We start from the raw sequence: 56,810 nt of genomic DNA on the forward strand, positions 1-56,810 counted from the left end.
GCGGGGGCGCGACGGGCTGCGGCGGGTGTGGGATGCGCTGCGCGCAGGGGAACTGCGCTGGTGGCAGCTCTTGGGCGGTTTGTGCGGCGCGTTCTTCGTGGCCTGCCAGGGGCTCACGGTGGCGGCCATCGGGGTCACGGCTTTCACCGTCGCGGTGGTGGCCGGGCAGTTGACGAGCAGTCTGCTGGTGGATCGGGTGGGGCTGGGTCCGCGCGGGCGGACGCCGGTGACCCTATTGCGTTCCGTGGGAGCGGGATTGGCGCTGGTCGCGGTCGCGCTGTCGGTGGCGGGGCGCTCAGGTGAGCGGGGCGGGCTGTCGGTGCCGGAGGGGTTGCGCGGCGGGCCGCAGCTATTGCTGATCGTATTGCCGCTGGTGGCGGGCTTCGGGGTGGCCTGGCAGCAGGCGGTGAACGGCCGCGTGGGCGCGGTGGGCGGACCACGATCGGCGACGCTGGCGAACTTCGCGACCGGCCTGGCGGGTCTGCTGGTTGTCGAGGCCGTCGTGATCTCGGGAAGTGGTTGGCCGCATGGATTTCCCAGTGCCCCCTGGTTGTACCTGGGTGGTGTGATCGGCGTGGTGTTCATCTCGCTGGCGGTACTGGTGGTGCGCTGGATCGGGGTGCTGCTGCTCGGCCTGACCTCGGTGGCGGGTCAGTTGTTGATGTCGCTGACTCTCGATGTGGTCGCCCCGACCGGGTCTGGAGTGTCGACCTTGGCGGTCATCGGCTGTGCTCTCACCTTTGTGGCGGTGGCTATCGCCGCGCGGGAGTGACCGACCACCGGCTGCGAGGTCCGGCACGGCGCACGCTCGGGTGACCGAACGGTCGGTGTTCTTCGCCCCGGCACATGTCGAAATTCGTTCCGCCCATTACGGATTGGGCCACCATCGCGCTGTGTGATGGTTGATCGATGACCATCGAATACGGGGTGTGGGGGCTGCGGCTGGCGCTCGGTGTGGTGTTCGGGCTGGCGGCGGCGGGTAAGTTCGCCGATCCGGCCGGAACGCGGAAGACGGTGGGGGAGTTCGGGGTTCCGATCCGCTGGACTCCGCTGGTGAGCCGGAGCTTGCCCATTGCGGAGACGCTGGTCGTCGTGCTGCTGGTATCGCCGTGGACCGGGTTCGCGGGCGCCCTGTTCGGCCTGGCGTTGCTGCTGGCGTTCACCGCCGCGGTGGCCCGGCTGCTGCGACAGGGAAAGCATCCGTCCTGCGCGTGTTTCGGCGCGGCGAGCACCGCGCCGATCGGCCGGGCCACGCTGCTGCGCAATGCGGCGCTGATCGCCTTCGCACTGGTCACCGGGGTGGGCGTGCTGGCCGAACCCGATGTGCCGGGCTCGCTTCCGGTGGATCACGCGATCGGAATGGTGGTGATCGCGGTCTTCGCCGCGCTGTTCACCCGGCTGGCGGGCGAGCTGCGCGCGGTGCGGCGGCGACTGGACGAACAGGCCCTGTCCACACTCGGCGCGGAGGGTCTCCCGGTGGGTGCGGTGGCCCCGGAGTTCGAACTGCTGAATGTGACCGGCGGCCGCACCGGTCTGGAAGCACTGCTGGCGCAGGGCGGTTCACTGCTGCTGGTGTTCGTGCACCCGGGCTGTGAGATGTGCGCGGCACTGGCGCGCGAGCTGCCGCGCTGGCGGCAGCGTGCGGCCGGAGCCCTCACCATCGCGATGGTCGGCAATGGTGACCTGGACGAACACGCCGCCTGGGCGCGTGCGCAGGACCTCGGCGCTATCCCGGTGCTGGTGCAGCAGGGCAATGAGGCGGCGCTGCGCTATCGCGTGCGCGGTACGCCGTCGGGTGTGCTGATCGGTGCGGACGGCCGGGTGCTGGCTCCGGTGGCACGCGGGGCCATGGCCATTCGTGACCTGATCGCACAGGCGAAACATGTTGGTGCCCAGTATGTTTCCGGAAGAAACGGTCAGTCGGTCTCGAACACCGGCTAGCTGATCTTCCGGCTGCCGTTTCCCCCGCGACAAACGGCCCGGTCCCGCAATTCCTTTGCCCCGCAATCGAATTCGAGGAAATAGCGAGCTCGGTCAACCTACCATCGAAGGGCAGGTTTCTTTCGATCCGATCGCATCGTCGAGAGGGAATGTCATGGCCTACTTCGCATTCACCGACTATTCCGGCAAAGAATTCGTCATTCAGCTGAACAATGACCAGCGCATCGCGGAGGCCCGCCGGATTCTGTCCGGTGAGGAACAGATGTCGATTCACGTGATGGGACGCATCAGGAAGCGGCGGGAGGCGTACAACCCCGGCTGGGATTTCGCGCTGGATCCGGACACCATCACGTTCTTCACGGTGGCCATCGAGGTGTGCGATTCCAGCATCGACTACCTCAATGACAATCTCGACGAGGCGTGCGGGGCCTTCCTGCCCGGTTGTTTCTGGTGTCCGTGGTCATCCCGGCTGACCCGCGAATTGAAGGATTCCGAAGTTCAGAAGTGATTCGGCCCGGAAGGGCCTCCTGAGTTCCAGGTCCGGCCGGAGTCCCTCGGGCTCCGGCCGGAAACCACTGGTCAGGCGGGTGCGTCCAGCTTCCGCGAGCGCAGCTCATGTCCCTTGGAGGTCTTGCAGCGCCCGGATTCCAGATCCCACTGCCAGCCGTGCAGATTGCAGGTGAGGGTATTGCCCTCGACCACACCGAATTTCGACAGGTCCGCCTTCAAATGCGGGCAGCGGCGCTGAATTTCCCAGCCGTCGAGTTCGGTGGAGGCGGAATCGTCGTGCGCCTCGGAGAACCAGCCGTCGGCGTAGGCGATGCGCTCATCGGTGAGGCATTTGAAGAAGGTGTAGAGGAATTCGTTGTATCCGCCGATGCGCCAGGTGGTGAAGCGCGTGGACAGGAAGATGGTGTTCACCCAGTCGGGTTCGTTATCGCGCAGGACGGTGCGCACCAGGGTGGGGTCGATGCGGAAGCCGTAGCGCTGCTTGCCTTCTCCGTCGATGGGCGCGCGCACGATCCGCTTGGGGAAATCGAGCACGACGGTCTCATCGCCCATGACCAGCGCGACCGAATAGCCGATGCCGTCGCAGATGAGATCGCTCTGCGCCATGATCGGTTCGAAGAGATCCTTCAGGCGCGGCAGCAGCGGTCCGTCGGATTCGCTTGCCCAGGAAGCCTTTTCGGCCGCGATGACGGGCGCGAAACGCTGTGCCATGGCCTCGATGTAGGCGGCCTTGTCCCCGTACACGGTGTCCGGGTCGACCGGATGCTCGAGCTGGAGTTCCTTACCGCGCACATCGGCGACCGAGCCCGGGATCATCAGGATCCCGCCCTCGTTGCCGTGGATCCGCATCTGCTCCAGGAAGACGACCTGGTCGGGGAAGATATTGCCTTCGTCCCCGCGATCGTCGTTGAGGTAGCGCAGTTCGTCGTCGAGGAAGACCGGCGGCCCGGCGGACGGCACCACCCAGGTCGCGCCGACCTGTTCGATATAGGAGCGCGCCCGGTCCATACCGCGCTGGCGCTTCTGCTTGCCGAAGTTGGCCTTGGTCTTGGTGGGGATGTCGTACACCATCGGGTACCAGATGGCCCCGGAGTACTGCAGCAGGTGAATGTCGATGTGCCCGAACGCATCGTGCAGCACATCCATATCGACCGGCCGCGCGTCGTTCATGTTGAAGCACACGGTCTCACCGTCGGAGACGATGATGCCGGAGTCGCCGATGGGCCCGTCGGCGGGCGCGCGCAGCGCGATGATCATGATCTCGAGGTCGCCGCCCGGTCCGGTGACGGTGTGCTTGACCGAATCCTCGGTTTCGAAGAATTTGGTGAAGCCGAGCTGTTCCAGTTCGCGGCGCAGGTCCGGCACGGGATAGTCGGGCAGCAGGACGGTGGCGTCCTTATTGATCTTGTCGGCGAGGTGCTTCGCGTCGAAGTGATCGCGGTGCAGATGCGAGACGTAGAGGAAATCGCAATTGCCGAGCGCGTCCCAATCCAGCTGGGTGTTATCGGGGAAGGGAACCCATGAAGCGAAATATGCCGGGTTGACCCACGGATCGCACAGGATCGTCCCCGCTGCGGTGGAGATGTGGAACCCGGCGTGTCCGACGCTGGTGATCTGCACGAGCTTCTTCCTCCTCGACCGTTACCAGCCACCCAGGGTACTTGCTACCCCGAAACGTCGCCTATGCAGGAACCCCTCCCGCCGGAGTTCAGGGTGAATGTCTGTTTTCAGCGAATGGCTGTTACCTGGATCACTGGTAGCCGCGCGAGCAGCGACTACGCTGACGCAACTGTGGAACCCGTCTACTTCCCGATCATCGGGCTGGCCCGTACCGTCTTCGCGGCTCAGGGCCTGAAGTTCACTGTCACCGGCGACGAAAACATCCCGGCGAGCGGTGGCGCTGTCGTCGCCATCAATCACACCGGGTACATGGACTTCACGTATGCGGGCCTGCCTGCGCGTACGACGAAGCGCTATGTGCGTTTTATGGCGAAGAAGGAGGTATTCGACAACTCGATCACCGGGCCGATCATGCGGGCGCTCAAACATATCCCGGTGGATCGCGCCGCAGGCGCGGACTCGTACCACGAGGCCGTGAATCGGCTGCGCTCCGGCGAATTGGTCGGCGTCTACCCGGAGGCCACCATCAGCCGCAGTTTCGAGTTGAAGGAATTCAAGTCGGGCGCGGCACGCATGGCGATCGAGGCGAATGTGCCGATCATCCCGATGGTGATCTGGGGCGCGCAGCGCGTCTGGACCAAGGGGCATCCGAAGCGCCTGGGTCGCACCAACACCCCCATCTCCATCGAGGTGGGCGCGCCGATTCAGCCGTTCGAACCGGCTGCGGAGCTGACCGATCAGCTGCACAAGACCATGGAAGCCATGCTGCTCAACGTGCAGAAGGATTACGCGCACGAGCCGGGTGCGTACTGGGTGCCCGCCCGATTGGGCGGTGGCGCACCGACTTTGGACGAGGCGAACGAGCTCGATCGCGCCGAGGCGGCGGAGAAGGCCGCGCGCCGCGCCGAGCAGTAACGCGCACAGGCCCCTTCCGGCCTCGATGAGGAGGGTGAGAGTCCGGAAGGGGCTGCGTGCCGCGGTTATTCGACCGCCGCGGCTGCCTTGGTGGTGATGGCCTCGGCGGCCGTCACCGCGTCCGCCGGTTCGTGCTTGGCGACCGGAACGGTGAGATGGTCCAGCACATAGGCGGTTTCACCGTGCACGGCCAGATCCAGTCCGGCGTCCTCGGCCTCGTCATCGGCGCGAATGCCGCCGAACAACTGCATGACCTTGGCGATGGCGAAGGTGACCACGAAGGTGTAGGTCAGCACCGCCAGCACCGCGACGGTCTGCCGCCACAGCTGATCCAGTCCGCCGCCGTAGAACAGTCCGGCCACGCCATTGGGCGCGGAGCCGTCGGCCAGGAAGCCGATGAGCAGCGTGCCGAGAATGCCGCCCGCCAGGTGGATGCCCACCACGTCGAGCGAATCATCCAGTCCGAAGCGGTATTTCAGCGAGACCGCGAGGCAGCACACCGCACCGCAGGCCGCGCCGACGATGAGCGCGCCCATCGGTGACACCGCACCGCAGGCGGGGGTGATGCCGACCAGGGCGGCGATGAGTCCGGAGGCCGCGCCCAGCGAGGTGGCGTGTCCCTCCTTGAACTTCTCCACCACGATCCAGCCGATCATGCCCGCGCAGGACGCGGCGATGGTGTTGAGCACCACCACCGACGCGGCGTTCCCGGCGGCCAGCGCCGAACCGCCGTTGAACCCGAACCAGCCGAAGAACAGGATGCCCGCGCCCAGCATGGTCAGCGGAAGGCTGTGCGGCCGTGGGGCGTTCGGGAACACCTTGCGCTTGCCGAGGATGAGCGCCAGCGCCAGCCCGGCGATGCCGGCGTTGATGTGCACCGCGGTGCCGCCCGCGAAGTCGATGGCCTTGAGCTTGTTGGCGATCCAGCCGCCGTGCACCGAACCGTCCTTGCTGTCGAAGGCGAAAACCCAGTGCGCGACGGGGAAGTACACCAGCAGCGCCCAGATGCCCGCGAAGGTCATCCAGGAGCCGAACTTCATCCGGTCGGCGACCGCGCCCGCGATGAGCGCGACCGTCAGTGCGGCGAACAGCAATTGGAAGGCCGAGAAGATGGCCGGTGGCAGTCCCGGTGTGCTCGGCGCGTCCAGCAGTTTGGACGATCCGAAGTATTCGAGCGGATCACCGAGGATGCCCGCGCCGCCCAGCGAATCGCCGAAGGACGCCGAGTAGCCGACGATGATCCAGAGCACGCCCACCACCGCGAGCGCGCCGAAGACCATCATGGCCATATTCAGGGTGTTCTTGACGCTGACCATGCCGCCGTAGAACAGCGCCAGTCCCGCCACCATGAGCGACACGGCGGCGAAGGCGGCGAGCATCCACGCGGTATCGGCCGCGGCTACTGCTTGTTCCATGTATCACCTGACTTAGAAGCGAATCCATACCAACGGTGTCCCTTGATAGGAATCGCCGTTGCGTGACAGTGGACCATCGCCGATGTTGCGTCGTGGTACGCCACTGTGAAAGATGCGTAAACCGCTGGGCTGTCCGCTCACCGCTATGGTTTCATATCAATCAACAGTGATTCACTGTAGAAGACACATGAAGCCGAAGGATGGATATGACCGACACCGCGGAATTCCTGATCATCGGCGGTGGCCTGGAGGGGCTCGCCATCGCCTGGTCCCTGGCCGACCGCGGTGCCGCCGACGTCCTGGTGCTCGAGCGCGCCACCCTCTGCTCCGGGATGACCGGAAAATCCAGCGGGGTGGTCCGATGCCATTACGGCGCACCGTCATTGGCCGCCATGTCCTGGTGGTCGGTGCCGTTCTTCGAGAACGCGTCCGAGATCCTCGGCGATGACCTGGGATTCCGGCAGTGCGGTTACGCGGTCGGCGTCGGCGCGGACAATCTGGATCCGCTGCTCGCCAATGTGGCCATGCAGCAGGCGCTCGGTATCGAGGTGGAATTGCTCGGCCACGATGAGATGGCAACGCTGTGGCCGGGTTTGCGCGTCGACGATTTCGCGGGGTTCGCCTATGAACCGCGCGGCGGACGCGGTGAGGCGTATCTGACCGGTATGGCTTTCGGTGCGGCGGCGCGTGGGCGCGGCGTCCGGATCCGCCAGCAGTCACCTGTCCTGGAGCTGATCGTCAAGGGCGACAACGTCATCGGCGCACGCCTGGCCGACGGCACGGAGGTGCATGCCGCGAATGTGGTGCTGGCCGCCGGACCGTGGACGCCCGGTCTCGCCGCCACCGCCGGGGTCGAGGTGGACGTGAAAGCCCAACGCGCCCAACTACTCCTGATCGATCAGGGTGAACCGCTGCCACCCGTCCCGGTGCTCTCGGATCTGGTGAGCCTGCAATACCTGTGCCGCGAACCCAATGGCGAACTGCTCGCGGGCAATAGCGATCACGCCGTTCCCGAATACATCGATCCGGACGATTTCGTGAATCGCGCCGACGATTCGACCGTCGAGAAGGTGGTCGGGCGGCTGGAACATCGCCTGCCGGATATGCCGGACCCCCGGATCACCGGCAGTTATGTCGGTGCGTACGACGTCACCCCCGACTACAACCCGATCATCGGTCCCGCGCCGGTGCCCGGACTTTTCCTGGCCACCGGTTTCTCCGGTCACGGTTTCAAGATCTCCCCGGCCGTCGGCCGCCTGGTGGCGGATCTGCTGCTGGACGGCCGCACCGACCTGCCGAATGTCGAGGCCGCCGACTTCCGCTACGCCCGGTTCGCCGAGGGCCAGCCCCTGATCAGCCCGCACCCGTATCTCGGTGCCGGTGAAATGCGCTGAAGCACAACCACATCCGTACCTCTGTTCCAGGAGCCGATATGGCGATAGACACCACCACCGCGACGGTCACGCCGATCTCCCCGGCCATGCCGTCGACCGGTCACCGCACGCTCTCCGAGCTGGCGCGGGCCACCGACACCACCTTCATCCTGGCGTTGTTCACCACGCTGTCCGGTAAGCCGTGCGCGAAACTCGTTCCGGTACAGGCGGTTGGGCAGCTCGAACAGGACGGGGTCGGGTTCGCCGGATACGCCGCCGGAATGATGGGGCAGCAGCCTCGCGATCCGGATCTGGTCGCGATTCCGGACCCGGAGACGTTCACGCCGATTCCGTTCGTGCGCCCCGGTCTGGCGCTGGTGCACTGCACCCCGCACGTGGAGGGCAAGCCGTGGCCGTTCGCGCCGCGAGTCATCCTGCAGCGCACGCTGGCTCGCGCCGCCGAGCGCGGGTATACGGTGAACGTCGGCACGGAGATCGAATACTTCCTGGTGGACAAGGGTCCGAACGGTCTCGCGCCCGCCGATACCGCCGATCTCAGCCTGCAACCCTGTTACGACGCCCGCGACGTGACTCGAATGTACGACCATCTGGCCGAGGTCTCGCAGGCCATGAATTCACTCGGCTGGGGCAACTACGCCAGTGATCACGAGGACGGCAACGGCCAGTTCGAGCAGAACTTCGATTACGCGGACGCGCTCACCACCGCCGACCGCGTGATCACCGCCCGCTATCTGCTCTCGGTGATCGCCGAAAAGCGCGGTATGAAGGCCACTTTCATGCCCAAGCCGTTCACCGACCGCACCGGCACCGGTATGCATATGCACCTGTCGGTGTGGAACGGCGATCAACCGCTCTTCCCCGATGCCGATGACCCGCGCGGCCTGGGCCTGTCCGCGACCGCCTACGGGTTTCTCGCCGGAATGCTCGACCACGCCTGCGCTCTGCAAGGCGTGATCGCGCCAACGGTGAACTCCTACAAGCGAACCGGGGCCACCAGCACCGCGAGCGGTGCGACCTGGTCACCGCGCTACGCCACCTACGGCGGCAACGACCGCACGCACTATCTGCGGGTGCCCGATCAGCATCGCGTGGAATTGCGCGGTGCGGACGGTTCCGCGAACCCCTATCTCGCCACGGCCGCCGCCATCGCCGCCGGACTCGACGGCATCGATCGCGCCCTCGATCCCGGCCTGCCCGGTGAGCAGCGCGGCGACATGCTGCCCATGACCCTGGTGCACGCCATGGACGCCCTGGAATCGGATCCGGTGGTGACGGCCGCGCTCGATATCGCCGGTCCGGGCGTCGCGGCCTACTTCGCCGAGCGCAAGCGCGAGGAGTTCTTCACCTGGCACAACACGGTTTCCAGCTGGGAGATCGACAACTATCTGACGGCGTTCTGACGTCCCTGACTTCGAAAGGAGGGTGATTTCGATGTGTGGAATCGTGGGCTTGCACCTTCGAGACCCGGCGCTGTATCCACGCCTGGGTGCCCTGCTGACCGGCATGCTGGATCAAATGTGCGACCGCGGCCCGGATTCGGCGGGTATGGCGGTCTACGGCGATCCGGTGTGGTCGCCACCGGGCACGATCACCGTGTCACTGCTGGACAGTCCGCTGTCGGCGGCCGAACTCGCCGAAAGGCTCACCGCCGCATTGGGTACGGCGGTCACCGCGATTGCACTGGACCCGACCATCGTGCTGCACGCCGCTCTCCCCGCCGAGGGTGGATCGGATGCGCTGGTGCGCGCGGTGCGGGATATCGCGCCCGATGCGCGGGTCATCGGTTTCGGCTCGGATCTGGCCGTGCTCAAGGGGATCGGCAACCCCACCGAGCTGGCGCATCGATTCGGCCTGCCGAACGCACAGGGCTGGCAGGGCGTCGCGCACACCCGGATGGCCACCGAATCCGCTGTGACAGCGGAGGGTTCGCACCCCTTCTCCGTCGGCCCGGGCCAATGCCTGGTGCACAACGGCTCGTTCAGCAATCACATGAGCATCAAGCACGAATTGCAGCGCGCGGGAGTCGAATTCGACAGCGAGAACGACACCGAGGTTGGCGCGCGTTTCGTCGCCAGGCAGCTGGCGCAGGGTGCGGACCTCGAGAAGTCATTGCTGCTGCTCAATGACGCTTTCGACGGTTTCTACACGCTGCTGGTGTCGACGAGCGATTCGTTCGCCGTCGTACGCGATGCCATCGCGTGCAAGCCCGCGATCATCGCCGAGACCGATCGCTGGGTGGCGATGGCATCGGAGTATCGCGCACTGGCGGATCTGCCGGGTGTGGCACAGGCCCGAATCTTCGAACCGGAACCGGAAGAGGTGTATGTATGGCGGCGATCGTGAGTGAGCGCACCGTGCTCGATGTGGCCGAATCCGGCACGCGCGCGGTGAATTCCGTCCTCATGGCGGCGGAGCCCCCGGCCGTGTTCGGCCTCGCCAATCCGCGTGGCGCGCACGCGCTGGCCTGCGGTCTGGACCGTGAGATCGAGGTCGGCATCGACGGCCATGTCGGCTACTACTGCGCGGGCATGAATCAGCGCGCGGCGGTGACGATCAATGGCAGCGCGGGGGTCGGCGTCGCGGAGAACATGATGTCCGGCACCGTCCGGGTGCGCGGTGATGCTTCGCAGTCGGCGGGCGCGACCGCGCACGGCGGACTGCTGGTGATCGAGGGCAATGCCGGTGCGCGCTGCGGTATTTCGATGAAGGGCGTCGATATCGTGGTGGGCGGCAGCATCGGCCATATGAGCGCCTTCATGGGGCAGGCCGGTCGCCTGGTGGTGCTCGGCGATGCCGGTGAGGCACTGGGTGATTCGCTGTACGAGGCGCGCATCTACGTGCGCGGCACGGTGGCGTCGCTGGGCGCGGACTGCATTCGCAAACCGATGCGCCCCGAACATCTCGCCGAACTGCGCGAACTGCTCGACGCTGCCGGATTCGACGCCGACCCCGCGGATTTCATCCGCTACGGCTCGGCCCGCGAGCTCTATCACTTCCATGTCGACAACGCCGCCGCGTACTGATCGGCCAGGAGGCCACACCATGACTTCCCCGAATCCCGTGCTGCGCGAATCGGCGACCTTCGATCGCCGGGCCATCGCGGAAATCCAGCGCGCCGCCGACACCGGTATCTACGATATTCGCGGCTGGGGCGCCAAACGCCCACTGCCGCACTTCGATGACCTGCTGTTCCTCGGCGCGTCCATGTCCCGGTATCCCCTCGAGGGGTATCGCGAACGCTGCGACACCGATGTGGTGCTCGGCGACCGGCACGCGAAACATCCACTGCACCTGGATATCCCGGTCACCATCGCGGGCATGAGCTTCGGCGCGCTGTCCGGCCAGGCCAAGGAGGCACTGGGGCGCGGCGCGAGCGCGGTCGGCACGTCGACCACGACCGGTGACGGCGGTATGACGCCCGAGGAGCGCGGTCAGTCCAAATACCTGGTGTACCAATACCTTCCGTCACGATACGGAATGAATCCGGACGATCTCCGCAAGGCCGACGCCATTGAAATCGTGCTCGGTCAGGGCGCGAAGCCGGGTGGCGGCGGCATGCTGCTCGGTCAGAAGATCAGCGAGCGCGTCGCCGGAATGCGCACCCTCCCACAGGGTATCGATCAGCGCAGCGCCTGCCGCCATCCGGACTGGACCGGTCCGGACGATCTCGCCATCAAAATCCTGGAACTGCGCGAGATCACGCGCTGGGAGAAGCCGATCTACATCAAGGTCGGCGCGACCCGCACCTACTACGACGTGAAACTGGCCGTGAAGGCGGGCGCGGACGTGGTGGTGGTCGACGGTATGCAGGGCGGCACCGCCGCCACCCAGGACGTTTTCATCGAACACGTCGGCATCCCCACCCTGGCCGCGATCCCGCAGGCCGTACAGGCGCTCCAGGAACTCGGGGTGCACCGCAAGGTGCAGCTCATCATCTCCGGCGGTATCCGCACGGGCGCGGATGTGGCCAAGGCCATGGCCCTCGGCGCGGACGCGGTGGCCATCGGCACCGCGGCACTGATCGCACTGGGCGACAACAGCCCCCGCTACGCCGCCGATTACGAGGAACTCGGTTCCGCCCCCGGCTTCTACGACGATTTCCAGGACGGCCGCGATCCGGCGGGCATCACCACCCAGGACCCCGAACTCGCCGCCCGCTTCGACCCCGTCGAGGGCGGCCGCCGCCTCGCCAACTACCTGCGCGTCCTCACCATGGAAGCGCAAACCCTCGCCCGCGCCTGCGGTAAATCCCACCTGCGCAACCTCGAACCGGAAGACCTGGTCGCCCTGACCATCGAAGCCGCCGCCATGGCCCGCGTGCCACTGGCGGGCACCAGCTGGGTTCCGGGAGCCCCGCTATGAGCCTGCCGGACAGTGAATCGGCCTCGGCGGGAGCGATTTTCGATCCGCTCTGGACGGAGATTCTCGAGGTCGGCCGCGACGGCGACTCCGGCGGTTACCGCCGCTATGCCTGGTCGGACGCGGATCTCACACTGCGCGAATGGTTTCGGGGCTGTGCCGCCGCGCGTTCGATGCAGCTGGAACAGGATCGCAACGGCAATCTCTGGGCCTGGTGGTTTCCCCGCGATTGGCTCGGCGATCCCAAGGGCGCGTTCGTCACCGGCTCACACTTGGACTCGGTCCCCGACGGCGGCGCGTTCGACGGCCCGCTCGGCATAGTCTCGGCCTTCGCGGCGGTGGACCTGCTCCGGGCTCGCGGTATCGAGCCCACGATTCCCGTTGCGGTGGTGGCCTTCTCGGATGAGGAGGGCGCGCGCTTCGGCGTCGCCTGCATAGGTTCCCAGCTCTCGACCGGCGTGCTGGCCCCGGAACGAGCGTTGGGTCTGCGCGATATCGACGGAATCACCCTGGCGGAGGCGTTGATTCGCGCGGGCCGCCGCCCCGAGAACCTCGGTGCGGACACCACCCTCACCGAGCGCGTCGGCGTCTTCGTCGAACTGCATATCGAACAGGGTCGCGCCCTGGACCTGGTGGATTCCCCACTGGCCCTGGCGTCCTCGATCTGGCCGCACGGCCGCTGGGAGTTCGATTTCACCGGCGAGGCCAATCACGCGGGCGCGACCAGACTGGTCGACCGCCACGACCCCATGCTGGCCTTCGCTTCCACCGTGCACACCGCGCGCACCGAAGCCGCCGCACTGTCTGCCGTGGCGACCTTCGGCAAGGTACTGGTATCGCCGAACGGCACCAATGCGATTCCATCCCGGGTCCGGGCATGGCTCGATGCTCGGGCCGCCGATCAGCCCACCCTCGAGGTGCTGGTCGCGCACATTACGGCGGCCGCGCGCGGGCACGCCACGGTGGACGGCATCGACCTGAACGTGCTGGCCGAATCCATCACGCCCATCGTCGATTTCCCCGCGGAGCCGCGTAATCGCCTGGCCGCCGCGCTATCCCATCTCGGTGAGATCCCGGTCATCCCCACGGCGGCGGGCCACGATGCGGGCATCCTCTCCGACAGTGTTCCGACCGCAATGCTTTTCGTCCGTAACCCCACCGGCGTCTCGCATTCCCCGGCCGAGCACGCGGATCCGGTCGACTGTCACGCGGGCGCGACCGCGCTGGCGGAGGTGATGGCGGCCTGGGTCGCCTGACTACTCCTCGACGTGGTTATCCGGATACGCGGTGATGGCGAGGAAGCGAATCGGCAACCGCACCAGCTCATTCGGCCCGTGCGGTCCCTCACCGTCGAGCAGCAGCGCATCGCCGGGCCGCAGCGTGTACTCGGAATCCCCGTGCCCGTAGACCATCACACCTTCGAGCATGTACAGCAGTTCGGTCCCCGCGTGCTGGAACAGCGGAAAGGTCTCGCTGGCCTCGGTGAGCGTGACGAGCACCGGCTCCAGCCGCTTGTGCTGTCCGCGCAATGCCCCGAGCAATTCGTAGTGGTGCCCCACCCTGGTGCCGCGCCCCACGATCCGCGCGCCATGTCCCGCCGGGGTGAACACCGCCTCGCGCGCGGCGTCCGCCCCCCGGAACAGTGAGGTCACCGGCACATCCAACCCGGCCGCCAGGCGCGCCAAAGTCGAAAGGCTGCACGAGGTCTGCGCATTCTCGATCTTGGACAACATGGCCTTGGAGATCCCCACCCTGGCCGCCATATCCCCGACCGACAGCCCGCTGGCCAGCCGCAACGACCGCACCTGCTTACCGATGATCCGTTCCAGATCGACCCCGGTGGGTGTATCCGCCGCGATCTCCCGCTGCACCGGAGCCGGATCGCCGGTATCGCGAATTTCCGTGCGCCCTGTCATAACCCGATCCTAGCCTGGCCGTTTCCTGCCAGTTGACAACGGCTACAGCTACCGGCGTCAGCTGGGATCGGACCCGCGCACCGCCGACAGCCAGATGGCCGCCGCCGCCCCCACGGTGGTCCCCGTCGCGAAAGCCGTTGGCCCGCCGCCCGCCACATACACCCACAGCAGCCCGATGAACGGTCCCGCGATGGCGGCCTGCGCGTCCAGCAGCAGCCGCCGTCCATACTTCGCGGCGGTCGCCGCCATGACCGTGGCATTGTCATCCGGCCGCGCCGGATTGTCGATGAGCCGCCCCGCCGGTTCGGTACTGCGCATCCGCCCCGAGGGATACACCCGCACCCCGTCGACGGTGATCGCGCGCCCGGCCATCGCGGCGTTCCCCTGCGTCAGCGTCACCAGACCGGGATCGAAATACACCGGCAGCCACCGCGTCCGCCCACCCGTGGTGAACTCCAGCCACGACCGGCTCACCAGCCGATGCTGCTGCCGCACCCGCCGCACCCCCACATCCCGGCACCCCTCACCGCGCGGCAACCCGACCGGCAGCACACCCAGCGCCCCGGCGAATTGAAAAGCGCTGTACCCCAGGATGATCACCGCGACCGTCCCGAGCAACGCACCCTGCTCCGAACCGCCGAACGGCGCCCACGCGAGGCAAATCGCGAGGGCGCCGATCGTCATAACGGCCGGATAGGTCAGCGGATGACCCGTCCGGAGAATCACTTGAGGAAGCCGACCTTGGTGTAGTCGGCGCTGGCCAGACCGAACGCACCCCAGTTGGCGAGGTTCGCGCGCACGGCATGGGTGCCGGAGGCCTGGTTGAGGGGCAGCGAATGCACCTCGTTGAAGATCATCAGATCGGCCTTGTTGGCGAGTTCGCGGGCCTTGGCCGGATCGAGCTCGGACAGGGTCTGATCGATGAGGGTGTTCAGTTCCGGCGATCCGACGCGAGCCTTGTTGCCCTGCCAGTTGGCCGGATCGTAGTAGTAGAACTGGCGCAGCGCCTGCAGCGGCAGTGTGGAGCCGGAGATGCCGGACTGGGCGATATCGAAGTTGCCCGGGTTGATCACATTGGTGAAAAGTCCGGTGCCCGGGACGGTTTGGATGATCATCTTGACGCCGACCTTGGCCAGGTTGGCCTGGATGATCTTGGCGGTATCCACCCATCCGGCCTGGTCGTACATGACGTCGCGCAATTCCAGCTTGCGCCCGTCCTTTTCGCGGACATCACCCTTGAGCACCCAGCCGGCCGCGTCGAGTTCCTTGGCGGCGGCATCCGGATCGAAGGCGACAACCGCTGAATTGTCCTGGTAGCCGGTCTGTCCCGCGATGAAGACGTGGTTGTTGACCACCTGCGGCTGATCGACGATGCCGTGCTGGCTGGTGTTGACGATGTTCTGCCGGTCGATGGCCTTGGCGATGGCCCGGCGCACCGCCGGATCCTCCAGCAGACCACCGGGCGCGCCGTTGAAGGTCAGGATATTGACGCTCGGCTCCGAGGTGCGCCGGATCTCCACGCCGGGGGCATTGCGCGCCGCGGTGACGTTCTCCAGACCGGCGACGTACGCCTCATCCAGCTCGTTGTTCTGGATCGCGGGCACCACCGCGGTGCTGTCCAGCACGCTGAAGGTGATGTTGGCCAGTACCGGCTGATCGCCCCACCATTTCGGGTTGCGGCTCAGGGTGATCCGGTTCTGCGTCCGGTCCAGATTGGTGATGATGAACGGCCCCGAGCTGACCGGCAGCGAATTGCGCGCCCAGTCGTTGAACGCCTGCGGGGATTCGGTATCGGCCTTCGGGTACAACCCGCCGAACAGGCCCTGCCATTCGCCGTACGACTTGTCGAAGGTGACGACCACCTGCCGGTCGTCCGTGCCGCGTTCCACCTTGCCGATGGCGTTGTAGCCGCTGGAGGAGGCGACCTGGTAGTCCGGGTTCCGGCCGTTCATGGCCTGCCACTGCGAGCGGAAATCCTCCCAGGTGATGGGGGATCCGTCGGACCACACGGCCTTCGGGTTGATCGTGTAGGTGACGACCTGCTGCGGGCTGGTGCTGGTCAGCTGGATATCGGTGTAGTAGTTGTTGTCGACGCTGAGCTCACCGGCCGCATTGCTCTTGAACGTCTGCGGCAGCGTCGGACTCACCACATCGTTGGTATCGGTGGTGTTGCCGTCCACGTGCAAGCCGTTGAACGACTCCGGGTACGCGCTCAGCGACAGCCGCAGATTGCCGCCGTCGGCCAGATCCGACACCGGATGCGGATTGATCGCATTGGTCGCGCCGAGTGCGGCGGTACCGCCCTCCGTGCTGTCGCCGGCGCTACAGCCGGACACGATCACGCCCAGGGCGACCATGGGGATCGCGAGTCGTGTCACTGTCGAACGTATCCGCATGGACCGCTCCTTCCGCCGAGACGGCTGTAGTTACTTCAGGAACCCGATCAAGGTGTAGTCGTACGTGGCCAGTCCGGGTGCACCGTAATTGGCCAGCTCGGACCGTACCCCGTAGTTGCCCTCGGACTGGGTCAGCGGCAGTGAGTGGCCCTCTTCGAAGACCTTGCGGTCGACCTGATTGGCCAGTTCGATCGCCTTCTGCGGATCCAGTTCCGAGAGTGTCTTGTCGATCAGCTCATTGAGTTCGGGTGAGCCGATGCGCCCGTAATTGGCCTGCACGTCATCGGGGTAGTAGCCCCAGATCTGCGGGACGCTGCCGAGCGGGAAGGCGTCGCCCTGGAAGGTGAACTGGCAGACGTCGAAATCGCCGGGCTGAATGACATCGGTGAAATACCGTGCGCCGGGCCGGGTGTCGATGGTGAGCCCGACGCCGATCTTGGCCAGATCCGCCTGGATCATCTTGGCGATGTCGACCCAGGTGGGGTCGTTGTACATGACATCGCGGATGACCAGCTTCTTGCCGTCCTTGCTGCGGGTGCCGTCACCGTCGCGCCGCCAGCCGATGGCATCGAGTTCGCGTGCGGCGGCATCCGGATCGAAGCCGAGCGAGTTGTCCTGATATCCGTTCTGGCCCTGCAGATATACGTGATTGTTCAGCGCCTGCGGATTCGCGGACAGTCCGTTCTGCACGGTGACGGCGATGCGCTGCCGGTCGATCGCCTTCGAGATGGCCACGCGCAGTGCGGGATCGGCGAGGATGGAACCCGGAGCGCCGTTGAAGGTGAAGTGCCGCCAGCGATTACCGGGCGCGTGCCGCAGATCCATCCCGGGGGTATTGCGCACGTTCTGCACATCGTTGATATCGCCGAGCAGCGCGGCGTCGAGTTCCTTGTTCTGCAGTGCGGGCACCCAGGCGGTGCGGTCCAGCACGCTGACGGTGATGGTGTCCAGCTTCGGGGTGTTACCCCACCACTTCGGATTACGGGCCAGCACGATTCGGCCCTGCGTCTTATCGGTGGACTGCACGACGAACGGTCCCGCGGTCAGCCCGATGCCGTTGAGCAGTGCGGTGTTGAACGAATCCGGGTCGCGCGTCACCTGTTTCGGGAACAGTGTGGCATTGCCCGCGAATTGTCCACGCCAGTCGGCGAAATGCTTGGCGAAGGTGATGACGGCCTGCCGGTCGTCCACCCCGCGCTCGACCTTCTCGACCCGGTCGAAGCCATTGGAGATGGCGATCAGGAAGCGTTTGTCCTTGCCGCTCAGCGCATTCGCCTCGGCGGCGATGTCCTCCCAGGTGATGGGGCTGCCGTCGGACCACACCGCCTTGGGATTGATGGTGTAGGTGACCACCTGCGGATCGGTGGAGGTCAGCTGCACATCGGTGAAGTAGTCGTGATTGACGGTCAGGTTGCCCGCGGCGTCGGTATCGAAGGCGCGCGGCATGAGCGGCCGGATACTGTCCATGATCTCGCCGTCATTGCCGTCCACCTGGAGCGTATTCCAGTTGACCGGGAACGAGGTGACGGCCAGCCGCAGATTCCCGCCATCGCGCAGGTCGTCGCGGGGATGCGGATTGATCTCGGCGCTACTGCCGATGATCGCGGAACCGGTGGGGGCCTCGGTGCTGCCACCGCAGCCCGCCACCAGTAGTCCGGCGGTGAGAAGTAGTGCGGCGCACCGTATTTTCCGCATCGCATCGCTCCTATCGGGTGGTCGCCGGAACCGGTACCGCGTCGATCAGCGCGCGGGTGTACTCGTGTTCGGGAGCGGCGAAAATGCGTTCCGCCGGGCCGTATTCGACGATCTGTCCGCGATACATCACCGCGATGTCGTGCGCCAGATTACGCACCACGGACAGGTCGTGTGAGACGAACAGATACGAGAGCCCGCGCTCGGCCTGCAGGTCGCGCAGCAGATTCAGCACACCCGCCTGAATCGAGACGTCCAGCGAGGACACGGGTTCGTCCAGCACCAGCAGTTCGGGATCCAGCGCCAGGGCGCGCGCGATATTGATGCGCTGCTTCTGCCCGCCGGAGAAATCCGCGGGGTAGCGGTCGGCGTGCTCGGGCCGTAATCCGACCTGTCGCAACAACTCCGGCACCCGCCGGTTGATCTCCTCGCGGGAGCGGCCGTCGATGCGCAGCGGTTCGGCCAGTACATCGGAGATGGGCAGGCGCGGGTCCAGCGAGGACGACGGGTCCTGGAACACGATCTGCATCTTGCGCCGGATATCGCGCCGCTGCTGTTTGGTCAGCGCGGTCACGTCATTGCCGAGGATTTCGATGCTGCCGCTCTCCGGCCGCACCAGATCCATGATCTGGGTCAGCGTGGTCGACTTGCCCGAACCGGATTCACCGACCAGCGCCAGCGTGCGGCCCGCGCGCACCTCGAAACTGATGCCGTCCACGGCCTTCACCTCGCCGGTGCGCCGCTGGAAGATGACGCCCTTGGTGATGGGGAAGGTCTTGCGCAGTTCCTTGACCTTCAGCACCACCTGCGAGGCGTCGACCTCGGTCTCCTCGGGTGGTGCGTCGATCTCCCTGCGGTAGGCGGTGAACAGCGCGTCACTGCCCACCTCCTCGGTGCGGATGCACGCGGCCCGATGTCCGGGGCCGGTATCGCGCAGCGGCGGTTCGGCGGCCAGGCAGTCCTCGACCGAGACCGGGCAGCGCGGTTCGAACGGGCAGCCCGCCGGAAGGTCGTGCATGGCGGGCGGGGTGCCGACGATGGGAATCAGCGGTGCGCGCGGCGGACCGTCTATGCGCGGAATCGAGCCGAGCAGCCCGACCGTGTACGGCATCCGCGGTGCGTGGAAAAGCTCTGCGGCCGGGGCGGTTTCGACGACCCGTCCGGCGTACATGACGGCGACGCGATCGGCGAGGGTGGCGGCGATGCCCATATCGTGGGTGATGAAGATGACGCCCGCACCGGTGATATCGCGTGCCTTGCGCAGCAGGTTCAGAATCTGTGCCTGCACGGTGACATCGAGCGCGGTGGTCGGCTCATCGCAGATGATGAGTTCGGGATCGTTGGCGATGGCCATGGCGATGACCACGCGCTGGCGCATACCGCCGGAGAACTCGTGCGGAAAAGCCTTGGCGCGCACCGTCGGATCTGGAATGCCTACGAGTTCGAGCAGTTCGATCGCCTTGGCGGCGGCCTCCTGCTTACTCATCTTGCGGTGTGCGAGCAGGGCTTCCGCGATCTGATCGCCGACGCGATAGACCGGCGTCAGCGCGGACAGCGGGTCCTGGAACACCATGGAGACGCGGCTGCCGCGCAGCTCGGACATCTGCTTATCGCCGAGCCCCAGCAACTCTCGCCCGCGCAGCCGGATCGAACCGCGCACCCGCGCCTGTTCCGGCAGCAGGCCCATGATCGCCATGGAGGACACCGATTTACCGGAACCGGACTCACCGACGATGGCGACGACCTCGCCGTCGTTGACGGTGAAGTTCACCCCGCGTACGGCATCCACCCGGCCTTCCTCGCCGGGAAAGGACACCTTCAGATCGGAGACTTCCAAAAGCGGTGCGGTGGTGCGCCGCTCGGTCGACTCCGGCACCGTCTCACTCATGCCTCGGCCTTTCGGTCGGCGCGCTTGCCACGCTGTTTGGCGCGCGCCCGCTTGGCGCTCGGATCGAACGCATCGCGCAGGCCGTCACCGATGAGGTTGGTGCACAACACGATCGTGACCAGGAACGCGCCGGAGAATACGAAGGTCCACGGATAGTTCAGCGCCGAGGAGCTGTACCGGCCGATCAGCGAGCCCAGCGAGATGTCCGGCGGCTGCACACCGAAACCCAGGAAGCTCAAACCGGTTTCGGCCATGACCGCGCCGCCGACCGCGAGGGTGGTGTCGATGATCAGGATGGACGCGATGTTCGGCACCACGTGCGTGGTGATCACCGTCCAGGTCGACGCGCCCATATACCGTGCGGCGCGGACGAATTCGCGTTCCCGCAGACTCATCGAGAGCCCGCGGATGATGCGCGCGCTGATCATCCAGCCGAAGAAGGCGATCAGCACGGTGAGCAGCAGCAGTGAGCTGTTGCCCTTCGTCTTCGGCGCGAACAGCGCGATCATGATGAAACTGGGGATGACCAGCAGCAGGTCGACCAGCCACATGATGGCCCGATCGGTCCAGCCGCCCAGCAGACCCGCGAGCGAACCCGCGATGGTCGCGATCACCGCGGACAGGAACGCCGCGCAGAAACCGATGATCAGCGACTTCTGCAAACCGTGCAGGGTCTGCGCCAGCACGTCCTCACCCGAGAGCGTGGTGCCGAACCAGTGCTTGGAGCTCGGCGGCTTCAGCTTCTGATTGAGGTCCGGATCCATATCGGTGTACGAGTACGGCACGAAATGCGGCAGCACGAACGCGGCCACGAACACCAGCGCCAGCACGATCAATGCCGCCACCGACACCTTGTTGCGCAGGAACCGGCGGATCACCAGCTTGCGGCGTCCCACCGGGTTCGGCGCACCCTGGATGATGGTCTCGACTTCGGTCATCCCACACGCACCCGGGGGTCGAGCAGCGCGTACGCGATATCGGACAGCAGGCCCGACAGCAGCACCACGATGCCGGTGAACAGGGTGGAGGCGAGCACGATATTTATGTCCTGCGCGCCGATGCCGTTGACGATCCACTCACCGACGCCGTGCCAGCCGAAGATCTTCTCGGTGAAGGTCGCGCCGGTGATGAGTCCGCCGAGGCTGTAGGCGAACAGGGTGGCCATGGGTATCAGCGCGGTGCGCAGCCCGTGTTTGTAGAGGGCGCGGGACCGGGTGAGGCCCTTGGCCCGCGCGGTGCGAATGAAATCGCTGCTCAGCACGTCCAGCATGGCATTGCGCTGATACCGGCTGTATCCGGCCATCGCGCCCAGTGCCAGGCCGAGGGTGGGGATGAACAGGTGCTGCGCGCGATCGACCAGCTGATTCCACAGGCCGTGGATCTGCGTCGCGGAGGTCTCACCGGTATAGAGGAAGATCTGCTCGCCGGTGGCCTGATTGATCTGCAGCGCACCGAATTTCAACAGGGTCGCGAGCAGGAACACCGGTGTGGACAGCAGTAGCAGCGACACGATGGTGCTGAAATAATCGCTGAACTTGTACTGCCGGATGGCATTCGCGGCTCCGATCAGCACGCCGAGCACGCTGCCCACGATCGATCCGATGAGCAGCAGTCGCAGACTGACGCCGATGCGCCGCGGCAACTCCTCGCTGACCGGCTGTCCCGGCAGCGTCTTGCCGAAGTCGCCGTGCACGACCCCGCCCGCCCAGGCCAGATATCGCTGCGGGATCGGATCATCGAGATGCAACTCGGCGCGTTTGGCGTCGATGACCGATTGCGGCGGTCGCGGATTCCGCTGTTCCAGGTAGTCCAGCGGCGTGAATGTGAGTGACGCCACGGTGAAAACCAGGAACGACGCCAGCACGAGCAGCACGACATAGTTCAGTGCGCGTCGCAGGAGAAAGCCGGCCATCAGTCCCTCTCGGGTCGAGTTCTTGTGCAGATCATAGGGAGTCCTGTGGATAACCGTGCGTTACGGAGCGCAGTGGCGGATAACGAGCAGGGCATCGGGGCGGTAACGAGGATCAGCCAATGCCGGGCAATTCACCCGGGCTGCACATTCCGGGCTCGGATTTCAGGCAGGATGGACTAGGTGACTCTCTTCCACCTGCCCAAACCCAAGATGGTCGCGACCGATGTCGATGGGACCCTCATCGACAATGGTGAGCAGGTGACACCGCGCACCAAAGCCGCGATCGACGCCCTCATCGCGGACGGCGTGCCCTTCGTCCTGGCGACCGGTCGCCCGCCCCGGTGGATCGATCCGGTGGTGGACGGACTCGGTTACGCGCCGCTGTGCGTATGCGGGAACGGCGCGGTCATCTACGACAGCGCGCAGGATCGAATCCTGGCGAGCCGAACCCTCGATGTGGAGACCCTGGCCTGGGCGGCGGATCTGGCCGAAACCCTGCTCCCCGGTTGCGGACTCGCCGCCGAGCGGGTCGGCGCGACCGCCCACGACGCCGCCACCCCGCAATTCGTGAGCTCCCCCGAATATGAGCACGCCTGGCTGAACCCGGATGACACCGAGGTCTCGCGCGCGGAGGTGATCGCGTCCCCCGCGATCAAAATGCTCATCCGCCTGCCCCGCATGACCAGCGGCGAAATGCGCGCCATCCTGGAACCCCACCTCACCGGCCGCGCCGACCTCACCTATTCCACGGACAACGGCCTGATCGAACTGTCCGCCCCCGGCGTCACCAAGGCCACCGGCCTGGCCAGCGTCGCCCAGCGCCTGGGTGTTCAGCACGCCACCATCATCGCCTTCGGCGATATGCCGAACGACGTCCCCATGCTCAAAATGGCAGGCCACGGCGTCGCCATGGGCAACGCCCACCCCGAAGCCAAAGCCGCCGCCGACGAAGTCGCCCCCGCCAACCATGAAGACGGCGTAGCCCAAATCCTCGAACGCTGGTGGCTCTGACCCCTCCGTCATCCCGGCATGCTTTTGGCCGGAATCCACACCTCTCGCGTGGAAACCCGGCCAATCGCATCAATCCCTGAAACCTACTGCCCCGCAGCAGCTTCCGGTATGGCAGCCGGAATCGGATCCGCCTGCTGCCCATTACCCAGCATCGCCGGAATCGGCGCGGGCCCCTGACCCTGTCCGGCGCCGAGGTTCTTCAGCACCGTAGTGACGATCCCGGTGATCTGGCTGAAAATTAGCGACCCGTTCTGGAAGTCGGTGCGCACCCCATCCTGCACCGGGTACTCCCCGCTGGTCGGCAGTCCGAGCGCCCCGGTCCCCGCTCCCAATTGCAGGAACCGTTCCAGGATCTTCCCGACCACCGCGAACGCCTGCCCATCCGGCGTCGAGTACACGTATCCGTTCACGAATTGCGCGTACTGTCCGCCGTTCGCGGTCGCGATCGGCTCCGACTTCGCCTGTCCCATGGGACCGTTCGGCCCACCGGACGCCTCGTAGTACTTGGCCACCGGACTGGTCTCGAGCATTCCGAGCAGCTTGGTGGTCAGATCCGCGAGCGTCGCCAGATCGGCCTCACTGCTCGGATTGCTTTGCGGCTGTTGCTGATTCCCCGCATTGCGCTGCGGCCGAGTCTGCGTCGGCCGTTGCTGCTGCGGGGGCGGCGGTCCACTCGGCTTGCCCGCGACATTCTCCGCGAGCGAGCGAATCCGGTCCATCAGGTCGTATGCCATATCACCCGGGCACGTGGTGTTGCCGACATCCCTGTGCGCGAACACATTCGGCAGTTTCACGGCCTGTCCGAGCGGATAGCGCGTGTAATCGCTGCCCTCGGAGTACATGGTGGTCTTGCCCTCGGGATCGATCCCGGCCACCTTGGCCCGCCAGCCGATGAAATTACCCATCGCCTGCATGGCTTCCTCGGTGGGCGCTTCCTCCTCGTGATTGCCCATGAACGCCACACCGGCGGTGTTGATATTGAATCCACCCGCGTGCGCGCCCTCGACGGGCCGATCCAGTCCGCCGAAGCGGCCTTCGAAGATCTGCCCGTACTTGTCGACCAGCGCGTTGTAGCCGATATCGCACCAGCCCAAGGTCTTCGCGTGATACGCGTAGATCGATCGCACGATGCCCGCGGATTCCGAGGCGGTGTAGTCATTGCGCCCCGCCGTGTGGTGCACGGTGATGGCGTTGACGGCGTCGTCGTAGGTGGGTTCCTCGCAGCGCAGCGATTCGTCCGCACCCCATTGCGCGCGGCTGATCACCTTGGGTCCGCCGCCGGGCAGCGGCGCGGCCACCCGATTGAGGTTCTCATCGGCCGCGCCACGGCCCGGATCGATGAGGATGGCGGCGAGTTTCTCCAGGTTGATCTGCGCCGGATCACCGTGATCGGTGAACGGCGCGACCTCCGGCTGCGCGGGCGTGGCCAGCGTGTCCGGGTTCGCGGGAGCGTTCGGCACCGGCTGCGCATCGGGGTTGGCCGCGGGCGCGGGCTGAGCCTCGGGATTGGCCGGCGCGTTGGGCGCGGGCTCCGGGGCGGCCTGAGCTCCGGGGGCGGCCTCGGGCGCCGGATTCGCCGGAACATCCTGTGCCGCAGGCGGATCCACGGGAGCCGCCACCGCGCGCCCGGTGTTCTTCTTGGTCACCAGGATCTGCACGGATTTGGTCTTGCCGACGTAGATCGGTTCGGTGCCGGTGCGCCCCGGCTTCTTGGCGGGGGTGTCGACGGCTTCACTGTCGTACCAGGGTCCCCAGCCACCATCGGAGCGTTTGGCGCGAATGTACGCGGTGGTCCCCACGAGTTCGGGCGCGGTGAGCGCCACCATGCTGAACGGGGTGTCCCGGCTGAGTTCCTTGACCTGCGCCCCGACCTTGTTGACCAGCTCGTTCGGCACGGCATTGGGGGCCAGGGCGGGAGTATTGAGATCGCCGGTGAGGTCCGGCTTCTGCACCGGTTTCGGTGCGGGGGAGGGGTTTCCGGTATCGGCGCCCGGCACCTCGGGGCCGGGGGCGGCGATGAATCCTGGTGCGCCGCCGGGGTTTACATAGTTTCCTGCGCCCGGCATACCGGGCCTGCCTAGTCGCGGTAACGGTATCTCGCTGGGTAAGCCGAGCCCCGGCGCGAGCCCGGGCGGAATGTGGATCGACGCCGGCAGCGGCAGCATGCGCAGATCGGAGAGATGCAGATCGGGCAGGTTCATCCCGGTCAGTTCACGGAGCGGCAGCACCAGATCGGGGGCGGAGGCGAGTGCGACCTCGGCCATTTCCGCTGGTATTGCTGCCGGATTGCTTGCGTCGGTGGGCTTGATGTCCCGAGAGTCTCCCAGCGCCAGAATGCCGAGCGGCGTCGTGATCGCCAGGATGGTGACAACCGGGAGAACATACGAGTGTTTCGTTCGGCGGTACGGCACGAGCAGCTCCCATTCGACGTAAAACCGTTGCGGATCGCCGGGGCCCGGGGTTGCTTCCCGGCGAACCAACGATCACACTAGTCCCAACTGTCACAATCCCTGAACGTGTGGTTGAGGATTAGCTTTCGGTAACTCGAATGTAGCTTCGGCTATCGACAGAATGGGTATGACATGCCGAACGGGCATCTACATCAACGTCGGAGACGGCGCCGCCTACTAGCCTTATCGGTCGCCGCGTGCACCCTGGGTGGCGCGACCGCGGGCCTGCTCTGGGCCTGGCCGGACGAGGAGTACGAATTCGTCAACAGTCCGGGTCACGGCCGCGGGCTGAGTCAGAACGGCGCGTTCGATCGCGCCGTCGGCGGCAATACCGCCGAGACGATCCTGGCGCACTACTACCCGGGCGCGCAGCTCGACACCCTCGCCTCGGTACCGGTTCGCGTCCGGCTCATGGGTCTGGACGACAAGACCCTCGACGTCGAATCCGAGACGGGTTTGTACGTCGCGGGCCGCCGGGTGGTTCCGGGCCAGGCCGCGCACCTCACGCCGACCGCCGCGGGCGCGGACGTCACCATCACCCAGGGCTGCGATGGCGCGGTGCTGTGGGAGGGAACGACCGACGATCCCTACGCGTATCCGCTGGAGAACGGCAGCAACCGGCCCAAGGACGAACACCTCGAGCTCTGCGAGGGATCCAACTATCGTGGCGTGCTCGGTGTCACGCTGGATGGCAACTCCAGCCGCGTGATCAACGAAGTCGATCTCGAGGACTACCTGCTCGGCGTGGTGCCCGCCGAGATGGTGCCCAACTGGGCGGATGAGGGCGGCTCGGAAGCCCTTCGCGCACAGGCGATCGCGGCCCGGTCCTATGTGCTGGCCGAACAGCGGTACTCCTATGCGCAAACCTGCGATACCACCGACTGCCAGGCGTATCCGGGGACGGACAAGGAAGACGCGCGCACCACGGCGGCCGTGCAGTCCACGGCGGGGCAGGTGCTGGTGCACGACAATCATGTCCTGCGCGCCGAGTACTCCGCCGCGCCCGATGGCGGCATTCCTAGCATCGACAATCTCGAGGTCGGTCCGGCGCTGAGCGAATTCCATTCCGCCCCAACACTTATCGATCCGACGGTGCCGACCTACACCGACCCGTCGTACACCGATCCGACCCTCGGCGATCCGTCCGGCACGGACCCGGGCTATTCCAACCCGGCCGCGCCACACGATCCGGCGGGCGCGATCCTCCGGAGCCTCGCCGATATGCTCGCACCGCAGCCGCGCCCGAACCGCGGCCTTTCCCCCGCAAGCCATTTCGGTGTTCCGGGAACCCTGGCCCCGACCACCGGACCCGTCATCCCCGGCAACACCATCGCCCCCAGCACCGCCTCCACCCCGACCCCGCCCGCCGCGCCCTTCTGATTCCGAGCGACTGGATGTAGTAACCGCTCGTCATCCCGGCATGCTTTTGGCCGGGATCCACGGCCCGCTACTGTGCCGTGGCCAGTTCACCGGCCACCGGGTCGGCCCCCAATGGCACTAGCCAGCCGAGCCCCGCGTCCGGCGCGAATTCCGCCATGCGGCTGGACAATTCGTCCTTCTGCGCGTCGGTGAGCGAATTCGCTCCGTCGCGCAGCCGGTCAACGGCCTCGCGGTACGTCACCAGGTATTTCCGCTGCTCGGCGAGAATCCCGATATCACCGGCGGGTCCATGTCCGGGGTACAGCGTCAGCCCGCCCAGTTCGGCGCTCAGTCGCTCCAGCGCCGCCAGCCATTCGGTCGAATGCCCGTCGGTCATATAGGAGTGCACACCGCAAAACGCGAGATCCCCGATGAACGCGACCCGCTGCTCCCCGCTCTCCACGAGAATCCAACTGTCGGAATGGCTTTCACCCGGACCGATCTCGTGCACGGTCACGCGCACGCCGCCGATCTCGATGGCAGATCCGCTCTCGACCAGGGTTTCCGGCACCCGGTACCGATCCGGCCATTCCGCCCCGTAGGTCGGACCCCACTGCGCCCGCTTGGCATCGGCGCTGTCCGCGATCACCTTGGCCACGGCGGCGGTCGAGTACACCGGCGTCTCCTCGGCCACCACGTACGGCAGCCCGTTGAAGTGGTCCGGATGCGGATGCGTCACGAACGCCGCCGCCACCGGCTTGCCGATCGCCGCGATCTTCTCCTTGAGCGCGTGCGCATCGGAGACCAGCAGCGTGGAGTCGATCAGCACGACCGCCTCCGCCGTCTCCACCAGGTATCCATTCACGAAAATGCCGTTCTCCCCGGCCGTGAACGTATGCACCTGAAATTCCTGCGACATGGTGTTCTTCCCTTCTCCACTACGGTGAAGACGAAGTTAGAACCGCCCACCACCCGCCGCCAGAAGGCACTTTCAAGTGCCCATACCCCGGGAGCCCCCATGCCCCTGGTGATACCGGATGTCCTGGAAGAATCCTGCGCCACCCGCCAAGCCCTGGAACGCCTCTCGTCCAAATGGCGAATCCTGCTGATCTACGCCCTCCTCGACGGCCCGCACCGCCACGCCCACCTCCGCCGCCGCCTCCCCGGCATCACCCAGAAAATGCTCACCGAAACCCTGCGCTCGATGGAGTCCGACGGTTTGGTCGAACGGCACGTCTATAAGGAGACAGCTCCCCAGCACATCGAGTACGCGCTGACCACCCTGGGCAAGTCCCTGGAGCAGCCCCTCGCCGCGATCTGCGATTGGGCGGTGCAGAACCAGGTGGGCGAGTAGCCGCTGTTGGTCCACTCGCCGGGTTTCCCGGATGTGTTGTGCCACACTGCGTTTGTGACGTGGTTCAGCCAGATCTTCGATGCCGAGGCCATGCGAGTGGTGGCCACTCGCCTGGGTGCCGAACTGGCACAGCGCATTTCGGGCGGTACCCCCACCCTCGAAGATCTCTTCCGCGTCTCGGCGGCCCTGAATCGCGATCCGGTGGATCTACTCCCCGCCAGCCTTGACGATCTCGACCGACCTGGCGACGATCTCCTGCGGCGAGATTTCCAGCGCAGTGCATAGCGCGTAAAGCTGTCCCAGATCCGGTGACCGCTCCCCATTCTCGAACCGCTGAATGGTGCTGACCGCCACCCCCGATACGGCGGCGAGCTGAGGCCGTGTCATGCCGCGCCGTCCACGGGCAGCCCTGAGCTCCCCGCCGACGGCGCGATTGAGTTCGTGGAGATCCCGCAGTTCCATATGGACTATTCTGAGGTCCGAACGGCCCAGTTGCAAACGACTCGAGAAAATCCGTGCCGTATCTCTGCCGTATCGTGCCAAAACAGTAACAGGTCCATACGGACTTGAAAAAGGTCCAAACGGACCTTAATGTGTTCCGTATGGACCTGTTCAGTTATCTTCCAGCCGAGGTATCCGCGTGATAGACGTTCTGATCGTCGGCGGTACGGGCGTCCCCTACGGCGAAAGCATCACCGACACCTTCTCCCGCACCCTCGACCACAGCCGCTTCGCGCCCCGCATGGTCCTGTATCCGGCCGACTACGGCCTGCGCGTCTCCTACGCCGAGAGCAGCGCCGCGGGGAAGGCCGCGCTGCTCTCGGCGATCAGCGATTCCGCGAATCGCGTTGTCATCGCGGGTTATTCGCAAGGCGCGGCCATTGCGGGCGATGTGGCCGCCGAAATCGGCCGCGGCCTCCACCCCGATCTCGAGGTCCTCGCCTGTGCCTTGATCGCCGACCCCCTCCGCCCTGCGGGTCAATGCATCACCCGGGACCCCGGCGACCCCATCACCGCGCTTCCCGCGGGCAACCCCCTGCGCACGGTCGCGGATCTGACTCAGTACTTCTGCATCTCTTCCCCCGAAGCCGCGTTGCGCTGGGGTCAATCCCTGGTCGACGCGGTCCTACACCAGCGAGTCCAGCGCTGGTGGGCTCCCAAGAACTGGTCCGCCTGGAGTGGAGCCCTCGCCTACGCCCGCGGCTACCTCACCGACGGCCGCCACACCGACGACTACGTCCGCCAGGGCCACGCCGCCCTGCTGGCCACCATCATCAACCGCGAGGTCGCCTGATGCCCAACACCGACCACCTTTACCTATCCCACGAGGCCATCCGGGAGCTGGCGACCGTTCTCGCCGAAATCCCCGATGTAGCAGAGGATCTCGAAGACGCGGTCACGCGCCGAGCCCGGCACAACGCCCCGAGTCACCGCCTGTCCTCCCGCACCAGCGATCAGCCGCTGCCCTTCAGTCCCACCGCCGCCCGCGCCCGAGACCACCTGCACGCCACCCTGGTCGCCTGGGTCCGCCTGATCTGCGAACAACGCGCCGTCCCCTACAAAGGTGACCCCACCACCCCCGGGCTCTCCCGCTGGCTCCACCGCAACCTCATCGCCTTCGCCATGACCGAAGGCGTCGAATCGGCTCCTGCCGAAATCCGCTCCGCGGTCGACGCTGCCCTGAACATCATCAGCCCCGCACCGGCAAAGCTGACCATCAACGCGTCCCAGCTGGCCGCCGCCCGCCGAACCAGACTGAACATGTCCGGAATAGCAACCCTCGCACGGGAACTGGGTGAACCCTTCGCGAAGGTGACCGTCCGCCGCATCCAAACCCTGCGCGACGCAGGCAAAATCACCCCCATCCCCGGCCCCTGGTCCCCCGACTGCCCCGAACAATTCACGGTCGGCGAAGTCCTCGACGCCCACCTCGCCCACCCCATGCGCCAACGAAAGTCACCACACCTCTCCCCGTGTCAGTAGACGTGTCAGGTGAGTGTCAGAGGCGTGTCAGCAGCTCCGTTCAAAGTGTGTACATCGAACAAAACGACCTGATCAACAGGTTCCCAACACCTTTCGAGGAGCACACCATGTCGAACAACACCACCGCTACCGTCACCCTGACCGACGAAGCCAAGTCCACCCTCCGCACCGCCGCCTACGGCACCGTCTCCCTCCTCGCCGCCGCCGGTGCGCCCCATAAGGGCAATGCCCAGGCTTCCATCGCCCTCACCTCGGCCACCGGCCTGGTAGGCCACGTCCTCTCCGCCAAGTCCAAGGACATCCACCTCACCGGCAAAACCGTCGCCGACCTCGCCGACCAGGTCCTCCCCGCCCTGACAGCAGCCATGACCCTCCTGGAAACCCACTCCCCGGCGGAGGCCACCAACTTCCGCGCCACCATCCAGGTAGCAGTAGAAGCCGCCCTCCAGTCCGGCAAGGGTGACCCCACCCCGGTCCTCATCGCCATGGCCAACAAGATCACCGAGGCCCTCGACGCCGCGTGACGGCCATGAGGCCGACGACCAGCCGTGCCACCGCGTCCCGATGAGGACCCGTGGCACGGCTCAGTCGTGTTTCAGTCGAGGTCGTCGAAAGTCTCGATCGCGGTTCTGAATGAATGCCCGGCCGCGGGTTCGATCAGTACGACGAAGTCGGGAAGTGCGGACGGGGTGGCGTCGCCCTCGTCATCCATGGCCCCGGGTTCCGCCTCCCAATCGAGAAGGTGCACCGTCACGGCGTAATCCCCAGCGGGAAGGTCGATTTCGGTGGGAACCATGTCCGCCACCGACGCCTCGGTATCGTCGAAAGCGCCGACACTCTCGATCCCACTCACCTTGGCAGTCCCCGTGGACCGGAACAGATACGGCTCCGAAGACTCCTGCAAATACTTGCGCTCCCGCGCGGTGAGCTCGGCCGCACCGGTAGCGTCCACCCGCACCAGCACCCCAAATCGCCCGTCGGCCAGGATATTCAGCGGAACCAGCTTCCCAGTCTGAATATGCTCCCCAACCGGCTCATCCTCGAGCAACTCCACCTCCCACCCGTCGTAATCCACGACGTGCGCGAAGCTGACCGGATCCCAAAGCGCAAGCATCCCCGACCCGGTAACCGCCGTGAACACACTATTGCCCGCCGCATCCGCCGACGATCTCGAACTCATGCCGCAGAGCTTCTCAGAAGGGTCCGACAACCCGGAATTCGGTTGTGCCATAACCCGGCTGAGGGCTTCCTGGAGCAACTGGAGAGCGCGCGGTCCGTCAGCTTCAGCCAATTCCGGGGTGGCAGTTCGGTGTCCATGAACTCCCGCCCCTTGGACGAAATCGATACGGAGACAGTGTCGAAGTGCACGCCGGTGAGTTCGAGCCGTTCGATACTGCGCGCGAGATCCTCGGTGACGATGAAGCACGGGGTCGATTCGAGTAGCGCGTCGCCCAGCCAGCCATCGAACCTGTACTCCAGCGCCGTCACTGTGACCGGCACTGTCGATCGGTCGTACCGGGTGCCACGGCCATGGCCGCCGGCGACTTCGGGCTCGACGAGATGAAATCCCATTCGTGCAGCTTAGAGGCCGGATTCCAATGGGGCTCCGTGGCTGTCACGGGAGGTTTCACGGTGTCAGTCGACATGTCAGCCGGGCGTCAGGGTGGTGTCAGCGGGGCCGGACAAAGTGTGTACATCGAACAAAGCAGCTCGGGCCGAACCGGTTCGGGCAAGCGCCACACACGATTTCGAGGAGTACACGAAATGTCTGTCACCACCATCGCCACCGTCACCCTGACCGACCAGGACAAGAGCGTTCTTCGCAGTGCCGCGTACGGCGCGGTTTCTCTGCTGGCTGCCGCCGGCGCCAAGGGCAATGCGCAGGCTTCGATCGCGCTGACCTCGGCTACCGGAGTGGTCGGCCACGTCCTGTCGGCCAAGTCCCGGGACATTGTGTTGCCGGGCAGGACCGTTGCCGAGTTCGCCGAGCATGTGTTCCCCAACCTGACCGCGGCGATGGCGATCCTGGAGCGGCAGTCACCGGCCGAGGCCGACAACTTCCGTAGCACGGTGCTGGTCGCGGTCGAGGCCGCGGTTCACTCGCGCAAGGGTGCCCCGAGCCCCGTCGTGAATGCGATGGCTCGCAAGATCGCCGATGCGCTCGACGCCGTGTATTAGGCCTTCTACCTGCGTCTTTCATGAATTTTCGAGAAGGGTGTTGACATTGGTCGCCGCTTAAGTGAAGCTATCTGCAGCGCCACAGTTGCGCCTTCATCCCGAATTCGCGGGAAACTCGCTCTCCGGCAAGAGGTTTCATCCTCTTCAGAGCATCTGTCTTCGAACCAACGGAACCCTCGATCCGCCAGTCGGATCGGGGGTTCTGTCGTTGAAGCATGCCTGCAGCCGTCGAATCAGGAGGTATTGCAATGGTTTTCGGTCTCACTCTGGATCAGTGGATCACCGTCGGCGGCCTCGTCGTCAAGTTGCTGGCCGCCGTCGCCCAGCTGATCGCCTAGCCCGCCCACGACCCTGCTTCCAGAGCGGCAATCGGGGTCCGTTGGCATTGCCGGAAGGAAGAATTTCATGCGTATCAATGGGGTTCCCGAGCCCGCTCTGGTGCGATCCGTGCTCGTCGCGATCACCGGCCTCGTCGCCTATTTCATTGGGCACCAGGTGAATACGGATTGGATCGACGCGGTACTCCAGCTCTACGGCCTGCTCACTCCCGTTATCGCGGGTCTGATCATCCGGCCGGCGGTGACTCCGGTACAGCGTCCGGGCGGTGAGGGCTGAATGCAGCAGTGGCTCAGCCCCGATCTCGTCCAAGCCACCGGCGCGGCCGCGGCGACAATCATCGGCGCGGTCACCGCCTGGCAGGCCCGCGAAGTCGGCAAACTCCGCGAACGCGTTGCGGCACTGGAGGATCAGGCCGCAACCGATCAACGCCGCTTCCGCGACGCCATCCGCCTCATCCGCGCCCTGCAAAGTCATATCGACGAGCTGCTGATCTTCCTGCGCCTGCACGTCCCCGGTCAGGAACCGCCCCCGGTCAAGTACCAGATCCCGGCAACTCTCGAAGAAGAACTCTGACGGTCCCCACCGTCATCGAAGCCCGTGCGGCCAGCCCCCGAAACCTCTCGACAGGTACACCGCGGGATTAGAGCCAGCCGCATGCCCGCCCCTGACGCACCGTCTCCCGCAGGTGGTCCGCGGTAGTAGACGTTCCCAGTTGCGCAGGGGCGCAATAGGTCCCGCCCCCGGGTGCCCCCCATTTCCCCGGGGGCGGGACCTTCCCACGTGATCCCGAGCCCGGACCGGGCCGAGGTTCAGCCACGCCCAGAACCGAAAGGCCCGCGAATCCCCATGTCCGGCAAGGAAATCATCGAATCGGTCCGCTTCGGCAACCACGCGGCCCCCTCCTCGGAATACGTGAAGACCGACACCGGCCAGCTGGTCACACCGGAATTCCTCGCCCTGCTCCAGCAGACGCTGTCGGGCAAACTCGCCGAACCCAAGCCGGACGAAGAGCAAGACCCCCAAGTCCGCGCTCTCGCAGAGGAACTCGCGGTAATTCACCTCCCCGAATGGCACAGCCAGGTGGGCCGCAAACTAGCCGACCCCACGGTGACCAGCATCAAACAGGCCACCCGAGTAGCCGAATACCTCGTCAAGCGTGGCGTCCGAGTCCATCCCGACCTCGAAGAAATCCGCTGGCACCCCACTCCGGGCGGCCTCCCCGGCGCCTTCGACACCGGCATGCACACCACCCCCGACGAAAACGGCAACTGGCCCACCCCCGACCCCGAAACCTTCTACGACCTCGACCTCATCGAGGTGAAGCAAACCGACGAAGGCTTCTGGTCCGCCACCCACCCCCGCGGCCTCTCCACCGAAGCCCCCACCAAAACCGACGCCTACGCCACCCTGGTCAACCAACTCCGCCAGCGCATCAACGAAGCGCGCGCATCCCGTGAGGAGTGATCAATGTCGATCGCCCCAACCGTCGATGCCCCGGACTGGGTGGCCACCCGCGCCGCAGCTTGGAATCAACTGATCAGTGGCACCGTAGGCGAGCTTAACCTCGGATCTTCCAGTGGTGGAAGAACGTTCAATTTTCCACGTATGACGTCCGGTGAGGTTGTCAACCAACTGAACCGAATCAACAACGCGCTGGGTCTCGTGCCCGATACAGGCAGTTCGGCCTTGTCCGGCACGCCCACCAACGTGCCCCAGGCGCAGTTCGTCGCCGATCCTGACGCCTTCGTCAATTTCGACGACCAGAATCGCCGGATTCCAACACCCGGGACGGTGCCGAACCCAGGTTCAACCCTCGAGACTGCTCCCGCTCCGGCTGTACCGACGCCAGTGAACCCGCTGAATGAGCCACCCATTCAGGTGCCTGCGACGCAACCGTCGACGCCGAGCGGACCGGCAACGAGTCTGCTGGATATGCCTAATACGGGCGGCCGCCCGGAAGGCAGTACTTGGGACGGCAAAATGCTCGATGGCCGCCCAGTCAAGTACTTCATTCCCCAGGGGAATGGTTCGAACACGGTCGACCTCGAAATCACCAATCCCAACGGCACCATCGATCGCTGGCGCATCGCCAGCGATGGTCATGGCGGACTACAGCATTGGCATGACGACGCCGACGGCAACTCTTCCTATGCGAGCCGCACAGACCCGAACTCGAACTGGTATGTGCAGAGCTTCGATCCTGGGGCGTCGACATCGGCCGCTCCGAGCCACGACCTCGAAGCCACGGCGACCTTCAGCCACGTCTTCACTCCGTCATTCGACGCGAACGGCAACCGCGTCGGAACAGACGTCGGAATCCTGAACCAATTCGGATTCTATGACAACAACCACGTCGACAACTACGGCAACCTGACGATGACCACCGCTCGGCCTGACGGAAAAGGCGGGGTAACAAGCAGTTTCGTCAAACAGCTCGACAGCAACAGTTGGCGATTCGGCAGCGACGGCCAGATCTGGGAGATGGGCACCGATCTGCGCGGCCACACCACATACGGCCGCACGGAGTCGGACGACGAGGGCACACACTCATTCCTCATCTCCGACAACGTCCTCTACGACTCGTTCTACGGCAGAAATGGCGGACGGGGCTCCCACACAGACCAATACAACTTCGACGGAACGATCACCCGAACCATCCCGAACGGCCCCAAGCTGCTCATCCGTCGCGACGGTACTCATACGGTGCTGCGAGATGCCCCCGGCGGCTACGACAGTGTGACCAAGGCGCTGATGACCGGATGGGACGTGCTGAAGGGCATGGGTTCCAGCCTCAAGACCTGGGGCACAGACCTGATCTCAACCTTCGATTTCCGCCCGGGCCTCCTAGCCGCCGGAAACCCAACAAACCAGGCCTACCAAGCCGCCGCGGCCGAGCACTTCGAGCGCACCAACGCCGCCATCCAGGCCCCCTTCTATCTCCTGATCATCGATCCTGCCGAGACGGTGGCAAAAGCGGTCTACTACAAGTACAGCGGCGCAATGCTGGGCTTGACCGGCGACCCAATCACCCCGGGCGGCCGTATTCGCGCCCAGCAGGGCATCGACCAAATGAACAAAGCCCCCAGCGACATCGAAACCCTCCTTGCCGCCTCGACCTTCTTCTTCCCCGAATCAGCAGCAGCCCGAGCCGGCGCTACCACCGCCCTTCGTGGAGCGGACCTGGCCCTTGCTGATCTGGCTGCAACCGCAGCGAGAAAACCGCTGACCCAACTGTCGACCTCGACTATGTGGTCGGGAACGAACGCCCTCAAGTTCGAGGTGATGCCAGCCACGAGGAGCGGGTTCGGGGTTGCCGAAATCCCGACGAAGGCCGGAATGGACCGCTGGTTGCCGTCAAGCTTCTCCGACATGCCTGCCGCGATTGTGCCGAAATCGGGTTCAAACGTTTCGCTTGTGCAGGTGATTTCTTCGAAATACGGTCTCACCGCATTCGATAGAAATGCAAGCATTGCGCATCAGGGACTTCAGCTGGATCGTGCATTACGGCTCGGAGACGATATTTCCCGTTCGTCCGAGAAACTGGTAGTTCAAACCGAGCAGTATTTGCAGCTCCAGATCGGACATTCACCGGTCGCGGCCAGTGTTCATTCCGGAGCGGGCGGGGGATTTGGAGCTGCGGGCGCGCCTGCCCGCGTTGGCTCATCATCGGTTTCGCGCTCGTCTGGCGCGAGTTCCGCCAGCCCCGGACGGGGAACCTCGGCTACTGGTGGGCGTCCCCCGTCCCCGCCCCGCGGTTCGTCAGGTGGAGGCGGTGGTGCGGTTTCCGGTGGACCCAGTGGTCCTGTGCCTAACCCTGCCTTTAAAAGGGCGCCAACAGGGTCGGTCGATGTCACGCTGCCGGACGGGCGAGTATTGAAGGCCGGCGAGTACAAAGTAGTCGTCAAAGGTCAAGGGGATGTGAAGTACTATTCCGACAGCAAAGGCCGACCAGACGTGGCTGTTGCTGAGCTGGAGCCGCCGCCGCCGGGACGCCCTAAAGTTGGTGTGAGTGGCAAGCCGTACCCTCTCGGCTGGCTGCGCGGTATCGATAATCGAGGGCATATGGTGCCCGAGATCGGGGTGAAAAATGAGAAATGGGCGAATGTAAACGAAAATCTATTCGCGCAGCACGTTAAAGCGAACCAGCCTGGGAAACGGGATTGGGAGGATGCCGCAGTAGCCTGGGCTCGCAAGCATCCAGGTACGAAAATGCAGGCTACCGTCCTGACGAGATACAGATCTGGTAGACCTAGATTGACAGAGTATCGACTTTACGACAAAGACTGGAACGAGATACCTGGATTCCATCTCAAGTTGGATAATCCGACAAGTCTGAGTAGATACTTCATAACTACACCCAGAAATCCGGTATGGCCCACACCTTAGCGATGTGGGTGGCAATGAGTGGAGCTGAGCATGCAAGAGAGCAAATTTTCCTATTCGGATCAGCATGCCGCCGATATGTCAATTTACGCCGAAGTGCTCTCGTTGTTGCGCGATGATGAGCGGTCTGCCGAGCTTGTTATAGCGGTCGATGGGCCGACGATCTCCATCGAACTGAATTCCAGCTTGCAATCGATGATTATTCCGACAGAAGAATTATGCACAGCGATCGGATTCATGGTCGAAGCGCACGAAAATTCTGCCACGGGTTTGACGCGGGCATTCTATCAATACCAGAAAATAGATTCTGGTCGATGGCGGATGATCACCGATTTCACGTATGACGAATAGCTCTACTTGGTAATTTGTTGAAAGAAAGGAGGTTGACGATGCCTGAACGGATCGTTTTTTCTGATATCGAGAAGATCTTGACTGATTTTCTGACAGCGCAGTTCGCTGCGTTATCGGAGACCGCGAAAGCTGTTACGAAGGTGCCGGATCCCAAGCCGACGCGGATGGTGCGGGTCAGCCGCAACGATCGCAAGGCTCGGGGGGATGTCGAGGATCAGGTTGGGCGGCGTGGTGCTCAGTTGGTTCTCGATAAGCCTCGGGTTGTTTTCGAGTGTTCTGATGATGCCGGGAATGCGGCGGGGCTGGCTGCGCTGGTGCGCAGCATTGTGAATGCTGCCGCGCCCGGGTACATCGGCAATGTGTGGTGTGACTACGTGGAAGATGTGGGGGAGGAGAATGACACCGATCCGGTGACCGCTGCCCCGCGGTACACGATTGTCACCGACTTGATTGTGCGAGGCACTGTTCTCGCGTAACTCCCACTGCGGTGCGAGTTGATAACTGAATAAGCACGATTCCCGAGGGCCTGCGCAACATCCCAAGGGAGATAACAACAATGGCTCTGCCTTCCAGCAAGTACATCGGCTCCGGCACTCCTAACCTCGCGGTCACCGGTGGCGTTCTCGTCGCCCCGATCGGCACCGCGCTTCCGGCCACTGCGGCCGACGTCATCAATGCCTCGTTCAAGCCCCTGGGTTACGTCTCCGAAGACGGCATCGAATCCCAGGGTGAGCGCAAGGTCGAGACGGTCAAGGACTGGAACGCCGATATCATCGCCAAGCTGCAGACCGAGCACTCGGTGCGGTTCGGGCTTACCCTTTACGCCGCCTGGGACAAGGATGTGCTGGGCGAGGTGTTCGGTCCGAGCAACCTGACCGTCACCCCGGCCACCGCCACCACCGGCACGCTGCTGAAGATCAACGAGACCGGTTCGGTGCTGCCGCGCCGCGCTTGGGTTTTCGACATGCTGAACGACAAGAAGAAGCTGCGGATCGTGCTTCCGAACGCACAGATCTCCGCCGTCACCGAGAAGAAGTTCGTCTCGAATGAGCTGGCCGGCTTCACCATCACCGTCGAAGCGTTCAAGGACGACACCGGTATCAAGGCGTACCGCTACCTCGACGACGGCATCACCACCGCCTAATTAGACCCCCAGCGGCGACGGGTTACACACCTATGCGCAGGCCCGCTCGTCGCCGCTGGGCCTTTCCCTGTCACAAAATCAACGAAAGGGTCTGTGTACCAATGACTTCCCCGAAAGCCCCCATCACCATCTCGACCCCGACCAAGGTGAAGGACGACTTCTCCTACAGGGTGAACGGCATCGAAATCGAGTTGCCGTCGCTGTCCTACCTCAAGCCGGGCCTGGTGCGACGCATCCGCCGCCTGGGCGACGTGGACGCGATGTACACCCTGCTGGAACTGACTCTTACACCGGAAGCGCTTGCGGCCCTGGACGATATGGATCCGGACGCCTACCACGAACTGCTGGAGGCCTGGCGCGCGCACTCAGGGATCAGCCTGGGGGAATCCTAGGCCTCGATGTTCTTCTCGAAGAGCATTCCGAGGCAATCGAATACGACCTGATTGCTCTCGGCCTGCGGTTGCGCCGGCTCAGCACCGATGAGCTGAGCTGGCGCGACCTCAAGGCCATCGTCAAGTTCCTGCCGCCGGATTCGGCGTTGACCCGCCATATGTACGCCGAGACCAGCCGCTGGCAACTCGACCAGTATCTGCTCGCCGATATGGCCGACTGCCTGCGCTGGCTGGTGTGGTCCAAGAGCGACGACGCCCGGCACGGGCGCAACCGGCCGGAACCGATTCCGCGCCCCGGCCTCGAATCTGGTCGCGAAAAGCTCGGCACGGCAACGGATATCAACCAGATCAACGAATTCCTCGGCTGGAGCCAGTAGTCACGTCGCCGATGGCCGAGCTCGGGCGCAATCAGCTCAGAAAGTGGATGAATTGTGGACAAGCAACGCCCATCGGCGATGACACTGCCGGACATTCTGGCGATGACGAGCAGCGGGCAGCCTGGGCCTGGCAAGAAGGTCACGCTGCCCAGCGGTGCGCTGTGGGAAGGCGGCCCCACCGCGGGGACCTCGCTGATCACCCTGCCCGACGGCGATCCGATCCTGATCGCGGACAACGGTTCCGGGCTCTCCAACTCGATCGTAGGCCGCTCCGGACCGTTCGGGGCGATGGCCCGCGTCTTCGAAGAAGTCCTCGGTCACGTGCCGAGCTTCTTCGCCAATCGTGTAGCCGCGCAGGCGCTCGAGCTGGTTCGCGGCCTCCCGGAAGCGGATGAGCGCGAAACCGAGACCCGCATAGTCAAATTCAGTTCTAAGGCCACGCTCCTCAACCCAGCCAAGAGTCGGAATCGATCCGGCTCATCGAGTGATGATGCGGAAACGTTCGGCGTAGAGCCGATCCGCCGCGCCAACGGCGGCTACATCGACGAGTCCGAGTATCGGAACCGTGCCGCCGGAATGGTGCGCGGGCCCGGCGGCTCAACCGGCGACGGTGTACCCCTGCGCGCCTCCGATGGCGAGTTCGTCGTCAGAGCCTCGGCGGTCGACAACACCCTGCCGCTGCTGGAGATGATCAACTCCGGCTGGGTCCCGTCGGCGCGCTTCCTTACCGGGATGTTGCAGCAATTCAGCGGCCCCGCAACCGATCCCACCACCGACGCGCAGAACTGGCGCGACATGCTCGGCCAGGGCGTCATCGCCGACAGCATCGGAAACATCGGTAGTGCCGCGCTGAACACCGGCGCGTGGGCGGGAGCCGCACTCGGCTCAGCCCTGGCCCCGATGTTCCGGCCCGGTGGCCTGCTCGCGCCCCGGCCCGGTGCGGGCGGTTCCCCGGCGACACCGGGTGATTCCGCGCAATCGCAGTCCGGGATAACAGCGTCGATGCAGGCGACCCCCTCCGGCATTCTCGGAATGTTCGGCGGGTCGAGCGCCTCCAGCTCCGCCGGTGACGGTACCGAATTGACCTCGCTCGCACAGGCTCTCAGCTCCGGCATCGCCGGTGCGGCGACCGCGGCGGGTAGCACCCTCGGGTCGATGCTCGGCAATGCCATCAAGCCCGCGCTGGGTCCGGGCGGTGACCTCGCCCCGCAGATCGGTGAGCAGCTCGGCCGGTTGATCGGATCGCAGTTCGGCGGTGCGCTGACGGCGTCGATGAGTGTGAAAACCGAAGGTGGCCAGCTCGGTTCGGGTGGTGGCCTGGGTGGCGGTACCTCGGTCGGCGGTGGAACATCCGTCGGTGGTGGAAACCCGGGCGGTGACGGAACTCCCGCAGGAGGCAACGGTGACACCGGTGGCCCCGAACCGACAGGAGACAATGGCGGCGGAACCACCGTCGTCGACACCTCGGGCCCGGCCGGTGGCTCCGGAGGGGGCTCCTCGGGCGGTACCCCGGACTTGACGTCCCGCTGGGAATATCTGAACGGCCAGGACGGTAATGGCAATCCGGTTTCGGGCTGGGCATATTTGGTGCCCAAATCGGAGGAAGTGGGCGCGCTCAAGTCCGAGGTCCCTGATGGGATGGCGGTCAGCCAGTACCTCAAGGACGACGGCACCGGCCCGTTCATCCGCGATACATCCGGGACGAGCTGGATCGATGCGCTCACGGGCAAGACCGACCCCGCGGAGGCGCAGGACCTGGTCGGCACCGGCCACCGATACAACCCGAACTCGGGCAATTTCGGCGATTTGCTCCAGGTAGTCGCGGACAAGGCCGGAGGTAATTTCGGCGAGCTGCTCAAGCCGATTCTGGGCGAGAACGCGCCGGAAATCGTTAAGTCCCTGGCCGAGAGTTTCACGAAACCGATCGGTGACGCGTACAACGCCGCCGACCCGAATCACGAGTACACCAACACGCTCGGGACCTGGCTCAGCAATACGTTCGGCATCAAGTGGACTCCCAACGGGCAGAGCAGCTCGTCGAGCGGCGGCCAGCTCAGTCATGAACAGCAGACCGGCGTCGCCGCCCTCGAATCCGGCGTCCAGGGCCTGCAACAGCACGGCCTACTGGGCGGGCTCACCGGAGCCATCTCCGGTGCGTTCTCCACCGGCGGCAGCCTGATCGGCGGCGCCATCGGCACCGCCATCGCGCCCTTCCTGGGCCCGGCCGCCGCACTCGGTCCCGCGATCGGCTCATTCCTCGGTTCGATGGCAGGCGGCGTCATCGCCTCGGAATTCACCCGCCCCATCGAATGGGCCGGAAACGCCATAAAAGAGCTCGTCGGAACAGGTTTCGGTCTCACCGATCTGGCCGACGGCCCGGGCGGCCGCACCATGCGCGGCGATATCTACAACTTCAACGGAACAGACCCCAAGAGCGCGTCCATCGCGACGGAGCGGGTTCGCCGGCGCCGGGCTGTGGCGCAGCAACGCGGAGGAGGTATGGGGCGATGACCCACCAACTTTTGGAAACCCACGGCACCAAGATCGTGGTGTGGGATGTGAACGGCCGGGTGTGGCATCTGTCCGGCGCCAACTCCGGGCGCGAGGGCGTGCGATTGTCCCAGCAGAACGGCTTCATGTTCGCGCCCGTGCAACTGCTGATCACCGAGGGCGCGCGACAGGACGGCGCGACCTTCGAGCGCTCGGTGCGGTCGAAGAAGGAATGGGATTTCCTGGTCGTCATCACCGGCGCCTCGAAGGATCCGAGCGTGGACCCGGTCCGGGATTTCCACGCCGTGCACGATGCCTGGTTCCGGGGCTGGTCCACCGATAAGCCGGTGACGGTCGGGTACTTCACCAGGCATCAGGGCTGGCGGTTCCAGCAGGCCCAGCTCGATGCCGCCCCGGAGCCGGTCGCCAGCATCGATCCGGCGGTGAATGCCCTTGCGGCGTACAAGATGTCGGCGATGGCGATGGATCCGCTGGAGCACCACCTCGAGGAGAGCTCGGTGTGGACCAACACCGCGGGCGTCGGGCAGGGCATCGTGCGTGTGCGCAATGCCGCCGACCAGCCCGCTTGGCCGCGGTACACCATGAACGGCCCCGGCCGCTGGTTCATCACGGATCCGACCGATGGCCCGCTGCCACGCCTGGTTCAGACCCCGGTGCTGGCGGCCGGTGAGACGCTCCGGATCGACACCCATCCGAGGCACCGCACCGCCCGCGTCTACTCCGGAAACAGTCCGGAGGGCCGAAATGTATGGGCACAGTTGGCCGGTCGGCGCTGGCTGGCGCCCATGGACCCGTGGAGTTCCACTGATATCACCGTGCGCGTCGAGGGCGGATCGCTCGCCTCGAGCCTGATCGCCACGGCCACCCCCCGCTCCTCGCGGCCGTTCTGATGACCGGCGCCGAAAGCGACGAACCGTTTGTGGTCGGCGATGTCACCGTCCCCATGGAGTTCGTCGAAACCTTTGCGGACCAACCGTTCTCAGCCCCTCGACTCCTTCTTCGGATTCCTCGGTCGGGGGCACTGACGGTACCGGTCGATCCCCCCGAGACCCCCGCGGAAGGCGGTAGCAATGGTTGACAACCCCAGCTGGGATCCACAGACGGAAGCCCGCCGCATGGACGAGGTGTTCCGAGCCGACCAGGAACAGGCGCACGACCCAGAGGTGCTGGTGCGCTACTGGGACAAGTTCATGCGCGAAGTCGGCGAGGAGCACAGCTACCTCTCCCTCGAATTCACCTATCCGCGCAATGCCGCGGGTGGCCTGAAGATGATCTGCCCGCGCGACATGGTGCATTACGATCACCTCTTCAACAACCCAGACGGTGAAGACGCCACCATCCCGATCACAGTGAACACCAAGGGATTTCGGTGGGACGGCTACATCACCAAGGCATCGCTGGTACGTGATGACAATGGCGTCGAGACGGTCGATATCGAAGCCATCCACGCCTGGAATCACATTGCCACCATCTGCTGCTGGGCTTCGCCGTTCGCGCCGGTGCTGGCCCAGTTCCCGCGCCACCACATCCTTTTCGGCCCGGTGCGCACCATCATCACCACGTACCTGACGATGAACCTGATGCGGTTGCAGGCCCCGGGCTGGGCGCCGCCGGGTACCGAGAAGGACCCGCTGTGGGCCGGAGTCGGCAACCCGCTGTTCCCGGTCGCGGTCGTACCGGTCGATCCGGCCACCGACACCAGCCGCTGGAGCGCGGCCTCCGCGCGATTCGATATGGCGGACAAGCTCTTCGAGCCCATGCTCGAGGATTCCGGTGTCATGCTCACCGCCCGCTTCTTCCTGCCCGGCGAGGACGAGCAGCCCGCACCCGGATGGTTCTATCTGGAACAACCGACCGTGGTGCTGGAGACCGTGGACAAGTCCGGCGTGACCGGCCCCACCGGGACGTTGCTGGACGGAATCGCCTCGTGGATAGAGGAATTCGCGGATGACGGCACGACTCCGATTCGCTATCCGAGGTTCGATTCCACCACCGAGTACGAGGCGATCTACGGCCAGCCCGGAAAGTTCGGCACCACAAGGAACTTCCCCTGGGTCTGGTACTTCGAGGGCGAATACTCCGGTATCGGCGCTTCCGAAGTGGCACTGCACAAACCGCTCGCCACCGATGTCATCATCGGTGGCCGTTCGCCCGGCTGGGTGAACGCCGGTATCGAGGTGGTCATCAAGGGCCTGTTGTCCCTGATCGGCCTGGACTGGCTGTATCGCGGTCAGCTCAACGACGTCTTCCTCGCGTGGATGGTGTACCGGGATATGGCCCGGGTCGACCGCGCGGGGCCGTACGCGTTCCGTGAGCTCTACATCACCGGCAGCGATAAGGCGTTCAACCTGGACGGCCTGGTCGCCGCCCGGCAGGGCTTGCATCTGACCCGCGGCTACACCAGCCACAAGGTCACGATCGAGGACAACGCGCCCTATCTGCTCGGCCGCGATTTCGGCCTCGGCGATCAGATCGGCTTCGCGGTCGGTGATCACGTATTCACCGACTACGTCACGGAATTGACTTTCCACGACGATCGCGAAACCCCCTCGAAATGGGCCATCACCGTAGGCGACGGCTCGGACGAAGAGGATTCGATCGTCAAGGCGTGGCAGCGCCTCGGCCGCTTCGCGCACGCCATCAAAGACCTGTCCACCGATGTCGGCGCCGACCTCGACCTGCTCATCTTCTGATTCGCCCGTGAAGGAGTGAAACCCATGGCGGATACCAGTTTTCCCGCCCACCTGAGCGTGGATCGGCAGCTCGACGTCGACGGTGTGCCGATTCTCACCGCGAACGTCTCGGTCTCCGATGACATCGCCTACCTGCCGCTGCCCGCCGGTCCGGCCGGTCCGCCGGGACCCCGCGGCCGATCGCGCAGTACCTTCCGCAAGATGGGGGAGATCGCCAATGCGGCGGGCCGCCCCATCGGTCTCACCACCGAGGACCGCGGCAAGTGGTGGCACCGGCTCGATGACAACGGAATGGATGTCTGGACCGGGACGGCATGGAAGCATTCGCCCGCGTCGGTCGGCGCGCGCGGTCCGGTCGGGGAGACCAACGCGATCACCACCACCCCGACGGGCAAGCAGCCGAACCTCACCACCCCCGCGGTCGAATTCGTCGGCGCCGGTGCACAGCAGCAGTTGAACACCACCTCACCCGCAGGTCTGCAAGGCGCGAAGGGCCCGGCGGGTGCGTCCGGACAGATCACCAAATCGCCGGATTTCGATCAGAACTCCGCGCTTTCGCACGGTGGTGTCTTCGCCTATCAGCGTTCCAGCGGAAAGTTCCGAGGCATGCCCGCGCCCATGGGCGCGGGGCCGTGGTCCTGGTACGAGTCCGATTTCATCGGCGATCAGGAGACGGCGGTCGGGCAGCTGATCGCCGGAACGTTCACCATTCCGGCGCAGCCGTTCGCCTGGCGGCCGGTCGTGCACGGTCACATCTCGTCGTACTCGGCCAACAACGGGCAGCAGACGGTGCGGGCGGTGGTGCGGCTCTACAACTCGCAGGGTCAGGTGGTCTCCTCGACGGCCGGCGGCGCGGGCGTCTATCTGTATCTGCCACTCATTCCCACCTACCGCGATGAGCAGTCCACCCGAACCCTTTCTCCGACATCCGATTTCGCAGTCGTTCCGGCCGGACAGCCCGCCAGCCTCGTGCTCGCCGTCGAGCGGGACAACGGCAACGGCACCATCGGCTACCGGACCAGCAGGGCATCGCTCGTCGTCTACGCCCGACCCATCTGAGTGAGGTGACATGTCCACCATTGGTGAATACTTCGAACACACCCTCATCCGGGGACTCGACGAGGGCATCGGCACGCCGGGCCTGGTCCAGTCCATGCACGGCACGCCGCGCGACGGATCACTGGAACTGATGACCGGATCGCCCGGGCCGACCGGCCCGGTCGGCGAACCGGCTCGTGCCTTCCGCTGGGAGGGCGATATCGCCGATCAGGCCGCGCTAACCGCGCTGTCCACGAAACTCGGTGTGGCACAAGCGGGTAAGGCGTGGCGAGTGCTGTCCACCGATACGCTGGTCTACTGGAACGGCGTCGGATTCGACAGCTTCGCGGACGCGTTCGGCGCGGCGGGGCCGGACGGCATCCCCTGCACCGTCAGCATCGGAACCGTCGACACCGGGCCGGTCGGATCGGACCTGCAGGCCACGGTCACCGGCACCGCGCCGAATCTCACGTTGAATCTGACGGTTCCGCGCGGGGTGAAGGGGCTCAAGGGTGACAAGGGCAGCCCGGGACCTATTCGCAACGCGCCCGACTACGCCAACGGCACCCATATCAATAACGCTGTGCCCCGCTGGGATTCGGTCGCGGGCAAATGGACGCCGAAGCCGTATCCGGGCCTGCGCGGCCCGTGGTCCATCGCCGAGACCGTGGCCTGGGACGGCGGACCGGCCTTCGCCGCAACCCAGATGAATATCGGCACTTCGCCGAATACCGTTGCGCGGCTGAATATCCCAGCGCAGGACTCGGACTGGCGGCCGTTGGTCGCGGGTGCGGTCTACCTGCAGACCGCCGAGGGCGAGACAACGTTCGATACGCGGGTCGACGCCGAGGTCCGCCTCGGCTCCGACAGCGGTCAGCTGGTTGGCTTGGGCTCCGGCACCCCGTCCGGCATCGACGGCCCCTGCCGATTCCAGCCGTTCTTCGGCGCGCGAGTCACCCCGGACAGCGCCATCGGCGTGGTGCCCGCGGGGCAACCGGCCGTGCTGTACGTCGTGGTGCGCCGCATCACCGGCGGTTCGAATTACTACTACTACCAGGGCGGCGCTCAAATCCTTTGCTGGGCACAGCCGGTCGGCATGACGCCGCCGTCCGCTTGAGTAGGGAGCACTAGCTGTGACCAACGAACCCACCACCGTCTACGACGACGATGTCATGATCACCATGCGCGGTATCGCCGACTCGATCGGACTGCCGCACACCGTGAATCCGGTCGAGCACGTCGGCCGCGAAGCCCTCATCGAACTGCGGCAGGGACCGGCGGGTGACGCCGGGCCCATGGGTGATCCCGCCTGGCCCTGGGATTGGCAGGGTGATATCGCCGATATCGCCGCATTGCAGGCGCTCAACCTCACCACCGCCGATGCCCGCAAGGCGTGGCGGGTAATCGCCGAGAACGCGGTCTACTTCTGGACAGGTCTGGAGCTGGTCGCGTTCGCGAATGCGTTCGGCAAAGCCGGTCAGCGTGGAAAAGCCAACCGGCTCAGCGGATCCGCCGTCGCCGGACCGACCGGCTCCGCCGCGAGTGCCCGGATCACCGGGACCGCCCCGAATCAGAATGTCGAGATCACCTTTCCGCGAGGTGAAACCGGTGACGCCGGTGACGCGGGCGTCGCCGGGCGCATTCAGGACTCGGCCGATGTCCTGATCGACGACACGCATCCGCTCGGACAGGATCTCGTCCTGGCGTGGAGTACGGACCTGCAGAAATTCGTCCCGACCCCCAGCCCTCGACTGGGCGGGCCGTGGGCCATCGGGCAGGGGCAGTTCGCGGGCGGCACGGGCCTCAATGAAGACTCGAAGGTGCTGGCCACCATCACGATTCCCAGCCAGGCGATGAATTGGCGGCCACTGGTCGAAGGCTGGATCAATATCGGCACCGAGGGCCCGCGCTACCGGTCCCGTCTCAATGTAGAGATTCGAATCGGCAGTCCCACCGGCGATCTCGTCGGATACGGCCTCGGTACCAGCGTTCCGACCTACACCAGCGTCTGGATCTCGCCGTGGTTCCAGTTCCCGGTGACGCCGAGCTCCACCTTCGGCGTGGTGCCCGCCAACCAGACCATCACGCTGTACGTCGTCGCCCGCCGTGTGATCGGCAGCGAAACCTACTTCGTGAAAACCAATAACGCCCAGGTGATCGTTTACGCCGATCCCGTGTAGTCACCGGAATCGATTGTCTCCCAGGCTCTGCTGAGCCGACTCCTCCCAGGTACGCCGCTTCCGGCTGCCCGCTGTCCGAAAGGCATCCTCCATGGCCGATCTGCCCCCGCTGAAGTACGGAAAGGTCGTCGGGCGGTTCCTCGCCAATGTCGCCGACGGCCCCGACATCGGCGACCTGCCCGAATTCCCGCCGCTCGCGGGCACCGTGACATTCACCGCCGACGCGCCGAAGGTGCTGGTCGCCGCAGGTCAGCCCGCGCCCGCCACCTATGTGCAGCTGCCCAATCACTACGTCTGTGAGCTGGATGAATTCGGCTTCCTCACCTGGCGCGGCAAGCGCGGGATTCGGCTCGTCGCACCGACCGCGGACACCAATCCGGGAAACTGGACCTGGCGGGTGTCGTTCGAACTGAACTACGAGGGTGAACCCGTCGCCCTCGATCCATTCAGTTTCAGTGTGGCCGAATATGTTCCGGGAGCGGATCCGGCGAATCCGGATACCGGCTCCACCGGACTGGTCGATCTGACCTTGGTATCGCCGGTGCCGGCCAGCGCGGGCAACGCGGTGGTGCGCGGTGAGCGCGGCACCGGTATCCAGTTCGACGGTCAAGCCGCCACCTATGCGGCATTGCCCGCCGCGCCCAAGGACGGCGCGCAGTATGTGGTGAAGGCGGACGGGCTGCTGTACGTCTACCGCACCGTCGGCGGATGGACGCCGAATGGCCAGGGCATCGCGGTGCGCGGGCCCGCGGGCACGACCGACTGGACCGGAATCACCAATAAGCCCAGCACCTTCCTGCCGGTCACCGGAACCACTCCTGGGACCGCGGCGGCGGGCGATGACCCGCGCCTGTCCGATGCCCGCACGCCGATCGCGCACACCCACACCATGAGTCAGATCAGCGATGCCTCGGCATTCGGGCGCACCGTGCTCGCCGTCGCGGACGCGAATACGTTGCGCACCAACCTATCCGCCGTCGCGACCAGTGATACGCGGCTCACCGACGCTCGTACGCCCACCGCCGCCGGGCAGGTGTACGACATCGCGTTCAAATCGCACACCGGAACTCGAGTCGCGGGTGCGGGCAACTCCATGCCCGAGGGGTTGCGGATCGAGCGCAATATCTCGATCAGTGCGATCACCTTCCGCGGTGAGACGGCGGGTACCGGCAATCTGGTGGTCGAACTGCGCAAGAACGGCACCACGATCGCGGGCACTTCGGCCACGATCACCCCGGCCAACCAGATCCTGGACACCATCGTGACGGCCGGTGGGCCGTTCGCGTTGAGCGCCGGGGACCGCCTCACGGTCTTCGTCACCACCCTCGACACGGCACCGGGCAAGGGATTGCAGGTCAGCTTGAAGGCGGTGACCGTCTGATGCCGATGATCGTGGTTACCGGTGGCGACAGCTTCGTGCCGTCGGGCATGAACAAGGTCGCCCCGGTATTCCAGCTCAGCAACGTCATGACCGAAGTCCCCGGTTGGACAGCGGATCCCGGCTCGCCAGGATCCACGCTGTCCAACAATGCCCTGCGTAATCAGGGCATCAAAGCCGCCGCGACCATCACCGCCAACCTGGTGTTCTCCGGCGCTCAAAGCGCCACCACGATTCAGCAGGCCCGAATCTTCGTCAATGGCAACGCCGTCGGCAACCTCGCTTCGGTAACCGGAGCCTCCGGGACCCTCGTCTGCACCGCGACGGTCCCACTGGCCGATGCCGACCTCGTGACCGTGCAGGCCACCGGCAACGCGACACTCGGCGCCTGGAACGCCGCCATCCAAGTCGCGGGCACGACCGTGCGAATCACATAGCCGACTCCATCGGAAAGGCGAAAACCCATGTCCTGGACCGGAGATCCCATCTGGCTCGCTGACGTCCTACGGGACGCGGGCCTGAAGGTCATCGAGCACGACGGCTGGCGCGACCGCGGCCACGGCGACTTTGCCGATATCCGCGGCGTGCTCTGCCACCACACCGCCGGAGGCACCACCGACGACTGGCGCATAGTCCAATACGGCCGTCCCGACCTGGAAGGCCCACTGGCCCAACTGGTTCTCGAACGCGACGGCACCTTCCGCGTCATCGCCGCCGGCGTCTGCTGGCACGCGGGCCGCGGCTCCTGGCCCGGCTGGCCCACCAACAACGCCAACTACTACGTCATCGGCATCGAAGCCGTCTCCCGAGGCGACGGAACCGACTGGACCGCAGTGCAATTGGATGCCTACAAACGCGGCTGCGCCGCCATCCTGCGCCGCATCGGCCGCAACGCCGACGACTGCGTAGCCCACCGCGAGTACAGCTCCGAAGGAAAAATCGACCCCGCCGGCATCGACATGGACGCCTTCCGCCGCGATGTCCAGGCACTGATAGATGGAGAGGACGCCCCCATGAGCGCCGTCGAAGTAACCCAAATCCAGGACTTCATCACCTCGTTCTGCGGCCCGATCAGCAGCGATGTCAAAGACATTCGCGAACAGCTGTGCGGCAAGGACCAACGCGACAGCGGCGAGTTCGCGGGCTGGCCGCAGCTCGGCAACCGAACGCTTGTCGACGCCCTCGCCGAGATACTGACTCGCCTGGAGAAGCTCGAGAAGTAGGACTTCCCCATGACGAATCCCGTCCCCGCCTGGAAGCCCGGAAGCTTCAGCGCCGCAACACCTTCCGGCACAAGCGGTACCCCCTCGAGAACCTTCAATATCAACAACCTCGGCCCCGACATGCCCCATCGCATCACCCGCATGCGCACCGGCAGGGAAATGGTCAACAAGGCAATCGCCGAAAACCAGACCGCAAAACGGGCGTAACCCGCCGCAGCACAGCCGATCCCCATTCCCGCCCCCGGAATGGGGATTTTTCATGCCCGAATCCGAAAGGCGGACCGGCTCCCATGTCGAACAACACGACCGAGACCACCGGTCCGCCCGGCTGGATCACCCAGCGAAGCAACTGGCTCGCAGCCGCGATCCCCGCCACCGCGACCGCTCTGACCGGCGGTGCCATCCACAACATCTCGGTTAGCGACAGCGCGGCGGCAATTCAAAAGCTAACCCGAATCAACGCCGCAACCGGCTTGACCCTGAACCTCGACGCTCCCGCATCGGGAACCGTTGTGCCACAGGCGAGTTTCGTCTCCGATCCGGAAGCCGGGACCCACCTCGACGAACACGGCAACTACATCCCCACGCCCGGAAGCGTCCAAAATCCAGGTTCCAAGGCTCAACTCTCCCCGGACGCTCCGGCTCCCGCGACACCCCCTATTCCAGTCAATCCGGTTCCGGCGCAACAGCAACCGGTCCCCGTCGGCGCGGGCAACTCGAATTCCCAGCCGAACAAACCAGCAGGAACCACCCCCACAGGCGATCAGCCGACGCTTTTCGAACAGCTGTACATCAACCCGGCACCGCAGGTGGAGTCCCCGAAATCGTTGACGGAAATGTTGGTTCCGGGCTACAAGGAACCGAACATAGCCGATCAGCTGATTCAGCAGATGATCGATCCACAGCCGGATCCCGCAGCCGAAGCGACTCCCAAGTCGCTGACGGAGTTGCTGGTTCCGGGCTACAAGGAACCCCCGGTCACGGTCACCGCACAGACCACGGTTCCGGTCACACCCGCTGTGCCAGATGCGATTACCCACCCGCAAGTGGCCTTTCGTATCGGCGCGAACGGCGTGGACGGATACAACTACAGCAGAGACCAATTCTTGCTGGATCTGGCGACCTATCTGGCGGGCCGTCCGAATCCTGTCTTCGGCCCCGGAATCACCAACACCGCTGCCGACGCGTACGACCAGGCGAGGTCACGATTGTGGGCGGCCAGATACACGCCCACCGAACAGTGGACCGACCTGCAGTGGGCCTACTTCACTCCGCGAAATCCCCAGGAGGAGTTGGACAGGCAGGCCGCTCTATCCCGCCTGTACCAAAGCGGAATCCCTTGGCGCGCGGACGGTGTCGAGGACTACATCAAAGACCCGAAACTCACCTTCTTCACCGATCCCACCCAACCGGGGCGCTGGAACGCGCCACAGCTCAAAACCCCGATGCAGATCCAGCAGGAAATCCTCCGTGCCAACAGGCCGGACGTGAGTTTCAAAGACTTCGCCAACAACATGTTGATGGACATGACGATCGGCCCGGCGATCGTGCTCTGGGACGCCGCGCACGACCGCGGCGATCACAGCGGCTGGGAAATCGCCGGAGCCGCACTGATGCTCGGCATCAACATCATGACCATCGTCCCGGGCGCCGGTACCTTGGCAGCCGCAACCGCTCGCGCCGGTCTCGGCAAGATAGCTCCTGAATTCATGGCCGAGCTCGCCGCCGCCGGCAACTCGGCAAGAGCAATCGAACTGGCCCGCGTGCGCCAGTCCCAACAACTCCTCGACGACATCAAGGCATACGGCCAACACGTCGCAATCCCCCCGAGCCACGTAGGCATACCACCGAAAACCCCTCCGCTCGACCTAGGCTCCGGCGCGGTCGTGAAGGAAGGCGGTGCGCTCGGCACCAAGGGCCTGGAGCTTCCACGCGGTCCAGGACCGGAGGTTCCTCCCGCGATTCCACAAATGAAGCAGGCTCCTGTCACCACCTCTGAAATCAAGCCCACCCACGTGGAATTCGGCGACAGGATGCCGATGAGCCCGGTGCTCGATCGCGAAGTGACGGTTCAACTGGAGTCATCTGCTCCTATTCCGGCCTGGAAGCCAGGACAAGTCTTCGATGGAACTGCGAACCTCGGGGATCTGCCTCAATTCGTCGACCTGCGAAGCCCCCGACCGGCCGATTTCGACTATCTGCAGATTGGTCGTGAGGTTGACGAAGCAGCACCGTCGCTTATGTCGGCCCCCAGATCTAGTGATCCTACTTTCGATCGGCTCATTAAAAAGAATGAAGCGATTCGTAATGGTCCGATTACGCGCGGCGAGGCCGGCGCGAACAGGAGGAATGCGAAAGCGTTCGAGAACAGTCGGACCATATCCAATGGTGAGGCTGCTGGAACAATTAATGGAGAAAGATTCGGGAGTGAATTGGGTGGTGTAAGCGGTGAGGTTGTAAATCTACGGGGTACTCCTGGGGAAACGCTTTCGCAGCTTCCTGAGGATGGTAAGCTGATTTTCAATACTGAACACGTCGGCCATGATCGTGCATTGGATTCCGAGCCCAAAATATTTGAAAACCTCGCCAGAGATATTCTGAAAACTGCATCGGGTGAATCCGCAGATGTTGTTGCGGAGGCGGTTGCCAATGCAATCCGGAGGGCTCCTCTGAATCCGCGCAGGTACCCGTTGGATTCTCGGGCCGTCATCCATGACATCGCTGATCAGCTCGGCGTGGATATTTCCAAGATTGATATCGAAGTCAAACTTGTCATCGACTTTCCCTGGGGCCGTGAGAATCTCACTTCGCCAGAACTCATCTATCAGCAGATTTGCGATTCTTGCCGTCCGTTGATGAAAGCCTTTCAAGAGGCTTTCGATGACGGGGTGAAAATCAAGGCAAGAAACCGTGACGATGTACTGTTGTGGCCATTGGAAGGAAGGGAGGAACCGTAAATGGTTGCGAGTATGCGGGACATATTCAAAAGGGCGGTTGAGGTGGGATTCCGGTCAGAATTGACCGAGGGTGCAACCGATCTCGAGATCGACGGCTTTGCGGAGGCGCAGGGTGTGCTCGCTGTTCCTGAAGCTTTTCGAGAAGTGCTTCGCATTATGGGAAGGCAGGCGGGTGCGGTATTCCCTGGAACAGTTTTCGGCGTAAAAGGTCCGGACGCGGATACCAAGGAAGATGCTCTCGACTGCCTGGAAGGGTCGGACCAGCATGATATTCGGGATCCCGAGGGGATGTTGGTAATTTCCGAAGCCGGTGGTTACAGTTTTCTTGTTATCGACGGTATAGATATCGCGAATCCTGATCCGCCTCTGTGGGAATTGATTGAAAATGGAACAGTCTCCAAGTGTGCCGGATCGTTGACGGAGTGGTTCGATCAAGTTGTCAACGCCATTATTCAGAAGAAGCATCAATTGATCGAATATCGAGCTGAAGGCCAGCCCGATCGCACGCAAGAGTTGCTTTTCCGCTGGGACTGATACAGGTAGGCCGGGGCCTCATTCCTGGATCGGGATGAGGCGGTGTAGCCACCAGGGGCGGTCGGGGAATTCGGGGCTGTAGAGGCGTGCATTCAGTTGGTGCACTTGGTTGTTCGAGGGGTCGTGGATTGTTATGCGGTCGTGGAAGAGGGATTGGGGTGGGAGGGCTGTGGTCCAGAGGTGATCCCATTCGGGGGACTGGCGGCAGCGGGTGATGAGTTCGGTGGTGTGGGAATCGGGGGTGGGGGTGAGGATTCGGAGGCCGTAGATCAGGCGGTGGGCTTCTCCGTGCCAGTCGACGACGGTGGAGCGGGCGGTCGGGTCGAGTAGGAGCCACTCGATGAGGTTGGTGCCGTTGGTGATTCCGGGGAACAGGGTGCGGTAAGCCTCGTTGACCGCTACCAGGGTGAACCTTGGGATCAGGAGGAAGCCTGCGGGGTGGGGGAGGCTGGCTAGGTCGGCCAGGTCGTCGGGGGTTGGTTCCGGGATGGTGTCCGCGGGGTGGTTCAGGACGCCGGGGAGGCTCAGGTTGAGGATGTGGCGGCGGTGCAAGGGTGGGACATCGAGCCCGTCGAAGAGGGTTTTCAGGGTGTTGAGGGTGGTGGGGCGGGAACCCAGTTCGATTTTCTCGATGAGGGAGACCGAAATGTTGACTCGGGCGGCGAGTTGTTCTCGGGTCAGGCCGGATGCCGTTCGCTGTAGGCGAATGTAGGCGCCGAATGGGTTGCCGGACAACGGGTCTCACCTGTCTATTGGGGGATGATGCCTATTCGATATGGGGTCCTCGGACGGATTGTGTGGACGGTGGTTGTTGACCTCGCGTCGTGTGTTCTCAGATAATAGAACATATGTTCGAACAGCAACTGATGTGGTGGCGCGTGTCTTCATGGGCGAGGGCTCGAGCTGCACGTTGTGGCTCGAGTGGGAGGCGGTCCGGGTGGACTGGATGGGCAAATGTGTCGGTAAGAGGGTTGGGCGCGCAATGAGTGAGGCGGGGGTGAGTGTCGCGGAGCTTGCCGAATGGAGTGGGCTGCCGGAATGGCTGCTCGGCGACCGGCTCGACGCGCCGGAATCTTTTCGACTCGATGAGCTCATTCTTATTGCATCGGTGATGAAACAAGAAGTGGCGGAACTGCTTCCGTGTCATGCGGCGGCGAGCGGGCGACCTTGTGAATGCGGTGATGCGGGAACGTGAATCAGGGCGGTACTCCGATGGGAGTGCCGCCCTTTTTTGGTGTGTCTCAGGTGAGGGAGGTGTCGCCGAGGGAGATTGCGAGGGTGCGGAGGAGGGGGTTGAGGTGGTCTCGGTCGGTGGGGGAGAGGGCTGACAGGAGGCGTTCCTCGTTGACCATGTGGAGGGGGAGGAGCTTGTCGACCAGGGCCAGGCCCTCGGGGGTGAGGTTTACGCGGATGGCGCGGCGGTCATCGGGGTCGGGGATGCGGGCTACCAGGCCCTTGGCGGTGAGGCGGTCGATGCGGTTGGTGATGGCGCCGGAGGTGCGCATGGCGGCCTTGTTCAGCGCCCCCGCGGTCAGGCCGCGGGGGTCGTTGGAGCGGCGGAGGGTGGCCAGGACGTCGAACTCCCAGAACTCGAGGCCGTGACCGCGGAAGAACTCGGCCAGTTCGCGCTCCAGCAGGTGGGAAAGCCGGTTGATGCGGGCCACGATCTCCATGGGGGAAACGTCCACGTCAGGACGTACTTCTCGCCAGGCGGCGGTGATCTGGTCGACGGCGTCGGGCACCGGCGCTCCTCTCAATGGAAATAATCTCAACGTGAAGATACTTGACGCTGAGGTATCTCAGTGGTTTTATTTCAACGTTGAGATTATCAATGAGGAGCTAGAGATGACCATCGTGACCCGCCCCAGCGTCTCCGGAACCGCCGCGACCCTGGCTCTGACCGGGCTCGCCCCGCTGGTGTGGGGCTCCACCTATGCGATAACCACCGAATTCCTGCCGCCGGACCGGCCCATGTTCACCGCGCTCATGCGCGTGCTGCCCGCCGGACTGCTGTTGCTCGCGATCACCCGCAAGCTGCCGCACGGCGAATGGGTATGGAAGGCAGGGATTCTCGGCGTGCTGAACATGGGCGCGTTCATGCCGCTGCTGTTCCTCGCCGCCTACCGGCTGCCGGGTGGTGTGGCCGGGGTACTGGGCGCGGCCGCGCCGCTGGTCGCGCTCGGCTTCGCCGCCCTGGCATTGAACGAGCGGCTGACCGTCCGGAAAATCCTTGCGGCCGTTATAGGTATGGCGGGCGTCGGACTGGTGGTGCTGCGCGCCACCGCCGCACTCGACACCATCGGCGTCATCGCCGGACTCGGCGGCGCGGCCTCCATGGCGGCGGGCACCGTCATGACCAAGCGCTGGGGCCGCCCCGAAGGTGTGAAACCGCTGGCCATGACCGCGTGGCAGCTCATCGCCGGCGGCATCATGCTGCTGCCGATCGCCTTCGCCATCGAAGGTATGCCGCCCGCCCTGGACGCCCGCGCCATCGGCGGCTACCTCTACCTCGTGCTCATCGGAACCGCTCTGGCATACGCGATTTGGTTCCGCGGACTGGCCCGCGCCAATGCCACCTCGGTCGCATTCCTCGGCCTGCTGAGCCCGCTCTCGGCCACCATCATCGGCTGGATCGCCCTCGGGCAGTCACTCGCACCGCTGCAGGTGCTCGGCATGGTCATCGCACTCGGCGGCACCCTGCTCGGGCAGACCGCCGGCGCTCCCAAGCCCGTCACCGAACCGGTCAAGGAAACCGCGCGCGTCGCGGCCTGATCCACCACCCATCGAAGGAGTTCAGCAGCCATGCGTATCACCGTTTTCGGAGCCACCGGCGGAGTCGGCAGCCGCGTCGTGGCCGAGGCGATCAACCGCGGACATCAGGTCACCGCCGTCTCCCGCGATCCGGGCAGGGTGCGCGGACTGCCCGCGGCGGCCACGATCATCGCGGGTGACGCCACCAACCCCGAGGACATCAAAAACGCCGTCGCCGGAAGCGATCTGGTGATCAGCGCGACCCG

Annotated in this window: 58 protein-coding genes (2 of these 58 only partly in view); 42 read left to right on the forward strand and 16 right to left on the reverse strand. The window is 64.9% G+C overall.

Going from position 1 to position 56,810, the window contains the following annotated elements:
* The 3 genes from ACFC0O_RS24810 to ACFC0O_RS24820 all read left to right on the forward strand — a co-directional run.
* Positions 1-772 carry the 3' portion of a DMT family transporter gene (locus tag ACFC0O_RS24810; protein ID WP_375961674.1) on the forward strand. The gene continues 176 nt to the left of window position 1, outside the view, so 772 of the gene's 948 nt are visible here — the last part of the coding sequence; its start codon lies off the left edge, out of view; the stop codon is at positions 770-772.
* A gap of 137 nt (positions 773-909) precedes the next feature.
* Complete coding sequence (locus ACFC0O_RS24815; protein ID WP_375961676.1) at positions 910-1,941, forward strand: peroxiredoxin family protein; 1,032 nt, start codon at positions 910-912, stop codon at positions 1,939-1,941.
* A 154-nt stretch (positions 1,942-2,095) separates the two neighbouring features.
* Positions 2,096-2,449: a calmodulin gene (locus ACFC0O_RS24820; protein ID WP_375961678.1), complete on the forward strand. Its 354-nt coding sequence runs from the start codon at positions 2,096-2,098 to the stop codon at positions 2,447-2,449.
* Between the two features lie 71 nt (positions 2,450-2,520).
* On the opposite strand, the gene ACFC0O_RS24825 is transcribed toward ACFC0O_RS24820, so the two are convergent.
* On the reverse strand, positions 2,521-4,071 hold the full coding sequence (locus tag ACFC0O_RS24825; protein WP_375961680.1) for a Rieske 2Fe-2S domain-containing protein: 1,551 nt from the start codon (positions 4,069-4,071) through the stop codon (positions 2,521-2,523).
* Between the two features lie 171 nt (positions 4,072-4,242).
* On the opposite strand from ACFC0O_RS24825, the gene ACFC0O_RS24830 reads away from it, so the two are divergent.
* Positions 4,243-4,986, forward strand: a complete 744-nt coding sequence (locus tag ACFC0O_RS24830; RefSeq protein WP_375961683.1) for a lysophospholipid acyltransferase family protein — start codon at positions 4,243-4,245, stop codon at positions 4,984-4,986.
* A gap of 65 nt (positions 4,987-5,051) precedes the next feature.
* Here ACFC0O_RS24830 and ACFC0O_RS24835 read toward each other — a convergent pair whose 3' ends face one another.
* Positions 5,052-6,401, reverse strand: coding sequence for an ammonium transporter (locus ACFC0O_RS24835; RefSeq protein ID WP_375961685.1), 1,350 nt, complete (start codon positions 6,399-6,401; stop codon positions 5,052-5,054).
* 206 nt (positions 6,402-6,607) lie between these two features.
* Between ACFC0O_RS24835 and ACFC0O_RS24840 the strand changes: the two genes are divergently transcribed.
* Genes ACFC0O_RS24840 through ACFC0O_RS24865 form a run of 6 tightly spaced genes read left to right on the forward strand, consistent with a single transcriptional unit; the run spans position 6,608 to position 13,410 of the window.
* Positions 6,608-7,795, forward strand: coding sequence for an NAD(P)/FAD-dependent oxidoreductase (locus tag ACFC0O_RS24840; RefSeq protein WP_375961688.1), 1,188 nt, complete (start codon positions 6,608-6,610; stop codon positions 7,793-7,795).
* Between the two features lie 38 nt (positions 7,796-7,833).
* A complete protein-coding gene (glnT, locus tag ACFC0O_RS24845; protein WP_375961690.1) occupies positions 7,834-9,195 on the forward strand; it encodes a type III glutamate--ammonia ligase in 1,362 nt (453 codons plus the stop codon).
* A 31-nt stretch (positions 9,196-9,226) separates the two neighbouring features.
* Positions 9,227-10,138 (forward strand): glutamine amidotransferase family protein, encoded by a 912-nt coding sequence (locus ACFC0O_RS24850; protein WP_375961692.1) that lies wholly within the window; start codon positions 9,227-9,229, stop codon positions 10,136-10,138.
* On the forward strand, positions 10,123-10,818 hold the full coding sequence (locus tag ACFC0O_RS24855; RefSeq protein ID WP_375961694.1) for a protein glxC: 696 nt from the start codon (positions 10,123-10,125) through the stop codon (positions 10,816-10,818). Before ACFC0O_RS24850 ends, ACFC0O_RS24855 begins: the two co-directional genes overlap by 16 nt.
* A gap of 19 nt (positions 10,819-10,837) precedes the next feature.
* The gene (locus ACFC0O_RS24860) at positions 10,838-12,157 is read left to right on the forward strand and encodes an FMN-binding glutamate synthase family protein (RefSeq protein WP_364637000.1); all 1,320 of its coding nucleotides are present in this window, start codon (positions 10,838-10,840) and stop codon (positions 12,155-12,157) included.
* Positions 12,154-13,410, forward strand: a complete 1,257-nt coding sequence (locus ACFC0O_RS24865; RefSeq protein ID WP_375961698.1) for an allantoate amidohydrolase — start codon at positions 12,154-12,156, stop codon at positions 13,408-13,410. Before ACFC0O_RS24860 ends, ACFC0O_RS24865 begins: the two co-directional genes overlap by 4 nt.
* Here the strand turns inward: ACFC0O_RS24865 and ACFC0O_RS24870 are convergent, their stop codons facing one another.
* The 7 genes from ACFC0O_RS24870 to ACFC0O_RS24900 are packed head-to-tail and all read right to left on the reverse strand — an operon-like array spanning position 13,411 to position 21,958.
* The gene (locus ACFC0O_RS24870) at positions 13,411-14,070 is read right to left on the reverse strand and encodes an XRE family transcriptional regulator (protein ID WP_364637004.1); all 660 of its coding nucleotides are present in this window, start codon (positions 14,068-14,070) and stop codon (positions 13,411-13,413) included. It lies immediately after the preceding gene.
* Positions 14,071-14,127: 57 nt separating this feature from the next.
* Positions 14,128-14,796 (reverse strand): hypothetical protein, encoded by a 669-nt coding sequence (locus ACFC0O_RS24875; RefSeq protein ID WP_375961700.1) that lies wholly within the window; start codon positions 14,794-14,796, stop codon positions 14,128-14,130.
* On the reverse strand, positions 14,793-16,466 hold the full coding sequence (locus ACFC0O_RS24880; RefSeq protein WP_375961703.1) for an ABC transporter family substrate-binding protein: 1,674 nt from the start codon (positions 16,464-16,466) through the stop codon (positions 14,793-14,795). The genes ACFC0O_RS24875 and ACFC0O_RS24880 overlap by 4 nt, the downstream gene beginning before the upstream one ends.
* 30 nt (positions 16,467-16,496) lie before the next feature.
* Entirely contained in the window at positions 16,497-18,161 is a 1,665-nt protein-coding gene (locus tag ACFC0O_RS24885; protein ID WP_375961705.1) for an ABC transporter family substrate-binding protein, read from the reverse strand.
* A 10-nt stretch (positions 18,162-18,171) separates the two neighbouring features.
* Positions 18,172-20,046, reverse strand: coding sequence for a dipeptide ABC transporter ATP-binding protein (locus ACFC0O_RS24890; protein WP_375961708.1), 1,875 nt, complete (start codon positions 20,044-20,046; stop codon positions 18,172-18,174).
* Entirely contained in the window at positions 20,043-20,984 is a 942-nt protein-coding gene (locus tag ACFC0O_RS24895; RefSeq protein WP_375961710.1) for an ABC transporter permease, read from the reverse strand. The genes ACFC0O_RS24890 and ACFC0O_RS24895 overlap by 4 nt, the downstream gene beginning before the upstream one ends.
* Positions 20,981-21,958, reverse strand: coding sequence for an ABC transporter permease (locus ACFC0O_RS24900; RefSeq protein WP_375961712.1), 978 nt, complete (start codon positions 21,956-21,958; stop codon positions 20,981-20,983). Before ACFC0O_RS24900 ends, ACFC0O_RS24895 begins: the two co-directional genes overlap by 4 nt.
* Positions 21,959-22,168: 210 nt before the next feature.
* On the opposite strand from ACFC0O_RS24900, the gene ACFC0O_RS24905 reads away from it, so the two are divergent.
* Complete coding sequence (locus ACFC0O_RS24905) at positions 22,169-22,969, forward strand: HAD family hydrolase (protein ID WP_375963802.1); 801 nt, start codon at positions 22,169-22,171, stop codon at positions 22,967-22,969.
* Positions 22,970-23,052: 83 nt separating this feature from the next.
* Here ACFC0O_RS24905 and ACFC0O_RS24910 read toward each other — a convergent pair whose 3' ends face one another.
* Entirely contained in the window at positions 23,053-25,380 is a 2,328-nt protein-coding gene (locus tag ACFC0O_RS24910) for an N-acetylmuramoyl-L-alanine amidase (RefSeq protein WP_375961715.1), read from the reverse strand.
* Positions 25,381-25,551: 171 nt separating this feature from the next.
* Between ACFC0O_RS24910 and ACFC0O_RS24915 the strand changes: the two genes are divergently transcribed.
* Positions 25,552-26,799, forward strand: coding sequence for a SpoIID/LytB domain-containing protein (locus ACFC0O_RS24915; protein ID WP_375961717.1), 1,248 nt, complete (start codon positions 25,552-25,554; stop codon positions 26,797-26,799).
* A gap of 67 nt (positions 26,800-26,866) precedes the next feature.
* Here ACFC0O_RS24915 and ACFC0O_RS24920 read toward each other — a convergent pair whose 3' ends face one another.
* Positions 26,867-27,697 (reverse strand): MBL fold metallo-hydrolase, encoded by an 831-nt coding sequence (locus tag ACFC0O_RS24920; RefSeq protein ID WP_375961720.1) that lies wholly within the window; start codon positions 27,695-27,697, stop codon positions 26,867-26,869.
* Between the two features lie 99 nt (positions 27,698-27,796).
* Here ACFC0O_RS24920 and ACFC0O_RS24925 point away from each other — a divergent pair, with 99 nt between their 5' ends.
* Positions 27,797-28,132 (forward strand): winged helix-turn-helix transcriptional regulator, encoded by a 336-nt coding sequence (locus ACFC0O_RS24925; protein ID WP_375961723.1) that lies wholly within the window; start codon positions 27,797-27,799, stop codon positions 28,130-28,132.
* Between the two features lie 54 nt (positions 28,133-28,186).
* Positions 28,187-28,417, forward strand: coding sequence for a hypothetical protein (locus ACFC0O_RS24930; protein WP_375963964.1), 231 nt, complete (start codon positions 28,187-28,189; stop codon positions 28,415-28,417).
* Here the strand turns inward: ACFC0O_RS24930 and ACFC0O_RS24935 are convergent.
* Positions 28,340-28,594 carry a helix-turn-helix domain-containing protein gene (locus ACFC0O_RS24935; RefSeq protein WP_375961725.1) on the reverse strand — a complete coding sequence of 85 codons (255 nt, stop codon included), beginning with the start codon at positions 28,592-28,594 and terminating at the stop codon, positions 28,340-28,342. The two genes, ACFC0O_RS24930 and ACFC0O_RS24935, sit on opposite strands and share 78 nt — an antisense overlap.
* A gap of 178 nt (positions 28,595-28,772) precedes the next feature.
* On the opposite strand from ACFC0O_RS24935, the gene ACFC0O_RS24940 reads away from it, so the two are divergent.
* From ACFC0O_RS24940 to ACFC0O_RS24950, 3 genes are all read left to right on the forward strand, one after another.
* Positions 28,773-29,426 (forward strand): PE-PPE domain-containing protein, encoded by a 654-nt coding sequence (locus ACFC0O_RS24940; RefSeq protein WP_375961728.1) that lies wholly within the window; start codon positions 28,773-28,775, stop codon positions 29,424-29,426.
* Positions 29,426-30,115, forward strand: a complete 690-nt coding sequence (locus ACFC0O_RS24945) for a hypothetical protein (RefSeq protein WP_375961731.1) — start codon at positions 29,426-29,428, stop codon at positions 30,113-30,115. The genes ACFC0O_RS24940 and ACFC0O_RS24945 overlap by 1 nt, the downstream gene beginning before the upstream one ends.
* A 107-nt stretch (positions 30,116-30,222) precedes the next feature.
* The gene (locus ACFC0O_RS24950) at positions 30,223-30,639 is read left to right on the forward strand and encodes a hypothetical protein (protein ID WP_375961734.1); all 417 of its coding nucleotides are present in this window, start codon (positions 30,223-30,225) and stop codon (positions 30,637-30,639) included.
* Between the two features lie 71 nt (positions 30,640-30,710).
* On the opposite strand, the gene ACFC0O_RS24955 is transcribed toward ACFC0O_RS24950, so the two are convergent.
* Positions 30,711-31,295 carry a hypothetical protein gene (locus tag ACFC0O_RS24955; RefSeq protein ID WP_364637034.1) on the reverse strand — a complete coding sequence of 195 codons (585 nt, stop codon included), beginning with the start codon at positions 31,293-31,295 and terminating at the stop codon, positions 30,711-30,713.
* Complete coding sequence (locus ACFC0O_RS24960; protein ID WP_375961738.1) at positions 31,292-31,687, reverse strand: hypothetical protein; 396 nt, start codon at positions 31,685-31,687, stop codon at positions 31,292-31,294. The genes ACFC0O_RS24955 and ACFC0O_RS24960 overlap by 4 nt, the downstream gene beginning before the upstream one ends.
* A 192-nt stretch (positions 31,688-31,879) precedes the next feature.
* On the opposite strand from ACFC0O_RS24960, the gene ACFC0O_RS24965 reads away from it, so the two are divergent.
* From ACFC0O_RS24965 to ACFC0O_RS25070, 22 genes are all read left to right on the forward strand, one after another.
* Positions 31,880-32,293 (forward strand): hypothetical protein, encoded by a 414-nt coding sequence (locus ACFC0O_RS24965; RefSeq protein WP_375961740.1) that lies wholly within the window; start codon positions 31,880-31,882, stop codon positions 32,291-32,293.
* A 405-nt stretch (positions 32,294-32,698) separates the two neighbouring features.
* Complete coding sequence (locus tag ACFC0O_RS24970) at positions 32,699-32,908, forward strand: hypothetical protein (protein WP_375961742.1); 210 nt, start codon at positions 32,699-32,701, stop codon at positions 32,906-32,908.
* Positions 32,909-33,205 carry a hypothetical protein gene (locus ACFC0O_RS24975; protein ID WP_364637040.1) on the forward strand — a complete coding sequence of 99 codons (297 nt, stop codon included), beginning with the start codon at positions 32,909-32,911 and terminating at the stop codon, positions 33,203-33,205.
* 273 nt (positions 33,206-33,478) lie between these two features.
* Positions 33,479-34,096: a hypothetical protein gene (locus ACFC0O_RS24980; RefSeq protein ID WP_375961744.1), complete on the forward strand. Its 618-nt coding sequence runs from the start codon at positions 33,479-33,481 to the stop codon at positions 34,094-34,096.
* A gap of 3 nt (positions 34,097-34,099) precedes the next feature.
* The gene (locus ACFC0O_RS24985) at positions 34,100-37,018 is read left to right on the forward strand and encodes a hypothetical protein (protein WP_375961747.1); all 2,919 of its coding nucleotides are present in this window, start codon (positions 34,100-34,102) and stop codon (positions 37,016-37,018) included.
* Between the two features lie 30 nt (positions 37,019-37,048).
* Positions 37,049-37,366, forward strand: coding sequence for a hypothetical protein (locus tag ACFC0O_RS24990; RefSeq protein WP_375961750.1), 318 nt, complete (start codon positions 37,049-37,051; stop codon positions 37,364-37,366).
* A gap of 38 nt (positions 37,367-37,404) precedes the next feature.
* Positions 37,405-37,842 (forward strand): hypothetical protein, encoded by a 438-nt coding sequence (locus tag ACFC0O_RS24995; protein WP_375961752.1) that lies wholly within the window; start codon positions 37,405-37,407, stop codon positions 37,840-37,842.
* A gap of 80 nt (positions 37,843-37,922) precedes the next feature.
* Positions 37,923-38,510 (forward strand): hypothetical protein, encoded by a 588-nt coding sequence (locus ACFC0O_RS25000; protein WP_375961754.1) that lies wholly within the window; start codon positions 37,923-37,925, stop codon positions 38,508-38,510.
* 101 nt (positions 38,511-38,611) lie between these two features.
* The gene (locus ACFC0O_RS25005; protein ID WP_375961757.1) at positions 38,612-38,902 is read left to right on the forward strand and encodes a hypothetical protein; all 291 of its coding nucleotides are present in this window, start codon (positions 38,612-38,614) and stop codon (positions 38,900-38,902) included.
* A gap of 68 nt (positions 38,903-38,970) precedes the next feature.
* On the forward strand, positions 38,971-39,279 hold the full coding sequence (locus tag ACFC0O_RS25010; RefSeq protein WP_375961760.1) for a DUF5361 domain-containing protein: 309 nt from the start codon (positions 38,971-38,973) through the stop codon (positions 39,277-39,279).
* Between the two features lie 54 nt (positions 39,280-39,333).
* Complete coding sequence (locus tag ACFC0O_RS25015) at positions 39,334-41,790, forward strand: hypothetical protein (RefSeq protein WP_375961762.1); 2,457 nt, start codon at positions 39,334-39,336, stop codon at positions 41,788-41,790.
* Positions 41,787-42,680, forward strand: a complete 894-nt coding sequence (locus ACFC0O_RS25020) for a phage tail protein (RefSeq protein WP_375961764.1) — start codon at positions 41,787-41,789, stop codon at positions 42,678-42,680. The genes ACFC0O_RS25015 and ACFC0O_RS25020 overlap by 4 nt, the downstream gene beginning before the upstream one ends.
* Before the next feature lie 180 nt (positions 42,681-42,860).
* Positions 42,861-44,483, forward strand: a complete 1,623-nt coding sequence (locus ACFC0O_RS25025; RefSeq protein WP_375961766.1) for a phage tail protein — start codon at positions 42,861-42,863, stop codon at positions 44,481-44,483.
* Between the two features lie 24 nt (positions 44,484-44,507).
* A complete protein-coding gene (locus ACFC0O_RS25030) occupies positions 44,508-45,542 on the forward strand; it encodes a hypothetical protein (RefSeq protein ID WP_375961768.1) in 1,035 nt (344 codons plus the stop codon).
* A 10-nt stretch (positions 45,543-45,552) separates the two neighbouring features.
* Entirely contained in the window at positions 45,553-46,638 is a 1,086-nt protein-coding gene (locus tag ACFC0O_RS25035) for a hypothetical protein (protein WP_375961771.1), read from the forward strand.
* Between the two features lie 16 nt (positions 46,639-46,654).
* A complete protein-coding gene (locus tag ACFC0O_RS25040; protein ID WP_375961773.1) occupies positions 46,655-47,701 on the forward strand; it encodes a hypothetical protein in 1,047 nt (348 codons plus the stop codon).
* 91 nt (positions 47,702-47,792) lie between these two features.
* Positions 47,793-49,082, forward strand: a complete 1,290-nt coding sequence (locus ACFC0O_RS25045; protein ID WP_375961775.1) for a hypothetical protein — start codon at positions 47,793-47,795, stop codon at positions 49,080-49,082.
* Positions 49,082-49,516 (forward strand): hypothetical protein, encoded by a 435-nt coding sequence (locus tag ACFC0O_RS25050; RefSeq protein WP_375961777.1) that lies wholly within the window; start codon positions 49,082-49,084, stop codon positions 49,514-49,516. The genes ACFC0O_RS25045 and ACFC0O_RS25050 overlap by 1 nt, the downstream gene beginning before the upstream one ends.
* A gap of 27 nt (positions 49,517-49,543) precedes the next feature.
* Positions 49,544-50,302 (forward strand): N-acetylmuramoyl-L-alanine amidase, encoded by a 759-nt coding sequence (locus tag ACFC0O_RS25055; RefSeq protein WP_375961780.1) that lies wholly within the window; start codon positions 49,544-49,546, stop codon positions 50,300-50,302.
* A gap of 9 nt (positions 50,303-50,311) precedes the next feature.
* The gene (locus ACFC0O_RS25060; RefSeq protein ID WP_375961782.1) at positions 50,312-50,509 is read left to right on the forward strand and encodes a hypothetical protein; all 198 of its coding nucleotides are present in this window, start codon (positions 50,312-50,314) and stop codon (positions 50,507-50,509) included.
* A gap of 83 nt (positions 50,510-50,592) precedes the next feature.
* Positions 50,593-53,259, forward strand: a complete 2,667-nt coding sequence (locus ACFC0O_RS25065; protein WP_375961785.1) for a hypothetical protein — start codon at positions 50,593-50,595, stop codon at positions 53,257-53,259.
* Positions 53,260-53,793: an SMI1/KNR4 family protein gene (locus ACFC0O_RS25070; protein ID WP_375961788.1), complete on the forward strand. Its 534-nt coding sequence runs from the start codon at positions 53,260-53,262 to the stop codon at positions 53,791-53,793.
* A gap of 18 nt (positions 53,794-53,811) precedes the next feature.
* Here ACFC0O_RS25070 and ACFC0O_RS25075 read toward each other — a convergent pair whose 3' ends face one another.
* Positions 53,812-54,528: a helix-turn-helix domain-containing protein gene (locus ACFC0O_RS25075; RefSeq protein WP_375961790.1), complete on the reverse strand. Its 717-nt coding sequence runs from the start codon at positions 54,526-54,528 to the stop codon at positions 53,812-53,814.
* Between the two features lie 262 nt (positions 54,529-54,790).
* On the opposite strand from ACFC0O_RS25075, the gene ACFC0O_RS25080 reads away from it, so the two are divergent.
* The gene (locus ACFC0O_RS25080; protein ID WP_364637088.1) at positions 54,791-54,988 is read left to right on the forward strand and encodes a hypothetical protein; all 198 of its coding nucleotides are present in this window, start codon (positions 54,791-54,793) and stop codon (positions 54,986-54,988) included.
* A gap of 46 nt (positions 54,989-55,034) precedes the next feature.
* On the opposite strand, the gene ACFC0O_RS25085 is transcribed toward ACFC0O_RS25080, so the two are convergent.
* Positions 55,035-55,550, reverse strand: coding sequence for a MarR family winged helix-turn-helix transcriptional regulator (locus tag ACFC0O_RS25085; protein WP_375961793.1), 516 nt, complete (start codon positions 55,548-55,550; stop codon positions 55,035-55,037).
* An 88-nt stretch (positions 55,551-55,638) separates the two neighbouring features.
* Here ACFC0O_RS25085 and ACFC0O_RS25090 point away from each other — a divergent pair, with 88 nt between their 5' ends.
* On the forward strand, positions 55,639-56,565 hold the full coding sequence (locus ACFC0O_RS25090; protein WP_375961796.1) for an EamA family transporter: 927 nt from the start codon (positions 55,639-55,641) through the stop codon (positions 56,563-56,565).
* A gap of 30 nt (positions 56,566-56,595) precedes the next feature.
* Positions 56,596-56,810 carry the 5' portion of an NAD(P)-dependent oxidoreductase gene (locus ACFC0O_RS25095; RefSeq protein WP_375961799.1) on the forward strand. 424 nt of this gene lie beyond the right edge of the window, so 215 of the gene's 639 nt are visible here — the first part of the coding sequence; its start codon is at positions 56,596-56,598; its stop codon lies off the right edge, out of view.

It is taken from the genome of Nocardia sp. NPDC056100, from assembly GCF_042266325.1.
Lineage (GTDB): Bacteria > Actinomycetota > Actinomycetes > Mycobacteriales > Mycobacteriaceae > Nocardia.

Bases quoted from the DNA above. Each gene is read 5' to 3' on its own strand.
- ACFC0O_RS24815 (WP_375961676.1), top strand. From the start codon at position 910: ATGACCATCGAATACGGGGTGTGGGGGCTGCGGCTGGCGCTCGGTGTG.
- ACFC0O_RS24820 (WP_375961678.1), top strand. From the start codon at position 2,096: ATGGCCTACTTCGCATTCACCGACTATTCCGGCAAAGAATTCGTCATT.
- ACFC0O_RS24835 (WP_375961685.1), bottom strand. From the start codon at position 6,401: ATGGAACAAGCAGTAGCCGCGGCCGATACCGCGTGGATGCTCGCCGCC.
- ACFC0O_RS24840 (WP_375961688.1), top strand. From the start codon at position 6,608: ATGACCGACACCGCGGAATTCCTGATCATCGGCGGTGGCCTGGAGGGG.
- glnT (WP_375961690.1), top strand. From the start codon at position 7,834: ATGGCGATAGACACCACCACCGCGACGGTCACGCCGATCTCCCCGGCC.
- ACFC0O_RS24850 (WP_375961692.1), top strand. From the start codon at position 9,227: ATGTGTGGAATCGTGGGCTTGCACCTTCGAGACCCGGCGCTGTATCCA.
- ACFC0O_RS24855 (WP_375961694.1), top strand. From the start codon at position 10,123: ATGGCGGCGATCGTGAGTGAGCGCACCGTGCTCGATGTGGCCGAATCC.
- ACFC0O_RS24860 (WP_364637000.1), top strand. From the start codon at position 10,838: ATGACTTCCCCGAATCCCGTGCTGCGCGAATCGGCGACCTTCGATCGC.
- ACFC0O_RS24865 (WP_375961698.1), top strand. From the start codon at position 12,154: ATGAGCCTGCCGGACAGTGAATCGGCCTCGGCGGGAGCGATTTTCGAT.
- ACFC0O_RS24870 (WP_364637004.1), bottom strand. From the start codon at position 14,070: ATGACAGGGCGCACGGAAATTCGCGATACCGGCGATCCGGCTCCGGTG.
- ACFC0O_RS24880 (WP_375961703.1), bottom strand. From the start codon at position 16,466: ATGCGGATACGTTCGACAGTGACACGACTCGCGATCCCCATGGTCGCC.
- ACFC0O_RS24885 (WP_375961705.1), bottom strand. From the start codon at position 18,161: ATGCGGAAAATACGGTGCGCCGCACTACTTCTCACCGCCGGACTACTG.
- ACFC0O_RS24890 (WP_375961708.1), bottom strand. From the start codon at position 20,046: ATGAGTGAGACGGTGCCGGAGTCGACCGAGCGGCGCACCACCGCACCG.
- ACFC0O_RS24895 (WP_375961710.1), bottom strand. From the start codon at position 20,984: ATGACCGAAGTCGAGACCATCATCCAGGGTGCGCCGAACCCGGTGGGA.
- ACFC0O_RS24900 (WP_375961712.1), bottom strand. From the start codon at position 21,958: ATGGCCGGCTTTCTCCTGCGACGCGCACTGAACTATGTCGTGCTGCTC.
- ACFC0O_RS24905 (WP_375963802.1), top strand. From the start codon at position 22,169: ATGGTCGCGACCGATGTCGATGGGACCCTCATCGACAATGGTGAGCAG.
- ACFC0O_RS24915 (WP_375961717.1), top strand. From the start codon at position 25,552: ATGCCGAACGGGCATCTACATCAACGTCGGAGACGGCGCCGCCTACTA.
- ACFC0O_RS24920 (WP_375961720.1), bottom strand. From the start codon at position 27,697: ATGTCGCAGGAATTTCAGGTGCATACGTTCACGGCCGGGGAGAACGGC.
- ACFC0O_RS24925 (WP_375961723.1), top strand. From the start codon at position 27,797: ATGCCCCTGGTGATACCGGATGTCCTGGAAGAATCCTGCGCCACCCGC.
- ACFC0O_RS24935 (WP_375961725.1), bottom strand. From the start codon at position 28,594: ATGGAACTGCGGGATCTCCACGAACTCAATCGCGCCGTCGGCGGGGAG.
- ACFC0O_RS24945 (WP_375961731.1), top strand. From the start codon at position 29,426: ATGCCCAACACCGACCACCTTTACCTATCCCACGAGGCCATCCGGGAG.
- ACFC0O_RS24950 (WP_375961734.1), top strand. From the start codon at position 30,223: ATGTCGAACAACACCACCGCTACCGTCACCCTGACCGACGAAGCCAAG.
- ACFC0O_RS24955 (WP_364637034.1), bottom strand. From the start codon at position 31,295: ATGAGTTCGAGATCGTCGGCGGATGCGGCGGGCAATAGTGTGTTCACG.
- ACFC0O_RS24960 (WP_375961738.1), bottom strand. From the start codon at position 31,687: ATGGGATTTCATCTCGTCGAGCCCGAAGTCGCCGGCGGCCATGGCCGT.
- ACFC0O_RS24965 (WP_375961740.1), top strand. From the start codon at position 31,880: ATGTCTGTCACCACCATCGCCACCGTCACCCTGACCGACCAGGACAAG.
- ACFC0O_RS24970 (WP_375961742.1), top strand. From the start codon at position 32,699: ATGCGTATCAATGGGGTTCCCGAGCCCGCTCTGGTGCGATCCGTGCTC.
- ACFC0O_RS24975 (WP_364637040.1), top strand. From the start codon at position 32,909: ATGCAGCAGTGGCTCAGCCCCGATCTCGTCCAAGCCACCGGCGCGGCC.
- ACFC0O_RS24980 (WP_375961744.1), top strand. From the start codon at position 33,479: ATGTCCGGCAAGGAAATCATCGAATCGGTCCGCTTCGGCAACCACGCG.
- ACFC0O_RS24985 (WP_375961747.1), top strand. From the start codon at position 34,100: ATGTCGATCGCCCCAACCGTCGATGCCCCGGACTGGGTGGCCACCCGC.
- ACFC0O_RS24990 (WP_375961750.1), top strand. From the start codon at position 37,049: ATGCAAGAGAGCAAATTTTCCTATTCGGATCAGCATGCCGCCGATATG.
- ACFC0O_RS24995 (WP_375961752.1), top strand. From the start codon at position 37,405: ATGCCTGAACGGATCGTTTTTTCTGATATCGAGAAGATCTTGACTGAT.
- ACFC0O_RS25000 (WP_375961754.1), top strand. From the start codon at position 37,923: ATGGCTCTGCCTTCCAGCAAGTACATCGGCTCCGGCACTCCTAACCTC.
- ACFC0O_RS25005 (WP_375961757.1), top strand. From the start codon at position 38,612: ATGACTTCCCCGAAAGCCCCCATCACCATCTCGACCCCGACCAAGGTG.
- ACFC0O_RS25020 (WP_375961764.1), top strand. From the start codon at position 41,787: ATGACCCACCAACTTTTGGAAACCCACGGCACCAAGATCGTGGTGTGG.
- ACFC0O_RS25025 (WP_375961766.1), top strand. From the start codon at position 42,861: ATGGTTGACAACCCCAGCTGGGATCCACAGACGGAAGCCCGCCGCATG.
- ACFC0O_RS25030 (WP_375961768.1), top strand. From the start codon at position 44,508: ATGGCGGATACCAGTTTTCCCGCCCACCTGAGCGTGGATCGGCAGCTC.
- ACFC0O_RS25035 (WP_375961771.1), top strand. From the start codon at position 45,553: ATGTCCACCATTGGTGAATACTTCGAACACACCCTCATCCGGGGACTC.
- ACFC0O_RS25045 (WP_375961775.1), top strand. From the start codon at position 47,793: ATGGCCGATCTGCCCCCGCTGAAGTACGGAAAGGTCGTCGGGCGGTTC.
- ACFC0O_RS25050 (WP_375961777.1), top strand. From the start codon at position 49,082: ATGCCGATGATCGTGGTTACCGGTGGCGACAGCTTCGTGCCGTCGGGC.
- ACFC0O_RS25055 (WP_375961780.1), top strand. From the start codon at position 49,544: ATGTCCTGGACCGGAGATCCCATCTGGCTCGCTGACGTCCTACGGGAC.
- ACFC0O_RS25060 (WP_375961782.1), top strand. From the start codon at position 50,312: ATGACGAATCCCGTCCCCGCCTGGAAGCCCGGAAGCTTCAGCGCCGCA.
- ACFC0O_RS25065 (WP_375961785.1), top strand. From the start codon at position 50,593: ATGTCGAACAACACGACCGAGACCACCGGTCCGCCCGGCTGGATCACC.
- ACFC0O_RS25070 (WP_375961788.1), top strand. From the start codon at position 53,260: ATGGTTGCGAGTATGCGGGACATATTCAAAAGGGCGGTTGAGGTGGGA.
- ACFC0O_RS25090 (WP_375961796.1), top strand. From the start codon at position 55,639: ATGACCATCGTGACCCGCCCCAGCGTCTCCGGAACCGCCGCGACCCTG.